The following is a 57,671-nucleotide window of genomic DNA, read 5'->3' as shown; positions in this document are numbered from 1 at the left end:
GCGCACGGCGTTGAACCAGCGGCGGCAGCCCGCCGTGTGGCTCCAGCGCTCGGCGAAGGGGCCCCTCGGGTTGTCGCGGAAGAAGAGGTAGCGGGCCCACTCCTCGTCGGTGAGGGAGGACGGGTCCTGCGGGTACGGCACGTGGGCCTGGCCGCCGTAGTGGAACTCGGCCTCGTCGCGGGGCCCGCACCACGGGCAGGGGATCAGCAGCATGGGTCGGCTCCCTAGTGGTCCTAGTGGGCCACCGCGGCCGCGCCGTGCTCGTCGACGAGCGCGCCGGTGGTGAAACGGTCGAGCGAGAAGGGGGCGTTCAGCGGATGCGGTGTGTCATGGGCGATGGTGTGGGCGTAGACCCAGCCGACGCCCGGGGTGGCCTTGAAACCGCCGGTTCCCCAGCCGCAGTTGAGGTAGAGGTTGTCGACGGGGCTGAGGCCGACGATCGGTGAGGCGTCGGGGCTGACGTCGACGATGCCGCCCCAGGTGCGCAGCACGTGGGCGCGGGCGAAGACCGGGAAGAGTTCCAGGGCCGCCGCCATCTGCTCCTCGATGATGTGGAAGGCGCCGCGCTGGGTGTAGGAGTTGTACGCGTCGATGCCCGCGCCCATCACCAGCTCGCCCTTGTGGGCCTGACTGACGTACACGTGGACCGCGTTGGACATGACGACCGTCGGGTGGACCGGCTCCAGCAGCTCCGACACCAGCGCCTGCAACGGGTGGCTCTGGAGCGGGAGTTCGACGCCTGCCATCGCCGCCAGCACCGAGGTGTGGCCCGCCGAGCACAGGGCCACCTTGCCCGCCGCGATCGGCCCACGGGTGGTCTGTACTCCGACCACCCGGCCTGAGACCACGTCGAGGCCGGTGACCTCGCAGTTCTGGATGATGTCGATGCCGGCGGCGTCGGCGGAGCGGGCCAGGCCCCACGCGACGTGGTCGTGTTTGGCGATGCCGGCGCGCGGCTGGTAGGTGGCGCCCAGGACGGGGTAGCGCACATCCGGGGAGGTGTTGACGATCGGGCAGACGTCCTTGACGCCGTCCGCGTCGAGCCATTCGGCGTCCACGCCGCCCAGCCGGTTGGCCTCGACGCGGCGCACGCTGTCGCGGACGTCCTGGAGGCTGTGGGCGAGGTTCAGTACGCCGCGCTGGGAGAACAGGATCGGGTAGTCGAGCTCGTCCGCCAGGCCTTCCCACAGCTTGAGGGCGTGCTCGTAGATGCCGGTGCTCTCGTCCCAGAGGTAGTTGGAGCGGATGATCGTGGTGTTGCGGGCCATGTTGCCGCCCGCCAGCCAGCCCTTCTCCAGTACGGCCACGTCGGTGATGCCGTGGTTCTTCGCCAGGTAGTGGGCGGTGGCCAGGCCGTGGCCGCCGCCGCCGACGATGACGACGTCGTAGGAGCGCTTCGGCTCGGGGTTGCGCCACAGCCAGTCGGGGTGTTCGGGGAGCTCGGCGCCGGGGGTGCGGGGGCTCATCGGGCGTCTCCGTCCTCGGACAGGTGGGGGTAGAGCGGGTGCTTGGCGGCGAGGGCCTCGGTGCGGGCGCGCAGGGCGCCCACGTCCGGCTCCGGCTGCAGGGCGAGGGCGATCACGTCCGCGACCTCGGCGAAGTCCGCCTCGGTGAAGCCGCGGGTGGCCAGGGCCGGGGTGCCGATGCGCAGGCCCGAGGTGACCATGGGCGGGCGCGGGTCGAAGGGCACGGCGTTGCGGTTGACGGTGATGCCGATCTCGTGGAGCAGGTCCTCGGCCTGGCGGCCGTCCAGTTCCGAGTCGCGCAGGTCGACCAGGACGAGGTGGACGTCCGTGCCTCCGGTGAGCACCTTCACCCCGGCCGCCGACGTGTCCGCCCGGGTGAGGCGTTCGGCGAGGATGCGGGCGCCCGCGAGGGTGCGGGCCTGGCGCTCGGCGAACTCCGGTGACGCGGCGACCTTGAAGGACACCGCCTTCGCGGCGATGACATGTTCCAGGGGGCCGCCCTGCATGCCGGGGAACACCGCCGAGTTGATCTTCTTGGCGAGGTCGGCCTCGTTGGTGAGGATGACACCACCGCGGGGACCGCCGAGCGTCTTGTGCGTCGTCGTGGTCGTGCCGTGGGCGTGCGGTACGGGGCTGGGGTGCAGGCCCGCCGCCACCAGACCGGCGAAGTGCGCCATGTCGACCATCAGCAGGGCGCCCACCTCGTCGGCGATCCTGCGGAAGGCCGCGAAGTCCAGCTGCCTCGGGTACGCCGACCAGCCCGCGATGATCACCTTGGGGCGGTGTTCCTTGGCCAGCCGCTCGACCTCGTCCATGTCGACGAGGTGGTCCGTCTCGCAGACGTGGTATGGCACGACGTTCAGCATCTTGCCGCTGTAGTTGATGCGCATGCCGTGGGTGAGGTGCCCGCCGTGCGCGAGATCGAGGCCGAGGACGGTGTCGCCGGGCTGGAGCAGGGCGAAGAAGACGGCCGTGTTCGCCTGGGCGCCCGAGTGCGGCTGCACGTTGGCGAAGCCCGCGCCGAAGAGGGACTTGATCCGCTCGATGGCCAGCCGCTCGGTGACGTCGACGTGTTCGCAACCGCCGTAGTAGCGGCGGCCCGGGTAGCCCTCGGCGTATTTGTTGGTCGCGACCGAGCCCTGGGCCTCCATCACGGCGGAGGGCGCGAAGTTCTCGGAGGCGATCATCTCCAGGGTGGACTGCTGGCGGTGCAGCTCGGCGCGGAGCGCGGCGTGGACCTCCGGGTCCAGCTCCGCCAGCGGTGTGTTCAGCGCGTTCATACGGCGTTCGCGTTCCTCTCGGCGGCCTCGACGACATTGGCGAGCAGCATGGCCCGGGTCATGGGGCCCACTCCCCCGGGCATCGGCGCGAGCCATCCGGCGACCTGGGTGGCGTCCGGATGGATGTCTCCGACCAGCCCCTGGCCGGTGCGGGTGATGCCGACGTCCAGGACGGCCGCGCCGGGGCGCAGCATGTCCTTGGTGATCAGCCCGGGCGAGCCGGCGGCCGCGACGACGATGTCCGCCTCGCGCAGGTGCCAGGCCAGGCCCTTGGTTCCGGTGTGGCAGAGGGTGACGGTGGCGTTCTCGGACCGGCGGGTGAGCAGGAGTCCGATGGGCCGTCCGACCGTGATGCCCCGGCCGATCACACACACCCGCGCTCCGGCGAGCGGCACGTCGTGGCGCCGGAGCAGTTCGACGATGCCGCGCGGGGTGCACGGCAGCGGAGCCTCGGCGCCGAGGACGAGGCGGCCGAGGTTGACGGGGTGCAGTCCGTCGGCGTCCTTGGCCGGGTCCATGCGCTCCAGCACGGCGCCCGCGTCGAGATGACCCGGCAACGGCAGCTGCACGATGTAGCCGGTGCAGGCGGGATCGGCATTGAGCTCGTCGATCGCCTCCTCGACCTGCCGCTGCGAGGCATCAGCGGCCAGCTCCCGCCGTATGGAGGCGATACCCACCTGGGCACAGTCACGGTGCTTGCCACCGACGTACGCGTGACTGCCCGGGTCGTCGCCGACCAGGACGGTGCCAAGGCCAGGCGCCCGACCGGTGAGGGCGGTCAACTTCGCCACGCGCTCGGCGAGTTCACGCCGGATGGTGGCAGCAGTGGACTTGCCGTCCAGGAGTTGTGCGGTCACCTGGGGAGCTCCTTCCAAGGAGGCTGAGCCTGAACGCCCCCGAGGGGCGCGGGGCTGTATCGATCAGCGGCTTCGCCGCGGGGCGCGACAAACCACGACGCACCCGCGGACGAAAACTCACCCACGAAGACGGGCCATCGCCGGATCGAACAGCGGCTCTTCGGCCACCACCGCCTCGACGGACTGATCGAAGTACCCGATGTGCACGAGCGCCCCCGGCTCCGCAAGCTCCACCGGCAGCCACGCATAGGCAATGCCCTTGCCGATCGTGTAGCCATAGGCCGCACTCGTGACGTACCCGACCGCACGCTCACCGTCGAACACGGGCTCCTTGCCCATGACGACAGCCCGCGGGTCGTCGATCGTGAGGCACGTCAGCTTGCGCCGCACATCCCCCTTGCGCCGCTCCAACGCCGCCTTCCCGATGAAGTCGTCCTTGTCGAGCTTCACGGCGAAGCCGACCCCGGCCTCGTACGGGTCGTGTTCGTACGTCATGTCCGTACCGAAGGACCGGTAGCCCTTCTCCAGCCGGAGGCTGTTGAACGCGCCCCGCCCCGCCACGATGCCGCCCAGCGGCTCCGCCGCACGCCACAGCGTGTCCCACAGCTTCTGGCCCAGGTCCGCGGTGGTGTACAGCTCCCAGCCGAGCTCACCGACGTACGACAGCCGCATCGCCGTCACCGGCACGGAGCCGATGTGCGCACGCTGGGCGCGGAAGTACTTCAGGCCGGTCGCCGAGAAGTCGGCGTCGGTGAGGGGCTGGAGGACGTCACGGGCACGCGGTCCCCACAGGCCGACGCAGCAGGTGCCGGGGGTGATGTCGCGGACCTGGACGGTGCCGTCGGCCGGGAGGTGACGGGTGAACCAGTCGAGGTCCAGGTTGCCGTTGGCGCCGACCTGGAAGAGGTCGGGGGCCAGCCGCGCGACGGTGATGTCGCTGCGGATGCCGCCGTCGTGGTCGAGGAGCAGGGTGTACGTCACCGAGCCGACGGACTTGGCGACCTTGCCGGTGCACAGCCGCTCCAGGAACTCGCCGGCGCCGCGTCCGCTGACCTCCAGCCGCTTGAGGGCCGTCATGTCGTACATCGCGACGGTCTCGCGGGTGGTCTGGGCCTCGGCGCCGACGATGGGCGACCAGTACCGCGCGGCCCAGTCGTTGGGAGTGACGATGGAACGGCCTTCGACCAGACCCGCGTTGGCCTCGTACCACTGGGGGCGCTCCCAGCCGTTCGCCTCCAGGAAGAATGCGCCCTGTTCCTGCTGGCGGGTGTGGAACGGGCTGGTGCGGATCGGGCGCGGGTCTCCCGACGGCTGGAGCGGGTGCAGGATGTCGTAGACCTCGACGAAGTTCTGGCAGTCGCGGGCCAGTACGTACTCCGGGGAGAGCTGGTGCGGTTCAAACCGGTTGACGTCGCACTCGTGCAGGTCGAACGAGGAGCAGTAGCCGTCGACCAGCCACTCGGCCATGGCCCGCCCGACGCCCGCGGAGTGGGTGACCCAGACGGCTTCGGCCACCCAGAAGCCCTTGACGTCCGGGGACTCGCCGAGCAGGGGCAGGCCGTCGGTGGTGAAGGAGAACAGGCCGTTGATGCCCTCCTCCACCTTGGCGTCCTTCGTCGCGGGGAGCAGTGACCGCGTCTCGCTCCAGGCCTCCTCGAAGTCCTCCTCGGTGAACTTCAGGACGGAGGGCATCTCCTCGGCCTCGTCCACGGAGAGGATGTCGTCGGCGGAGACCGGCATCGGGCGGTGGCCGTAGTAGCCGATGCCCAGGGTGTCGAAGCGGTCGCGGTAGTAGAGGTCGGCGTCCTGGTGGCGCAGGATCGGGCGGACCGCCTCCTGCGTCTGGCCGGCCAGGGCCGGTACCGGGCCCGTCCAGGCGAGCTGGTGGCCGAGCGGTGTGAGCGGGAGGTTCATGCCGACCATGCGGGCGATCTTCGGCCCCCAGATGCCGGCGCAGCAGACGACGATGTCGGCGGGGATCTCGCCCTGGTCGGTGAGGACGCCGGTCACCTCGCCCTCGGCCCTTGGGACGTCGAGGACCTCGTGGCGGGCGAGGAAACGCACGCCACGCGCGGTGGCCCGGCGGATCTGGGCCTCGACGGCGAGGACCGCCTTCGCGAGGCCGTCCGTCGGCACGAGGAGACCGGCGAGGACCTTGTCCGGGTTGACGAGCGGGTGCTGTTCGACGCACTCCTCGGTGCCCAGCAGGCGGGCCTCGATGCCCCAGGAGCTGAGCCAGCCGTGACGCCGCCGCAGCTCCGCGACGCGCTCCGGGCTGGTCGCCACCTCCAGGCCGCCGACCTGGAGGAAGCAGGGCTGGCCGTCCACGTCGAGCGAGCAGAACTTCTCGACGGTGTAACGGGCCATCTCGGTCATGGTCTTGGAGGGGTTGGTCTGGAAGACCAGGCCCGGGGCGTGCGACGACGATCCCCCGGTGGCGGGCAGCGGGCCCTGGTCGACCACGGTCACTTCGGTCCAGCCTCGCGCGGAGATCTCGTCGGCGAGCGCGGCCCCCACGACGCCCGCTCCGATGATGACCACCCGGGGTCCCGCCATCGCCGCACCTCCGACGTTGAAAGCGTCCAGTTGCTGTGTGCGCAACAAGGTTCAGGTTGCGCAACTCAATGTGCCCGCCGTGAAGAGACGTGTCAAGGGGTCCGCGACGGCGGAAAACCGCCCTGCGGCGACAGGGCGGAATCACCAGAAAACGACAAGGCCCGGCAGGCTGACGGCACAGCCTGCCGGGCCTTCCCGGCGGAGGTTCACAGGGCGGTCGGGCGCCCTACTTGATCCAGGCGTCGACCTTGTCGCGGTTGGCCTCGACCCACTTCTTCGCCGCGGCCTCGGGCGCCATCTTGTCCACCGCTATGTACGTGGCCACGGTGTTCTGGTCGTCGTTCGTCCAGTGGAACTTCTTCACCATGTCGTAGGCGGGGCTGCCCGACTTGGCGAACTTGGCACTGACGATCTTGTCGAGCTTGTACACGGGATAGTCGCAGGCGACCTTCTCGGCGTCGGCGTCGCAGCCCGTCTTGTACGCGGGCAGGCTGACCTTCTTCAGCGGCACCTCGGACATGAACCACTGCGGCTCGTAGAAGTAGCCAATCACCCATTCCTTGTTCTTCTCGGCGTTGCGGTACGCCTGGATGAGGGCGGTCTCGCTGCCCGCGTACACCACCTTGAAGTCCAGCTTCAGGTTCTTCACCAGGGCCTCGTCGTTGGTGACGTACGACGGGTCGCCGTCGAGGAGCTGGCCCTTGCCGCCCGACTCCGAGGTCTTGAACTTCGACGCGTACGTGTTGAGGTTCTTCCAGTCGAGGATGTCCGGGTGCGCCTTCGCCAGCCACGGCGGCACGTACCAGCCGATGAGGCCCTTGTTGCCGGTCGGGCCCGCCTCGACGGCCGTCTTCTGCTGGGTGATGTACTTCTTCTTCAGATCGTCATGGCCCCAGTTCTCGACGACGGCGTCGACCTCGCCCGTGCCGAAGCCCTGCCAGGCGATCTCCTCCTTGAGGTCCTTCTGTTCGACCTTGCAGCCGAGGTCGTGTTCGGCGACGTACGCGAGGACCGCCGCGTTCGCCTCGTAGCCCACCCACGGGTTGATCGCGAGGTTGAAGGTGCCGCACTTGCCCTTGCCGCCCGAGCCGCCCGCGCTGTCCTCGCCGACCTTCGCGCCCCCGCAGGCCGTGAGGGTCAGGCCGAGGACGGCCAGGCCGGCCGCGCCGGCTCTCCAGTGTCGTGCCATGGTGTGGTGCTCCTTATGCGCTGGTGCGGCGAGCCGCTGCCTGAGTGATCCGGTCGAACATGACTCCGAGCAGGACGATGGCGAGCCCGGCCGCGAGTCCCTTGCCGTACAGCTGGCCCTGCGAGAACCCGGCCACGACGTCGTAGCCGAGGGCGCCCGCTCCCACCAGGCCGCCCACCACGACCATCGACAGCACGTAGATGAGGCCCTGGTTGGTCGCGAGGGTCAGTGCGCCGCGCGACATCGGCAGCTGCACCTTGGTGATGATCTGCCAGGTGTTGCACCCGGTGGACGTGGCCGCCTCGACGGTGGTCGCGGGCACGGCCCGCACGCCGTCGGCGATGATCTTGATGGCGACGGGCGCCGCGTAGACGACGGCGGCGACGATGGCCGTGAACCGTGTCGCGCCGAACAGCGCGAGGAACGGCACGAGATAGACGAACGGCGGCATGACCTGCGCCGCGTCCAGGGAGGGCCGCAGCAGCCGGTCCACGAGCGCGCTGCGCCCCATCCACACTCCGAGGACGACGCCGAGCAGCATCACCAGCACGGTCGCCACCGCGGTGGAGGCCAGCGTCGTCATGGCGTCCGACCACACGCCGGTGGCGACCAGCAGGCCCACGCACACGGCGGTGGTGGCCCCGGCGCGCCATCCGCCGAGCACCGCGCCGACCGCGACGAGGGCGGCTCCGACGAGCCACCACGGGGAGTCGGTCAGCAGGGCCTGGAACGGGTTGAGCAGAGCGTTGGTCAGGGCGTCACGGAAGGCGTTGGTCAGGCCCGAGAGGTTGTCCTGGGCCCAGGTGGTCACGTCGGCCGCGGTCTTGGCGATGCTGCTGCCGGTGGCGCCCTCGCCGGGGAACTCGGCCGCCCACACATAGGTGTGCGACAGGTACACCAGCACCAGCGCGGCCACTCCCCCGGCCGCCAGCAGCTGCCGCCGCCACTTGAGGAGGGGACTGCCCGAGCCGCGGGCGGTGTCCGCCCGTGCGCTCGCCGCGGTGGTGACCCGGTCCAGCACGATGGCCATGACGACGATGGCCAGACCGGCGTTGAAGGCCGTGCCGACGTCGAGCGACTGCAGCGCCTGGACGACGGTCTTGCCGAGGCCGGGCGCGTCGATCAGGGCCGCGATGGTCACCATGGCCAGGGCGGCCATGATGGTCTGGTTGACGCCCATCACCACGGTCCGCCTGGACATCGGCAGCAGGACCTTCAGCAGCGCCTGCCGCCGTGTCGCGCCCAGCGAGTCCGCCGCCTCCACGGTCGTCTCCGGCACGGAGCGGATGGCGTGCGCGGTGATGCGGATCGCCGGTGGTGCCGCGTAGATCGCGGTGGCGATCGTGGCGGAGGCCGGACCGATCAGGAAGAACAGGGTCAGCGGCGCCAGATAGACAAAGGTCGGCATCGTCTGCATGAAGTCCAGGAACGGCGTCACGATCCGGTGGAACCGGTCCGACAGTCCGGCCCACACACCCAGGGGGATGGCGAACAGGAGCGCCACGAAAACGGCGGAGACCGTCAGTGCCAGGGTGTCCATGCTCTCCTGCCACAGGCCCTGAAGACCCAGGAAGGTGAAGCCGGCCACCGCCAGCAATGCGACCCGCCAGTTGCCGACGGCCCAGGAGAGGTAACCGGCGATGCCGACGACACCCAGCCAGCCGATCTGCGGAACCGGGCGGCCCGCGCCCGGCTGTGAGATCAGCTCCTGGACGAAGGTCACCAGGGTGTCGATGACCAGGCGGATCTCGTTGAAGAAGTAGAGGAAGAGCGGGTTGGAGTTGCGGTTGGCGCCGATCGAGTCGTTGACGTCGTTGAACCACCGGTGCAGATCGGTCAGGTCGGCCGCCGCGAGGGACAGGGTCTGTCTGCCGCGCAGCACGGCGAAGAGCACCAGCCAGACGAGCAGGATCGCGGCCACCACCAGGGAGCGGTTGACCGTCCGCACGCGCCGGGCGGGAGCGGGTGGCCGCTCCTCGGTCCCGGTCTTCCGCGGTTTCTCGACGGCGACGGTCATCACGCGTCGCCTTCCTGCCCGGCGACCACCGCGAGGATCTCCTCGTCACCGACGATGCCGAGCAGCTTGCCGTTCTCGACGACCTTGACCGGCTTCTCGGCGGCGAGCACCGCCCGGGTGGCCTCCTTCACCACGACGTCCGGGCCGAGCTCGGGACCGTCCAGGGGGTCGTCGGGCTCCGCCGGGCGCATGATCCACCGCAGGGTGAGCACGTCCCCGCGGGGCACGTCCCGGACGAAGTCACGTACGTAGTCGTCGGCGGGGGCGCCGACGAGTTCGTCGCCGGTGCCGCACTGGACCGTCCGGCCGTCGCGCATGATGAGGATGCGGTCGCCCAGCCGCAGCGCCTCGGACAGGTCGTGGGTGATGAACACCATCGTCTTGCCGACCTCGTGGTGCAGCCGGACGACCTCGTTCTGCATGTCCCGGCGGATCAGCGGGTCGAGCGCCGAGAACGGCTCGTCGAAGAGGAGCACGTCCGGGTCGCCGGCCAGGGCGCGGGCCAGGCCGACACGCTGCTGCATACCGCCGGAGAGCTGGTCGGGGTAGGAGTTCTCGTACCCGGAGAGGCCGACGAGTTCGACGACCTCCAGCGCGCGCCTGGTGCGCTCTGCTCTGCTCATGCCGCGGATCTCCAGCCCGAACGACACGTTGTCGACGACCCGGCGGTGCGGCAGCAGCCCGAAGTGCTGGAAGACCATGGAGAACTTGCTGCGCCGCAGTTCGCGCAGGCGGCCCGCGTCCGCGTCGCGGATGTTCTCGCCCTCGAAGAGGATCTCGCCGGCGGTGGGTTCGATCAGCCGGGTCAGACAGCGGACCAGGGTGGACTTGCCGGAGCCGGACAGGCCCATGACGACGAACACCTCGCCGGGCGCGACCTCGAAGTCCACGTCGCGCACGGCGGCGGTGCATCCGGTGCGGTCCATCAGTTCGCGACGGGTGAGTCCGCGCAGTTCCTCGGAGCCCGGTACCTGGTCCGCCTTCGGCCCGAACACCTTCCACAGGCCGCGCACGGAGATGACCGGGGTGGGTGCCGGGTCCCGGGGGGTGTCGCGCCGCCGCGGCGCCTCGGTCGTTGCTGGGGTCATGTTCGACCTCTTTCGGCGATCAGCCGCGGAACCAGTGCTGCGGCCGGGGTTGGATGTTCTGCCAGATGTGTTTGGGTTCCCGGTACTCGTCCAGGCCGGTCGGGCCCAGCTCGCGGCCCACGCCGGAGTGCCCGAACCCGCCCCATTCCGCCTGCGGTACATAGGGGTGGTAGTCGTTGATCCAGACCGTGCCGTGGCGCAGCCGGCGAGCGACCCGCTGGGCCTTCCCGGCGTCCTGTGTCCACACGGCCCCGGCGAGGCCGTACTCGGTGTCGTTGGCGATGCGGACCGCGTCGTCCTCGTCGGTGAAGCGCTCCACGGTGAGTACGGGTCCGAAGGACTCCTCGTGCACCACGCGCATGTGCTGACCGCACGCGTCGAGAACGGTCGGCGGGTAGAAGTGGCCGCCGGCGAGGTCCGGATCGTCGGGGCGTTCGCCTCCGCAGCGCAGGACGGCGCCCTCGGCGAGTCCGGCAGCGACGTAGGCCTCGACCTTCGCCAGGTGCTGTGCGGAGATCAGTGCTCCGGTGTCGGCCTCCGGATCGAAGGGGCCGCCGAGCCGGATCCGCCGGGCGCGGCGGACCACCTCGTCCACGAACCGGTCGTGCAGCGCGTCCTCGACGATCAGCCGGGCGCCGGCCGAGCAGACCTGCCCGGAATGCAGGAAGACGGCCGTGAGCGCGAAGTCCACGGCCGTCTCGAAGTCGGCGTCGGCGAAGACGACGTTGGGGTTCTTGCCACCGAGTTCCAGCGCGACCTTCTTCACGGTCGCGGCGGCGGTGGCCATGATGCGTCTGCCGGTGTCCAGGCCGCCGGTGAAGGACACCATGTCGACGGCGGGGTGTTCGGCGAGCGGCGCTCCCACCTCGGGTCCGGTCCCGAGGACGAGGCCCGCGGCTCCGTCCGGGAGTCCGGCCTCCTCAAGGGCCCGCATCAGCAGGATCGAGGTGGAGGGGGTGAGCTCGCTCGGCTTGAGGACGATCGTGTTGCCGGCGAGGAGAGCGGGTGCGACCTTCCAGCTCGCCTGGAGCAGCGGGTAGTTCCAGGGGGTGATCAGTGCGCACACGCCGATCGGCTCGTATACGACGCGGCTGACGGCGTCGTCGCGGCCGGTGTCGATCACCCGGCCGGCGTCGGTGCCGCCGAGGCCTCCGTAGTGGCGGAGGCAGGAGACGACGTCGGCGATGTCGTACTCGCTCTCCACCAGCCGCTTGCCGGTGTCCAGTGATTCGGCGCGGGCGAACGCGTCGGCGTCGCGTTCGACGATGCCGGCGGTGCGCAGCAGGAGCGCCCCGCGCTCACGCTCGGGGGTGCGCGGCCAGGGCCCTTCGTCGAAGGCCCGGCGGGCCGCGGCGACGGCCGCCTCGGCGTCGGGGCGGGTGCCTTCGGACACGGTCACGGAGAGCGTGCCGTCGGCGGGACAACGGATGTCCCGGAGGCCTCCGGCCACCGGATCTCGCCACTTTCCATCCACGAACAGGTCTGCCACGTCGGGAGCCCTTCGAGCGAATCGCGTTGCGCATCGCGCACCGTATTGCTTGTGGTGGAACACTCTGGATAAGGCGGGAACCCACGTCAAGGGGTTGACCGATGACGTTTTTGCCACGGAGGCAGTCCGGAGAGCGTGTCGCCGACAGGCCCGGAACGCTTCGTTTCCGGGCCAATCAGCTGTCTGAAAACTGCAGGTTACGCGGGTGCGCTACGGTACCGGTAGTAGGCGGCCCTGGACGGCGGCAGCGGCTCCTTGCCGAGGATGAGGTCGGCCGCCTTCTCGGCGATCATCATCACCGGCGCGTAGATGTTGCCGTTGGTGATGTAGGGCATGACGGAGGCGTCGACAACCCGTAGCCCTTCCACCCCGTGCACCCGCAGGTCGGCAGGGTCCACGACCGCCATCTCGTCGGTGCCCATCTTGCAGGTGCAGGACGGGTGCAGCGCGGTCTCGCCGTCCTTGGCGACCCAGGCGAGGATCTCCTCGTCGGTCTCGACGGACGGTCCGGGCGAGATCTCCCCGGCGTTGTACGGGGCCATGGCGGGCTGGTTGAGCAGTTTGCGCGCGACCCTGACGGCCTCGACCCACTCGCGGCGGTCCTGTTCGGTAGACAGGTAGTTGAAGCGCAACGCGGGGTGTTCGGCCGGGTCCCTGCTCTTGATCTTCACCGAGCCGATGGCGTCGGAGTACATGGGCCCGACATGCACCTGGTAGCCGTGTCCTCCGGCGGGCACGGAGCCGTCGTAGCGGACCGCGACGGGCAGGAAGTGGAACATCAGGTTGGGGTAGTCCACATCCTCGTTGCCGCGGACGAAGCCGCCCGCCTCGAAGTGGTTGGTGGCGGCGGGGCCGGTGCGCAGGAGCCACTGCAGGCCGATGAAGGGGGCGCGCCACTTCGCGAGGTAGGGCTGCATGGAGACGGGCTGCTTGCAGGCGTACTGGATGTACACCTCCAGGTGGTCCTGGAGGTTCTCGCCGACACCCGGCAGATCGTGGACGACGTCGATGCCGAGCGCGCTGAGTTCCTCGGCGTTGCCGACGCCGGAGAGCTGGAGCAGTTGCGGGGAGTTGATCGCACCTCCGCAGAGGATGACTTCGCGGGCATGGACCCGCTGGGGTCTGCCGCGACCGCGCCGGTACTCGACGCCGACGGCCCGTTTGCCTTCGAAGAGGACGCGGGTGACCAGGGCGCGGGTGGTGACGGTGAGGTTGGGCCGCTTCCGCACGGGCTTGAGGTACGCCTTCGCCGCCGACAGCCGGCGTCCGCGGTGCACGTTGCGGTCGAACCTGGCGAAGCCTTCCTGCCGGTAGCCGTTCACGTCCTCGGTGGGAGCGTGGCCCGCCTCCTCGGTGGCCTTGAGGAAGGCCTCGAAGAGCGGGCTGGTCCCGGGGCCGCGTTCGAGGACGAGGGGCCCGTCGTGGCCGCGGAACTCGTCGTCGGGGTCGGCGGCCAGACAGTTCTCCATCCGCCGGAAGTACGGCAGGCAGTGCGCGTAGTCCCAGGTCTCCATGCCGGGGTCGGCGGCCCAGCGCTCGTAGTCCATGGGGTTGCCGCGCTGGAAGATCATGCCGTTGATGCTGCTGGAACCGCCCAGCACCTTGCCTCGCGCGTGGTAGACGCGCCGCCCACCCATGTGGGGCTCCGGTTCGGACTCGTACTTCCAGTCGTAGAAGCGGCTGCCGATCGGGTAGGTCAGTGCCGCGGGCATGTGGATGAAGACGTCCCAGGGATAGTCGGGCCTGCCCGCCTCCAGGACCAGCACGCGGTTGCCCGGGTCGGCGGAGAGCCGGTTGGCCAGTGCACTGCCGGCCGATCCACCACCTACGATGACGAAGTCGTACTGCACGTGAGCCATGAGGCCTCGTCTCGCTAGCGCCGTAGAGAATGCGCGGCATGCTAGTACCGGTATCTCCATGCGCACCAGGTTGCGAACAGCGCAACTTCCCGATTGTCTGTGCAAAGCCCGTGACCTGCACCCCTGTCGGCTATGTTTAACGCCCGTATAGTTGCGTTGTGAGCAACTACCATCCAGATACCGAAACGACAAGTGCGCCGACCGGCGGGGTGCAGTCCGTCGACCGCGCCATCACCGTCCTGGAGATCCTGGCCCGGCGCGGGGAAGCCGGCGTCAGCGAGGTGGCCGCCGAGATCGACGTCCACAAGTCCACCGCGTTCCGGCTGCTCGGCGCCCTGGAGGTGCGCGGCCTGGTGGAACAGGCGGGCGAGCGCGGCAAGTACCGCCTCGGTTTCGGCATCGTGCGTCTCGCCGGCGCGGTCACCGGGCGCATCGACATCACCCAGCAGAGCCGCCCGGTCTGCGAGCGTCTCGCCGAGGAGATCGGTGAGACCGTGAACCTCGCCGTGATGCAGGAGCAGTACGCGATCAACCTGTACCAGGTGCGCGGTCCGGGTGCCGTCACGGCGTTCAACTGGGTCGGCCAGCTGACGCCGCTGCACGCCACCTCCAGCGGCAAGATCCTGCTGGCCCACATGCCGCCGAAGGAGCGTGCCGCGCTGCTGTCGCAGGCGGGTCTGAAGAAGATGACGCCGCGCACTCTGACCGCGAAGACGAAGCTCGAGAAGAACCTCGCCGAGGCGCGGGAGCGTGGCTACTCCTGGACTCTGGAGGAGTTCGAGGCAGGGCTGCACGCGATGGCCGCTCCGGTCCGCAACAGGGACGGAGAGGTCATCGCGGCGATCAGCGCCTCGGGACCGGCGTACCGGCTCACCGAGGACCGTATGCACGACTTCGCTCCGGTGCTGATCAAGGGCGCGGAAGAGGTCAGCCACCGGATGGGTTACCTGGGCTGACCCCGCCGCGCTACCGCGGCCGCCCCGCGTCCAGCCGCTCCTGGACGAAGGCGTGGAACGCGCCGATGTGATGCTCGCTGGGCACGAGCACTCCGCCCTTGGCGTACAGCCGGGAGCTCATGGCGGGCTGGCAGCGCTCGCACGCGTCGAAGTCCTGCCGGTTGACTCGGTCGAAGAGCTCCACCGACCGGCTGACGTCCTTGCCGCTCTCGACGACGTGCTTGTGGAAGAGCCAGTCGCACTCGACGATCGTGCGGTCCGCGGCGACCGGGTACATCCGGTGGAAGACGACATGGTCGGGCACGAGGTTGACGAACACCTGCGGCCGGACGGTGATCGCGTAGTAACGGCGGTCCTGGTCCTCGGTGACGCCCGGAATGCGGTCGAGGCCTTCGGAGCCGTCGACGGTGAAGCCCTTGACCTCGGAGCCGAACTCCGCGCCGTGTCCCACGTAGTACTGGGCGGCGTACCCGTCGGCGAACTCGGGGAGCACCTCGGTGAGCTCGGGGTGGATCGTCGCGCAGTGGTAGCACTCCATGAAGTTCTCGACGATGAGTTTCCAGTTCGCCTTGACGTCGTAGACGATCCGTCTGCCGAGGTCCAGATCCTCGATGCCGTAGCGCTCGATGGACTTCGTGTCGCCGAGACGCGCGACCACGTCCCGTACGACCTCGTCGAAGGGGGGCGGGTTCTCTGCGAGGCACACCCAGACATAGCCGAGCCATTCGTGTGTGGCCACGGCGGCCAGCCCGTACTCGGTGCGGCCGACGTCGGGCATCTTGGTGAGGTTGGGCGCCGCGACGAGTTTGCCGGTCAGGTCGTACGTCCAGGCGTGGTAGGGGCATTGGAAGGCGCGTTTGACCTCGCCGGCCTCCGCTGTGCAGAGCTTGGCTCCGCGGTGCCGGCAGACGTTGAAGAAGGCACGTACGGAGTTGTCCCGTGCCCGGGTGACGAGGATGCTCTCGCGGCCCACCTGCACGGTCCGGAAGACGCCGGACCTGGCGAGGTCGGCGGAGCGCACGGCGCAGAACCACATCGCCTCGAAGATGTGTTCCTGTTCCTGGGCGAAGATCTCCGGATCCGTGTAGGAGGAGCCGGGGAGGGTCGTGATCAGGCTTTCCGGCAGGCCGGTCGAGGTCACAGGGCACTCCTCGGGGAAGCGTCGTGGGTCGGGCACGCGCGCGGGGACGAGCCGCACCGGACGTCGTCGAGCAAGGAGCAGCGCACCGACGGTCCTTGTCAGGACGCCTTGGCCGCGAGCTGCTTGCGCCAGCGTGTGAACAGCCGCGGCTGGTTCATCCCGAGGACGGCGACCGGGTGTCCGGCACGCCGGTAGACGGCCAGGACGTTGCGGTCGTCCGCTGTGCCTTCCTCGATGGTCACGCTGTCGGCGCGGGCCGCGTTGCCCGCGAACTGGATCTTCACGCCGTACTGGTCGGACCAGAAGTACGGCGGCCGGGGTACACCCGGTTCGGACTCGCCCCAGGACAGCAGTGCGGCGACGGCCGCGTCGGGGCGTTCCCGGGCTCCGGTCCAGTGCTCGACGCGGCGGTGGGTGCCCGCGCGCGGGTCGTACCAGGAGGCGCAGTCGCCGACCGCGACGACCCCGGCGAGGCTGGTACGACCGTCCGCACCGCACGTGACGCCGTCGCCGAGCTCGACGCCGGAGCCCTGCAGCCACTCCACGCAGGGACGGGCGCCCACACCCACGACGACGATGTCGGCGGGGATGCTGCGGCCGTCCTCCAGCAGGACGGCGTCGACGCGGGTCTCGCCGCTCAGCCCCTTGACGCCCACCCCGCACAACAGGCGTACCCCGTGGTCGGTGTGGAGGGCGGAGACGATGCTCCCCATGGTCGCGCCGAGCGGTCCGGCCAGGGGTGTGGGCGCCGCCTCGACGATGGTCGCGTCGAGGCCGAGAGCGTGGGCGGTGGAGGCGACCTCGGCGCCGATGAAGCCACCGCCGATCACCACCAGGCGTCCGCCCAGGGCCAGTTCGTCGCGCAGGGCGCGGGCGTCGTCCAGGGTGCGCAGGGTGTGCACACCGGTCAGACCTTCCATGCCGGGCAGGGTCCGGGCGGAGGCGCCGGTGGCGATGACGATGCCGTCGGCTCTCACCTCGCGGCCGTCGGTGAGCCGCACGGCGCGCGGCGTGGTGGCGAGTCCGGCGGCGCGGGCTCCGAGGAGCCACTCCGCCCGCAGGTCCTCGTCGTCCGGCTCCAGTGCGAGATCGGCTTCGCCGATACCGCCGGCCAGGAACTCCTTGGACAGGGGCGGCCTGTCGTAGGGGCGATGTATCTCGTCGCCGATGACGACGAGCCGTCCGTCGTATCCCTGCTTGCGCAACGAGCGCGCCGCTGACAGACCCGCCAGCGACGCGCCCACCACGGCCACCGTCCTCACGCGACGCCCCCGGCCAGCCGGGCGGCGATGCAGGGAGGCAGGTTCGGGGCCGACGTGGACAGCCGGACATAGATCATGCCGTCCTCGACGAAGACCTCGTGCGTGCGCACCGGGAGCTTGGCCGGCGGGGCGTCGACGGCTCCGGTCTTGAGGTTGAACTTCGAGGCATGCAGCGGGCATTCGACCTCGCATCCCTCCAGCCAGCCGTCGGCGAGCGAGGCGTCCTGGTGGGTGCATGTGTCGTCGATGGCGAAGAGTTCGCCGTCATCGGTGTGGAACACCGAGACCGGCGGGTCGATGTCGAGCCTGTGGGCCTCGCCTCGGGGCAGATCCACGAGACGGCACGCGGGAATCATCATGACACCTCGGTGCGTATAGCGGAACGGATTGCGGTGAACGCAACGCCAGTTTGGAGGCGCCCGCAAACCCTTGTCAAGGAGTTCACGGGACACCCGACGCCCATATTTCGCGTTGCATCATGCGGAACGTTGCGCATGATGAGAAACGCAGGTCAGGGCGGGGCACCCCCGCAGAACCGGGGCATCGGGAACGTCGGCGCCGCACATTCCGGGCGCCGGAACCCGCCGCTCAGGCCCACCAGCGGGGAGGGGCCGACAAGACCGACGGGTTCCGGCCACGGCGGGGCTGTGACGGCCATGGCGGGCTGTGACGGCCATGGCGGGCTGTGACGGCCGGGGCCGGGCGGGGCGACGCCCGTGTCACCAGCCGCGGGCGGCCCACTCCTCCAGGTGCGGGGCTTCCGCCTCGACGGTGGTCGTGTCGCCGTGTCCGGTGTGGACGACCGTCTCGCCCGGGAGCGTCAGCAGCCGCTCACCGATCGAGGTGATGATGGTGCCGAAGTCGCTGTACGAGCGTCCGGTCGCGCCGGGTCCGCCCGCGAACAGCGTGTCGCCGCTGAACAGTGCCCCCAGGTCGGGGGCGTACAGGCACACGGCCCCGGGCGCGTGCCCGGGTGTGTGCAGGACGCGCAGGCCGATGCCCGCCACGACGATCTCGTCGCCGTCGGCGAGTGGTCCGTCGGGGCGCCGGTTCGGGTGCGTCATCTTCCAGAGCACCTGGTCGTCGGGGTGCAGGAGGACGGGAGCGCCCGTGGCGAGTGCGACGTCCGGTGCCGCGCGCACGTGGTCGTCATGGGCGTGGGTGCACACGACGGCCGACAGGCGCCGGTCGCCGACGGCCTCCAGGACGGCGTCGGAGTCGTGCGCCGCGTCGATGACGACCACCTCGTCGTCGTCACCGATGATCCAGACGTTGTTCTCCACGTCCCAGGTGCCGCCGTCGAGACTGAAGGTGCCGCTCGTGACGAGGTGTTCGACGCGCGGTGCGCCGGCCATCACAGCACCACCACGGAGCGCAGCACGTCGCCGCCGTGCATCTTCTCGAAGGCCTCCTCCACGTCACCGAGGCCGATGGTCTCGGAGACGAAGGCGTCCAGGTCGAACCGGCCGCCCAGGTACAGGTCGATGAGGGCCGGGAAGTCACGCGAGGGCAGGCAGTCGCCGTACCAGCTGGACTTCAGCGAACCGCCCCGCCCGAAGACGTCGAGGAGCGGCAGCTCCACCTTCATCTCCGGGGTGGGCACACCGACCAGCACGACCGTGCCGGCCAGGTCCCGGGCGTAGAAGGCCTGCCGGTACGTCTCGGGGCGGCCGACCGCCTCGACGACGACGTCGGCGCCGAACCCTCCGGTCAGTTCGCGCACCGCCTCCACGACGTCGCCCTTCGTGCCGTCGACCGTGTGGGTGGCCCCCATGGCCATGGCCCGGTCGAGCTTGCGCCGGTCGATGTCGACGGCGATGACCTTGGACGCGCCGGCGAGCCGGGCGCCCGCGACGGCCGCCATGCCGACACCGCCGCAGCCGATGACGGCGACGGAGTCCCCCCGGCCGACGGCGCCGGTGTTCACGGCGGCGCCGAAGCCCGCCATGACACCGCAGCCGAGCAGACCGGCGGCCGTCGCCGGTGCGGCCGGGTCCACCTTGGTGCACTGTCCGGCCGCGACCAGCGTCTTCTCCGCGAAGGCGCCGATGCCGAGGGCGGGCGAGAGCGGGGTGCCGTCGAGCAGCGTCATCGGCTGCGTCGCGTTGTGCGTGGCGAAGCAGTACCAGGGCTTGCCCTTGCTGCACGCCCGGCACTGGCCGCAGACGGCACGCCAGTTGAGGATGACGAAGTCACCGGGCTGGACGCCGGTGACGCCCTCCCCCACGGCCTCGACGCGGCCGGCCGCCTCGTGTCCCAGCAGGAAGGGGAACTCGTCGTTGATCCCGCCCTCGCGGTAGTGGAGGTCGGTGTGGCAGACGCCGCACGCCTCGACCTTGACCAGCGCCTCACCCGGGCCGGGATCGGGGACGACGATCGTCTCGACGGAAACCGGTGCGCCCTTCTTCCGGGCGACGACGGCACGAACCTCGTGAGCCATGAGCTGCTCCTCAGACGGGAAACACGCGCGGGCGCGCTGCCCATGAGTTGCCTCATCAGGTACACGCACCGCTATACGCAACTGAGCATCGGGGAGGGTGCGCCGAGGGTCAAGGGGTCAGCCGGAACCGGGCGGACTCGGCCGGAACCGGGCGGCCGGAAGTCGCACGCGGCGATGCGCAGCAGGCAAAGAAGCGCTCGATGTGCGACACGGTTCCCGCCGTGCTCCCGTGCCTCAACCCGCTGTACACCGGCCGCCCCGGGCGAGCATGCCGGCGGTGTTGGCGGAGACGACGGCCGCGATCGCCGCCCACTCCGCGCCGCCCAGCCCCTGCCCGAGTCCGATCCAGCCCACTAGGGCGGCGAGGAGCGGGTTGACGCTCATGAAGAGGCCGAACGCCTGCGCGGGCACGCGGCGCAGGGTGAACAGGTCGGCGAGATAGGGGACGGCCGAGGAGAGCACACCGGCGGCGACGGCACAGCCGATGGCGCCGGCGGTCGGAGGATGACGCAGGACCACCGCGATGCCGACGGGCAGGAACATCACGGCGGACACGAGAGCGGCCGCCGCGGACCCCTGCGCCCCGGGTACGCGACGGCCCACGGTCCGGTTGAGGATGATGTACGAGGCCCAGCAGCACGCGGCCAGCAGCCCCAGCCCGAGGCCCAGGTAGTCGGTCGAGGGCCGCGGACGCATGAGGGTGACGGCGCCTGCCGCGGCGATCACCGCACACCACGCGTCGACCCGGCGGCGCGCTCCGCCCAGCGCGATGGCCAGCGGGCCCAGGAACTCCAGGGTGACCGCGAGGCCGAGTCCGATCCGGTCGATGGCGGTGTAGAGGGACAGGTTCATCGTCCCGAACACCAAGGCCAGTCCCAGCACCGGCCGCCACTGCCACCAGGTGAGGCTGCGCAGCCCGGGGCGTGCGACAGCCGTGAGCGCGACGGCCGCGACGTACTGGCGGACCGCGACGACGCCGACCGGCCCGAGCACGGGGAAGGCGAGGGAGCCGATCGCGGCGCCGGTCTGGTTGGACAGACCGCTGCCGATCATGGTGGCCACTCCGGCCAGACGCCCTCGGGACGGCTCGGGAGGCAAGGGCTCGGCGGTATGTCCCGCGGGGACGGCGGTGGCATCGGCTCGCATGTGCCGATCGTGTGGGACGACCTCGCCTTCGCAAAATGCATCTGCATCGCTGTCTATACGCTGGGCTCATGGATCTGGAGCTCCGGCACCTACGGTGTCTCGTCGCCATCGTGGACGAGGGCACCTTCACCGACGCGGCCATCGCACTCGGCGTCTCCCAGGCCGCCGTGTCCCGGACTCTGGCCTCGCTCGAACGGGTCCTGGGTGTGAGGGTGTTGCGCCGCACCTCGCGGGAGGTGACGCCGACGGCGACCGGGCTGAGGGTGGTCGCACAGGCGAGGAGGGTGCTGGCCGAGGCGGACCACCTGGTCCGGGAGGCCACCTCGGGCCACACGAGTCTGCGTGTCGGCTACGCCTGGTCGGCCGTGGGCCGGCACACGGCCGCCTTCCAGCGCCGCTGGGCGAAGGCACACCCCGGCACGGATCTGCATCTGATCCGGTCCAACTCCGCCACCGCCGGTCTCGGGGAAGGCGCCTGCGACCTCGCGGTGGTCCGCAGGCCCCTGGACGACCGGCGGTTCGACGCGGCCATCGTGGGGCTGGAGCGGCGCGTGGCCGCCGTCTCCGCCGACGACCCCCTCGCTTCGAGCAGTTCCGTCCGGCTGTCCGATCTCGCGCAGCGCACGCTGCTGGTGGACCGCCGGACCGGGACGACCACCCCGGAGCTCTGGCCGCCGGACTCGCGTCCGGCGACCGAGGAGACCCACGACGTCGACGACTGGCTCACCGTCATCTCGAGCGGCCGGTGCGTCGGCATGACCGCGGAGTCCACCGCCCACCAGTACCCGAGGCCAGGCGTGGCCTATCTGCCGGTGCTCGACGCCGAGCCGATCGTCGTACGCCTCGCCTGGTGGCGGGACGACCCTCATCCCGCCACCCAGTCCGCCGTCGAACTGCTGACGGCTCTGTACCGCACCGGCTGAACGGCTCAGCCCGGGCGCGATGGGCGCGGCGCGCTCGGCGGCCGTCGGCCACGGATCTCAGGATGATGCTCCGTAGCGGGTGGCCGGCGCGGCGGCGCGGTTGCGCAGGGAGACGCGCAACCACTGCGGGGCGAGGGCTTCCGCGTCGGTGGTGAGCTGCCACAGGGCCCATTCGGCGTGTCCGGAATCCTGGAAGGTCACCTCCATCCGCAGCCGGCCCTCCGCGTCGGTTTCTTCGGCGCGGACCGCCAGCGCGGTGCCCTGGAACTCAAGTGGCAGTGGACCGAACGGCAGTCAACCCGGTCACGTGGTCGGTGGAGATGGGATTCCACCAGGGTGAGATCGTCTCCGGGCACACCACCGACGTCGACCTTCTTCTCCAGCACTACGGCGTGCCGGCGTCGCGGCTGGGCGCCGCCGAGGCCGCGCCGGCCACCACGATGCTCGGGGGTGACACGGCTGGCGGTCCCCGGCCAGATGGTCGAGCTGGAGGGAACCGCCGTCGCGTGATGCGACCGCCCGCCGGACGCACATGAGGGGCGGCCGCCCGGGTGACGTTCCGACGGCCGGGGTTTCGTTCCTGCGGCGTTTGTGTCATTTCGAAACGGTCAACGCATTCCGCGACGGGGACGGAGAGCGTACCGGGAGGAGAACGAACGGTGACCGGCACCGCACCGCGGACACCGCGCAGGGCGACACACGGCGTGGCGGGCCGACGGCCGGTCACGCCCGTCGTGTGGGTACGAGTCGGCATGCCGTGAACCGGCTGGGGCGTACGGTCCAGCACGGGTGGGAACGCCTGGGCGCGCACACCCTCGTCCGGCAGGGACGCGACCTGGAGCTGCTGCACCGGGCCACCGGGTTCGCCATGCTCGCCCTGGTCACGCTGGCGCCGCTGCTGATCGTGGTCGCCGCCGCCGATCCCCTGGAGCGTGGCGGATTCGCACTGTGGCTGGCCGACGGCATGGGGCTGTCCGGGCGGTCCGCTCGTCTGCTCACGGACATCATCAGCCCCCCGCGCAAAGTCATCGGCACGACCAGTGTGCTCGGCGGAGTCGCACTCGCCGTCTTCGGCATCGCGCTCGGGGGAAGCGTGCAGAACGGCTACGAGCGGATCTGGGGCCTGTCGGCGGGCCCCTGGCACCGGGTCTGGCGTCAAGCGGTGTGGATGATCGCCATGACCGCGTACCTGTACCAGGAGGTACAGACACGGAGCCTCGTCACAGGGCCGGAGCGGATCGCGCTGAGCTCGGCGTCCGGTGTGCTGTTCTTCTGGTGGGGGCAGCGTTTCCTGCTGGGCGGACAGGTCCGCTGGAGCGATCTGCTCCCCGGGGCGGCGGCCACCATGCTGGGCCTGGTCGGCCTGCGCACGTTCTCCCACTTCGTCTTCACGCCCCTGATCGTCACCAATGCGATCAGCTACGGAGCCGTCGGAGTCGTCCTCGTGGTGGAGTCCTGGCTCATCGGCGTCGGCTACGTCGTCTACGGCGGAGCCCTCTTCGGCCACTGGCTCCTCGCCCACCACGGGCTCCGGCGGCGCACCGGGGAGTGACAGTCGTCTTCGTTCGCCCTCGAACGACTCGTTTTCACGGCCCCGGCCGAGCCGGTGGTCGACGACGATCCGTGCATGAACGAGATCGTGCTGATGTCAGACCCACGGGTAGCGGCGATCCCGGTAGCCGACTGCGGCGAACCACTCGTCGACGTCCGGCTCGAGGTGTCCCTCGCCATGGACTCCCGCAAGGCCGACCCTGTGGGGGCGTTCGCGTATCTGCGCGAAGGGGTCCTGACCCGTGTGCTCCAGGCTCAGCAGCAGCTCCCGGCCGGCCTCCGGCTGCTGTTCGTCGAGGGCTACCGGCCACCCGCGCTGCAGAGTCACTACTTCGAGCGCTATGCCGACGAACTGCGAGCCGGCAATCCGGACTTCTCGCCGACGCAGGTCCGCGAGGCGGCGAGCCGGTACGTATCCCCGCCGGAGATCGCACCGCACAGCGCCGGCGCCGCCGTGGACCTCACCCTCGTCTCCGCCGACGGGCGGGAACTCGACATGGGAACCCGGGTGAACGCCAGCCCGGAAGAGAGCGACGGCGCGTGTTACACCGACGCCCCCACCATCGGCCCCGAAGCGCGGGCCAACCGCCGGGTGCTCGGCGACGCACTGGCCGCCGCGGGCCTGGTGAACTATCCCACCGAGTGGTGGCACTGGTCCTTCGGGGACCGCTACTGGGCCCTGGCCACAGGAGCCGACACCGCGCTGTACGGGCCAAGGTGGCTGCCGGCGGACTGAAACGGCTCGACAAGGAAGTGCACTTCGGCGCCGGCCGACGGGCCGCCCGGGGTTACCCCGTGACCGGGGACTGCGCGGTGCAGCCGCCGGTGGTCAGCAGGCTCTTGGCGGTCTGCTCGTCGAGTACCTTGCCCTTGTAGGTGATCTTGCATGTCACCTGGGCGGCTTCGAGGTCCGCGGCGACCGGCATGACCGCAGGGGGCATGATGCCGCGCAGTGTGACCGTCTTTCTCCAGGGCAGCTCGGGGCTCGACACCGACTCGATCTTCGGCTTCGTGGCCTTGCCACCGCCGCCGTGGAATTCGATCGAGTCGATGTTCTTCCCCGTGACCTCGTAGGTGACTTCGTACGTCTCGTCCACCGCCTTGTCGACCTGGTCGACCGCCTCGGAACAGGCGCCGAGGCCGAGCGTGAGACCGGCGACGGCGACGGTGCAGGCGGCTGCTCGGACGGTGCGGACAGCGCGGACGGCGCGGACGGCGCGGTTCATAGGGATCCCCCCGGATCATGAAAAGGTCTGGTCCGCAGCCAAGCGCAAAAGAGAGGCAATGTCGACCCGGTCGGATTCCGGCCGCCGCGGTCCGAACACCGAGTAGGTCGGTACGGCAGACCGTCCATACCCCGGATGCACCAGCAGACGTTCCGCGTCACAGTGGAACCGGGCGGAAGAGAATCTTGACGTGCGCCGCGTGAAACCACGGTCGAGGACCTGAAGCAGGCCCGGCCTCCTGCACGCACCCTGACACGGTACCCCCGGGGGGTATATAGTCCTTGACTGTGAGGCTCACAGACCGGGGCTCACTCGACGGGATTGGGGACGGGTTATGGACCAGAGCGCGCAGCACGCCGGCACCATGCACGACCACGCGGACCACGACGGGCACACCGGAGCGTCCTGGGGGACGGCGGTCAAGGCGACACTGCACTGCCTGACCGGCTGCGCCATCGGCGAGATCCTGGGCATGGTCGTCGGCACAGCCCTGAAGTGGGGGAACGTGCCCACCATGATCCTGGCCATCGCGCTCGCGTTCCTCTTCGGCTACTCCTTCACGCTGTTCGCGGTCCGTCGAGCCGGCCTGGACTTCAGTACGGCGATCAAGGTCGCGCTCGCCGCCGACACCGTCTCCATCGCCGTGATGGAGATCGTCGACAACGGCATCGTCGCCCTCACGCCCGGCGCGATGGACGCCCAGTTGTCCGACGGGCTGTTCTGGTCCGCACTGCTGGGCGGCTTCGCGATCGCTTTCGTGATCACCACGCCCGTCAACAAGTGGATGATCGGCCGTGGCAAGGGGCACGCGGTGGTTCACGCCCACCACTGACCGTCAATCCCGGCCGGACCCGTCACGCAGCCGAAGCAAGTACGCCGCGGTCAGCGCGACGGCGCGGTCCCCGTCGTGCGACAGCTCCACCAGGGCATCTGACGCCCTGGACCCCGGGATGCCCGCCAGCGCCTGGGTCAGCCGTCCACGTGCAGGCGCTTCGGTGGTGCCGGAAGCGAGGCGGTCGAGGAGACCGGTCGCGATCTGATCAGCCAGTGTGGTGTCGCTCGACAGCACGCTCAGCGCGTCGGCCGCGTCGGTGTCGTTCCTTCCCCGCACGATCATGTCCAGGAGCGTCGGGACCGCGTCGGCCACACCACGTGCCCCGAGCGCCAGAGCCGCGTACCCGCGGACCACGGCGTCGGGGTGCGTGAGGGCGTCCCGCAGTCGCGCGGTGGCCTCGTCGCCGGGCATCTCGACGAGGGACCGCACGGCACGTTCCCGCACCGCGGCCACCGGTGAGCCGAGGCCCTGCGCCAGGAGTGCCGGGCCGCCGTCGCCCGAACGCGCCAGGGCCCAGCGAAGAGCCCCGGCGACGTTGGTGTCCGTCTCGTTCAGCACCGCCTCGACCAGGGCCTCCACCGGCACGGGAACCTCTTCGCCCGACGAGAGCGCCGCGCGCTGGCGCGCGTCGGCGCTCTTGGAACCCAGAGCCTGGAGGAGTGGGACGACCTGGAGGACGTTCTCCCAGTCGGCGGGCTCCGCGGCACGGATCCGGCGCAGCCGTGTGAGCAACTCGGTCTCCGCCGCGATGCGTTCGCGCGTCTGACGGATGAGGTCGTCGACGAGCGCCGAGGGCGTGAAACCGGGGTCGTGAAGCGCACGCCCGATCTCACGCAGCGACAACCCCAGCGACCTCAGGCTCTCGATATGGAAGACCCGCTGGATGTCCTCCATGGAGTACTCCCGGTACCCGGAGCCGGTACGCCCCGAGGGACGCACCAGTCCGAGCGACTCGTAATGCCGGAGCATGCGGGCACTGACCCCGGACCGTCGCGCCACCTCACCGATCAACACGCCCCATCATCCCTCGTGGCCGGACCCGCCCAGGGCGACGACGCGTTTCGCCTCCTCGATCGCGAACTCGAACCCGGTGTCCGGGTCGCGCAGCAGCCGTTGCGTGGCGAGCGCGTGCGCGCGCACGCCCGGGTCGGAGACCTTGGTCGCGGCAAGCAGAGCCGGCACGATCACCTCGCCCAGCTCGACCAGCGCCCGGCTGAGACTCAGCTGCGTCTCCCGCCCACCGCGACCGAGCTGCGTCACCAGCACCTCCGCCAGAGCGGATTCCTCCCCAACAGGCACGAGCACGACCGCCGTCCGCCAAGCGGCCCGCGCCACTTCGTCGTCGGCGTCGGACAGCAGCGCGCGTGTGATCACCGGCCAGGCCTGCCGGTCCCCGATCTTGGACAGTGTGTGCAGCGCCTGGCTCCGTGCCTGCGCGTGCTCCGAGCCGACTTCGCGGAGCAGCGCGGGGAGCGTCAGGGACACCGGGTGGCGGGTGAGCGCCCAGGTCAGCATGTCGCGGACGAAGAACTCGGGCTCGATCGCGCACCGCTCGACGAGCTTGCCGACGAACCCCGGGTCGGGCGTCGTCCCGACCGCCAGAGCGGCCCGCAGCCGCACCGACGACCTCTCGTCCTCCAACCCCTGGAGCGCCCGTACCGCATCTGTCCCCTGCCCCGTGGCCGTCATGGAGACCACCTCCTCGGCGAGCAGTGAAGGCCTTGTCACCGTGTCAAGGTCAAACAAGGCCCGCGCACGGCTCCGTCAGGGCTTGGCCGGCTTCACCTTCTTGTCGATGCCGTTCACCCGCACGGTGACTCGCTTCTGGTTCCGCGCCCGGTCGGCGACGATCCTGTACGAGGTGACCTTCCCGTCCCGCCACGTGCAGCTGACCTCGTATCCGCCACGGGCACGCAGTCCGGTGAAGGAACCCTTGGCCTTCCAGTCGTCCGGCAGCGCCGGCAGCAACTGGATGACGCCGTCGTGGCTCTGCAGGAGCATCTCCGCGACAGCGCCCGAGATCCCGAAGTTGCCGTCCATCTGGAAGGGCGGGTGGTTGCAGAACAGGTTGGGCAGCGTGTTGTAGGTCAGCAGCCCGCGCAGCATGATCTGGGCGCGGTGCCCGTCTCCGAGACGGGCGAAGAGGGCCGCCCGCCAGGGCCAGGTCCACGAGCGGCGGCTGTCGCCCGACACCGTCGCCGCCGTGAACGGAACGCCCTCCTTCTCCCCGCACCGGGCTTTGAGCGAGACGAGGGCGGCGGCCGCGAACTCGGCGGTCGCAGGGGTGATCTGGCGTCCTGGGTAGACCGCGAAGAGGTGCGAGGTGTGGCGGTGGATGTCGGTGGGGCTGTCGATGTCCTCCTGCCACTCCTGCAACTGGCCCCACTTGCCGATCTTGTTCGGTGCGAGGCGTGCCTGCATGTCCGCGACCTTGGCGCGGTAGGCGGGGTCGGCCTTGAGCTCCGACTCGCAGTCGAGGTAGTTCTGGAAGAGGTCCCAGATGATCTGCTGGTCGTACATGACGCCGTCCTCGCGCGGCCCGTGCTCGGGGGACCAGCCGTTCGGCGCGACGAGGAGTCCGTCCTCGCGCTCCTTGAGATGGTCTTCCCAGAACTGGCAGATCTCCTTGATCATCGGGTACGCGAGGGACCGGAGGTAGTCCAGGTCCTGAGTGAACGCCCAGTGCTCGTACAGGTGTTGTGCGTACCAGGCGCTCGCGACGGTGTTCCACTCCCACGCGTTGCCGCCGAAGACGCTCTGGCTGGTGCGGGCGGTCCAGCCGCGCGTGTCCTTGCCGAAGGCGTTGCGGGTCGCCACGCGGCTGGGCACCGCCACCTGCTCGATGAACCGGACGAGCGCCTCGTGGCACTCCGGCAGGTTCGTCGTCTCGGCTCCCCAGTAGTTCATCTGGACATTGATGTTGGTGTGGTAGTCGGAGGCCCACGGCGGCTGGTTGCTGTCGTTCCACAGGCCCTGGAGGTTGGCGGGCAGGCCGTTCGGGCGCGAGGAACTGATCAGCAGGTACCGGCCGTAGTCGAACATCGTCTGTTCGAGCGTCGGGTCCTGGCCGCCGGCCGCGTAGCGCGCCAGCCGGTCGTCGGTGGGCGTGGCGACGACTGCGTCGTCGGAGGTGCCCCAGGAGACCGAGACGCGGTTCATCAGGGCGCGCATCTCGGCGGTGTGCTCGTCGCGCAGTCGGTCGTAGGGCCGGGCGGCCGCCTTGCGGAGCGTCCCTGCGACGGCCGGTTCGGGATCGGCTCCGCGCCATCCGGCGGCGGCGTCGAGCTTGTAGTCGGTGCGGGCGTCGAGGAACAGGGTCAGGGTCGTGCAGTCGCTGAAGCGGAGCATCGAACCGTCGGCGTGGAGGTCGCCGTCGGTGTGCACGGCCTGGACGGTGCACGCGTGCTTGAGGCCGTTGCCCATGACACCGCTGAAGGAGATCCGTCCGGCGCCGGCGTCGACGGTCGTCGGGGCCTTGTCCTGTGCGGACGCGAGCGATATCGCTCCGGAGAGTCCTCTGGCACGCTCCGACGTGTACCGGAAGACCATGACGTCGGCGGACCGGCCGGCGAAGGCCTCGCGCAGGACGCGCCGTCCCGGTGCGCCGAAGCGGGTGACATGGACGCCGTTCACGAAGTCGAGGGAGCGCCGGTAGTTGACGACCGTGCGCTGCGTGCGCGTGTCGAAGCCCTTGCCTTCCAGCGCGATCTCCGCGATCTGAAGGCCTGTTGAGGACGCGCCGGGGGTCAGGGTGAGCCGGTAGGCGCGGTAGGCCGTGCTGTCGCCGATCCGGAAGGCCCGTCTTTCGCCGCGGTCGGCGAAGGGTGCTTCGGGGTTCTGTGTGTCGAGGGTCGTCCAGTTACGCCCGTCCTGTGACCCCTCCAGCCGCCATCTCCGGGGGTCGTCCTTCGGACGGTCCGGGGCCGCCGTCAGCGCGTACGACGTGACGGCCACCGCCCGGGGCAGCTCCACCTGCCATACGACCGCCGGCGCGGCTGCGTCGACCCGCCAGACCGTCGCCGGGTCGCCGTCCACCGAAGACGAGATGTCCGTGGCCCGGCGCCCGGTCCCGGCACCCGACCCCTTGGAATGGCCGCTCGGCGACGACAGGTACATCGCACCGCCCGCGCCGAGGTCGACGCCGGCCAGGCCGATCTCGCTCACCTGAAAGTGGCTCACGCCCGCCTTGGGGACGAAGTCGAACCGGTAGAAGCGGTGGGCCGCGGTGTCGGCGCAGGTGAACTCCTTCGTCTGGAAGCGGTTTTCGAAGGGCGCTTCCAGAGTGCGACTGTCGAGCGTGGTCCAGGTGGCGCCGTCGGCGGAACCGGAGAGCGTCCACTCCTGCGGGTCGCGCTGCGGCACGTCGTTGGCGCTCGTCAGACGGTAGGACGCGACCGCGACGGGCTCAGGGAGCTCAACCTGCCACCGCACCTTCGAGCCGGGCCCCTCGATGCACCACTTGGTGCTCGAGTCGCCGTCGTACGTCTTGTCGACGCCTTCCGACGAGGAGCTGCTGTACGGTCCGCCCGGAGCCGTGACCTTCGGACTCGTACGCGGCGCGAAGGTGACGACGAGGTCGCCGAAGTTCCGGTACGAGCCGAAGCCGGTCATGCCGGTGTCGAAATCGCTGTCCGGCTTGCCCGCGAGGGCGTTGTCATAATTGTTGACACCGCCCCACAGGCTCTGTTCGTTGAACTGGACGCGCTCCTCGTGGGGGTCGGCGAAGAGCATGGCGCCGAGTCGGCCGTTGCCGATCGGCAGGGCCTGCGACTGCCAGTCCATGGCGGGCAAGGAGTATGTCAGCGCCTCGCGCGACAGCGTCGGCCACTGGACGCCCGCCGGCGGGGTGGTCCCCGCGGCGACGGCCCGTGCCGCGGGAGTTCCGCCGGCCGGCTGAGTGATCAGAGGTGCGAAGGCGAGGCCGCCGCCGAGCTTGAGAACGCCTCGTCGCCGCGGTTGGGATTCATTGATCACCGTGAGATCTCCCGCCCCATTCATCGGCTCTTTCACAGAGGAAGTGACAGCCAACTCGACGCGTGCCGAGGGCGCGAACATCGTCGCGGTAGAAGAGATCGGATGTCTAGGGGCGTGCGCCACCGGGGCTCGACTTGCCCTCAGTCCGCCCGGGCCGCATCGGCGTTCAGTACGGGACTGACGAGGGGGCTGTCGGCGGGAGCCTCGGGCGAGGGGGTCTGCTGGTCGACCTCGGGCGCGGAGCCGGTTTCTCCGGCCGGCGTCTTCCGCGCCTGCGGGGTGCCCGAGGCACCTTCCCAGCGGGTGACGACGAATGCCCTCACGCTTCGTTGCGCACCGCGGCGTCAAGGAGGGGCCCGAGCTCGCGGGTCACGGCCGTCAGGGCGCGGACGTCCCGCTCGGCACGGGCGATGAGGATGGCACCTTCCAGGGAACTGATCATGAGGGTGGCGAGCGCGCCGGACCGCTCCTCGGGCACCCCCATCTCCGTCAGGGCCCGGCCCACCGGCTCCGTCCAGGCGGCGAACGCGGCGGCCGCCGCCTCCCGTGTGGCCGGGGTGGACTCCGCGCAGTCCACCGTGGCCGCCGCCACCGGGCAGCCCCCCGCGAACCCGGCCGTCCGGTACTCGTCGGTCCACTGACGCACCATCTCGGCGAACAGCCCGCTCGGCGTCGGCTCGGCCAGCGCGGCGAGGAAACGGGCGACACGGCCTGCCGCGTACCGGCCGGCCCAACCCACCGCCTCGTTGACCAGTTGCTCCTTGCCTCCGGGGAAGTAGTGCTGAAGGGAGCCCCGCGGCGCCCCCGCGTGCGCGGCGACCTCACGCATGCCGGTCGCGGCGACCCCGTCACGCCGGATGAGCTGGGCCGCGCTGAAGACCATCCGCTCGCGCGGCCCCCGTTCGGCTGGTACCCCTGCCGCCTTCATTTTCGACCTCCACCACCGCGAGCACTTCGGCCACACACTATGACCGCCGTCATAGCGACGGCTACTATGACCGCTGTCATAGTCGGTGGCGGTCGCGATGGCGACCGCATCGGCTCGGTCCCAGTGCCGGCGTGGACGGTCATGTCGGCGCGAGCCGGGGAAGGCAGTGGAGCATGGACGTCGGTTTCGTCGGCCTCGGGGTCATGGGACAGCCCATGGCCCTCAACCTCGCCCGGGCCGGGACGCCCCTCGTCGTGTGGAACCGCACCCCCGGCCGGTGCGAACCTCTGCGCGCCGCCGGTGCCGAGGTCACCGCGCGCCCGGCCGAGATCTTCGACCGGGCCGGGACGGTGATCCTCATGCTCGCCGACGAGGCCGCCATGGACGCTGTACTGGGGCGCGGCACACCGGACTTCGCCGCGCGAGTCGCCGGGCACACCGTCGTCCACATGGGCACGACCTCGGCCGAATACTCCGCCGGTCTGCAGGACGACATCCGGGCCGCGGGCGGCCGTTACGTCGAGGCCCCGGTCTCCGGCTCCCGCGGACCCGCCGAGCAGGGCGGACTCGTGGGCATGCTGGCGGGCGACAGCGAGGCCACGGCCGCCGTGCGCCCGCTGCTCGCCCCCATGTGTCACGAGGTGTTCGACTGCGGAGCCGTCCCGGGCGCCCTGCTGATGAAGTTCTCCGTGAACCTGTTCCTGATCACGATGGTCACCGGCCTGACCGAGGCGTTCCATTTCGCCGACCGGCAGGGGCTCGACCGGGGCCTGCTCCGGGACGTCCTGGACGCAGGCCCGATGGCCAGCGACGTCTCCCGCGTCAAGGGATCGAAACTGCTGGCCCAGGACTTCACCGTCCAAGCGGCCGCTGCGGACGTGCTCAAGAACAACCGGCTGATCGCCGAGGCGGCGCGCAAGGCCGGCGTCGCCTCCCCGCTCCTCGACATCTGCCAGGCCCTGTACGGCGAAACCGTCGACCGGGGCCACGGCACCGAGGACATGGTGGCCGTGCTGCGAGCCCTGGAGGGACGAACCGACGGGGCCCCCGTCCCCGGCTGTGCGCCCACCACCCCCGCCCGACCGTCCCCACGATCGACGGGCGCGCATGCGCCGACAGGCTGATCAGTGCCGTGGGCAGCGGCTCAGGGAGGTGTTCACGCTGGACGCGGCGCCGTCGTGCCGCGCAGGACGAGACGCGGGGTGAGGACGACCTCGCGGTGCTCGGTGCGGTTCTGGTCGAGGCGTTCGACCGCGGCGGTCACGGCATACCCCACCTGCTCCCGGGCGCCTTGACTGACCGTGGTGAGTTGAAGCAGCTCAGCCGGGACGGCGTGTCGTCGTACCCGACCACCGAGACCCGGCCCGGGACGGCGACCCCGGCGCGGGCGAAGGCGGCCAGAACGCCGATGGCGGACTCGGCTGGGCGGGATGCCGCAGGGAGCGGTTCAGGGGACCAACACACGCACCGCGTCCGGGGGAAGTTTTTCCGCGGCCCGGTGGACAAAGAACGCGTTCGCGCGCTGGTCAAGGCCCGGTCTGTCACCGATCCAGCGGAGCTTGCGGTGGCGTGCGAAGGCCTTCGTGTAGTCCAGCCACTGGTCTCGGGTCGGCTCCGCCTTCGTGTGGTTCCTGCGTTGCCAGAAGATGCGGGTCGAGGCGAACTCCGTGGCGTTGCCGATGCCGGGGTTGGGCAGGCCTCCGGTCAGCGCGCGCAGCGCCAGTCGCTTGGCCGACTCGGGCTTGATGCCGCTCCAGGGCACCGCCTGCGTCTTGAGATGCCGGCCGAGTTGTCCGCGTGGGACGGTCGTCCCCTTGTAGTGCCCGCCCGTGGGCACGAAGTCACGGTCGTGCATATGGGCCTCGGCCGACTTCGGGTTCCGGAGCACGGGCTGGAGCGTAGTGGAGTACGCGCGGATGAAAGAGGTGAACGTCGGGTATTCCCGGTCTTTATGCGCGAAGAGCGCGTAGCGGTTCAGCATGGCCCAGATCACGGCGGCGTTCTCGGCGTCATCGGTGCCACCGGCCTCCAGTGACACCAGCTTGGCAGCCCAGAACACGTCGTCGCGGGTGAAGGTGTACGAGAAACGCCGTCCGCCCGGCAGGTCGGCCACGAGCGACCCGAACGGTCCGGTGGGGAGGTTCGTGTCGGTCTGCTCAGTGGTGAGGTGCCACTGCGGGTCCTCCGTCCGCACCGATTCGGGTTGTCCCCACACGGTCTGCTCCCACTCGAGGTACGGATCCTCACCCGGAGCGGCTTCGGCAGCCCACTGGTCCTCCTCACCCTCCGCTTCCTCCTGCCATTCCGTCGGTTCCTGTCCCTCCTCCGGTTCCGCCGCCTCCGGGGTGCCTTCGGGCCCCCAGCGCGCGTCGAGATCCTCGCCTGCGCCCTCCCCGTACCCGTACCCCTCGTACTCCTCCGGCTCAGCGGCCTCTGACGGTTCGGCGGATTCCTCCCATCCAGTCGGCTCGGCGAACGTCCAGCGGTCGTGCTCCACCGCCTCGGCCTCTCGGCGGGGCGCGCCGCCGGACCGGTACTCCCAGTGCCAGGGCTCACGCTCGTACGGGGCGAACCCGTAGGAGCCGGCGTTGGCCTGCAACCACTGGAAGAACCAGGTGCGCCGCCATCGCTGTACGGCTTCGGGCCGGGTGCTGTTCCGGATAGGGTCCGCCGGGTCGCGTTCCTGGAGGAGATCGATCGCGATGCCGTTCTGGTGGTTGCTGTATCCGGGCGCGGCGATCCGGGAGGGGATCCGGAAGACCTCGATCATGTGCCGTACGGCCGCTTCCCCGTGTGGCCCGCCGGGCAGCCCGCTGCGGGCAGCGGCCGTCTCTTCGTAGTAGCGCCCGAAGTACGTACGCCACAGCCGCTCCTGGTGTTCGCTGCCGCGGTAGCCACTGGCCACGGTGATACGCCGGGTTCTCCTGGCGTCCTCGTCGCCGCGGCCGCGGGCGGCGGCGAGCGCCTGGTTGGCGGCGGCGAGCAGGCGGCCGGCCGCGGCGGCCGCGTCGGCCCTCATGTCGAGGTTCGTGCCGGGGATCACTGCGCGTTCGCCCGGCTCGAGGTCTCGTCCCGGCCGGCCCTTCCGGGACCGGCTGCGGGCCATGTGAGCGGCGAGCACCCGTCGGAGGAAGTCTTCCTGCGGCGGCGTCCCGGTCCAGGTCTCCCCCGTGCGGAGGCCGACTGGCCCCGCGCCGGAAGACTCCGCCAGCGCGAGGATCTCGTGCGGTGCGCGCAGAGGGCTCACGACGGGGTACGACCAGTGCCCGATCTCGGTGGGTGGTTCGTCGAGTGCGGCTGCCGCCGGCCCGCTGCCGGGCCGGTCCGACAGCGGGACCGATTCCCAGGAGGCGTGGTTCATCGGGTGGCTCCTCGTGTCAGACGCGGAGCGTCTGCAGGCTCAGGGTGCGCGAGGCGTCAAGGGAGGCAGGTGCGAGGGGCGCCGCCGCCGAGTTGCTCGTCGTCGGTGCCATTGCCGGCGCTCCGGCCGTCGGGGCGGGTGCCGGAGGCGCGAAACCCCGGGTCGTAGCGACCGCTGCGGACCTCAGGTCCCGGCCGGTGGCCAGCGACCAGTGGTGGATGATGTCCCGCAGGCGCGACCGGATCGGGTTGCCTGCGCCCGCCGGAGTCAGGGGTACGAAGAGCGCCTGCGCTCCCACCTGGCTGGAATACAGACCGGCCTCGATCTCGATGAGCAGCTGGCTGAGCAGCGGCGCGAGAACGAAGTAACTGTGCGACCGGCTGTGCGGCGGCATTCCCACGCGCTCTCCGATCCGGCTGAGCCGGTCCTCGGGACTGGTGGCCGTGGCCTGCAGGTCGAGCACCACGGGGCTGTTGTAGAGCAGCGTCATATGGAACCAGGACATCGCCGCTACGGCGACGAACTCCTCCCGGGCCAGATTCGGCAGTGTGGGCGCGCTTCCCCGTCGCTCGTTGAGCATGTTCTGCAACCGCAGGGCGAGGTTGGCAATCGCCGCCGTGTCGGTGGGCAGCGGACCGTTTACATTTACGCCCACATTGGTGTAGGCGATTCCGACCCAGACCTGTCTCAGCAACTCCTCCAGGATCATGACTAGTTCACGGTTGGCAGCCACTGCCTTCTCGTACGGGTAGACCGAACCGTCATCCGTGCCATGGTTGAGGTCCATGCCCAGCAGGCGCTGATAAGCGTTTCTCCTGGTAGCGCGCAGGTCCGGACGAAGCTGACTGTCGATCGAGAGGACGGTGAGCGGCGTTCCGCTCCGGAAGAACAGCTCCTCCGTCGTACGGAGCCATTCGAAGGTCTCCGGGCGCTGCGGGATGCCCAGCTGCTCGCCGTGCAGAAACAGGCTGAGCACCTTTCGGAAAATCTCGAACACCCTTGTGTTTTCGATGAGATACGCGTAGATGATGTGGTCGTGGACGAACGGCCGCCTGCTCATTGTGGTCAGAGCGCCCGCCAACTGCCCGTTGAGCGTCGTCGGCCAGGCGATCTGTGGTGGCGGGGTACGCGTGTCGACGATTCCTCGGAGCGGCCCTCTGTTGCGGACCGCTGGTGATCTGAAGCTGTTTCGCCAGCCGGTCTCCAGCACTGACACGAGATCAGCCGGATGTTGCTGAAAGAGGAAGTTCAGCTGTCTGTCGATGAGTGGTGTCGGCAAGCCCGAGGGCGCCGGATTGGGTGGGCTGATATGGGCCGCGATTTGACGAAACATGATGTGCTCCCGGAGATCGTACGGAGGGCGCGAACGGTCACGGCTTCCTTATTTCCAGAAGGGCTTCGGAGTTCTCTCGGGGGACTTCGGCCCAGCGAGGCGCCGTCCGAGAACCTCCGAATGAGCGATGATCTGTTGCAGCATCTGGGATTCCGTTTGGGTTCTCGAGCCGGCCTGGGCAGCCGTCGAGCGTGCCTGAGTGCCCGGAGTTCCGGGATTAGCCGGAGTCGGTGTGCCCACCTTGTCCTCCTTCGTTTCACTCGGCGGCCCGGACACCCTGTCCGAGCCGCGTCATCCAGTCCTCGAACTCCGCCGCCACCTGTGCAGCGTGCCCAGGCTCGGTGGCGGCCCGCCAGCCGGAGAGGGCCAGCAGGCGCAACGCCTCCGTGTCCAGCCAGTGCTCTGAGGTACGGAGCGACGGCCCGGCTTCCCGAGCCAGCTGGCGCAACGCGTCCGGGCGCACGCGCGCCGGGTCGACCAGCGCCGTCAGGGGCCGTCCGCCGAACGCCCGCATGGGCCGGAACAGACATACCTCGGCAATGCGCGGAAGCCACGGCACCGAGCGCTCCAGCAGCTCGCGCTCGCCCGGCGGCGCGGCGCCGAGCGGGTTCGCCAACGTCCAGGCGCGGGCAAGATCGTCCCAAGGGCCGGCCCCGTAACAACGCCTTGCCATGGCGCAGTTGAGCAACACCCTTAAATAGCCCACCGGGTGAGGGTCCCCGGGCCGAGTGACGAAGAGTCTGCTTCGCTCCCCTGCCAGGACGTCGTGGAGCGCCGCCACGGCCGCATAGCCCGCGTGGGCGAAGGCGAAGGTGTCCGCAGCGGTTTCCGACGCCCAACTCGCCCAGGACTCGCCCACCTCGACGTCGGCCGCGAGATCCTCCCGCAGGGCTGCCGCCAGCTCGTCGTTCCAGTCCAGGCTGTAGGCGACTTGATGCCCGGACTCGTGCAACAGGGCAGTGGGCCGGTGCAGGTTGTGCCGGGTGATCTTGATCGCGGCGGCGACAGTCGGGCCGCCCACGTCCCAAAAACGCAGGCCGCTGCGGAGAATGGACGCACCCATCCCCTTGTCGACATAGGTGAGGACGCGAGGGACGGGCCGGCCGAGCGGCCGCAGCACCACGGCCATACTGCGGACCGCGAGCACATCGCAGGCCCGCAGCAGCGCGCCCAGCTTGCCCGAGGTTCTCGTGTTCACGGCGTCGCCGAAGAAGTCGATCGCCGTCTCCGAACGGGCGTAGCTCCGACGGAATACGGCAATACGCCGCCGCAGCCTCTCCAGGTCGGGACCGGCGCGGGCGGCGCGCAGTTCCGCGGTGAGCACGTCGGCCTCACGGCGCAGCGCCTCGACCGCTTCCCCGAGGTGCCGCCGGATCGCCACGCCGAGTTCGTGCTCCAGCGCCTGCCAGGCACTCGCCGCGGCGAAGTTCTCCGGGTCGGAGAGGGTGCTGACGGCGCCGCGCCAGTGCGCGACCTGACGGGCGAGCTGGAGCCGGAGCGCGGCGGTGTCGTCAAGCACGGCGGTACCCAGGGATGATCTCCACCCGGATCTCGTGCGGCGCCCCGGTCAGCTCGGCGGCAAGTTCGTCGCCTCCCACCTCGGCGGTCGCGTCGGGCCGCGCCACCGTACGGTGGATCAGATCGAATCCGGGCGGCTGCACGAGGTGAACGAGCAGCGTGATGCCGTCGGCCTCCGCAGTCGTCGCGCCCACGAGCGCACACCGTTCGCGGGCGAGAGTCCGGGACAGCCCGACGCCTACCCAGGTGGCCAGCCTGCGGGCGAGGGCGGCGGCATCGGCCCGCCCCGGCACGGTGACCTCCCGTCGGAACCCACCCGGCAGCTCAGCGGCCGCCGCCCTCTGCTCCACACGCAACCAGGCATGCCCGGGGCCGGACAGCGCCCGACGCAGGGCCGTACCCACGGTACGCCGCAGCTCGGCCAGCGCTACGACCGGACTGTCGCCCCGACGCAGCGCTGCGGCCATCGTCTGCGCCCATGCCTCGGGCAGGTGAACGGCCACGCGGATCTCCCGCCTACGGCCGTCGACCACCGCGGTTACGGGAGGCCCGGCCGCCGGGCGCACCGGCCGCCGGCTCCTCTCCTCCAGCAGCGGCGCCGGGGCACCGGGCAGCTGGACGGCGTAGAAGCGCTGACCGACCCGAGGCGGACCAGGTGGCACCGCGAGCGGCCCGGGCCCGGAGAGGCGGCCGAAGGACGCGTCGGGGTGACCGTCCTGCCCGTGGCTGAGTGACGGGTCGCCGAGCAGCAGTCCAGCCGCCGCCGGGGTCAGCGGATGCAGCCACTCCCACGAGGGCCCGGCCGCGGCGTTGCCGCCGAGCGCCTCGGCCTCCGAGCTCGCGATCCTGCCCAGCCGGGTTCCCGGCACGGCCTGGTAAAGGTGGATACGGGCCCGCACCGGACCCGCGGTCCGGCACCGCTCCCGCAGATGCGCGTCGAGCGTACGCCCGCCGTGGATGCCGATGGCCCGGGCCGCCTGGGGTGTGATGGTGACGTCGAAGACGCGCAGGCACTTGCGGTAGCGGCGGGGCGCACCCCGGGGCATCCCCACCCAGGGCACGGCGGGCAGCGCGGCCTGCGGGGCGAGCCCATCCGCCCGGAGCACCTGGTGCGGGAAGCTCGCCGCTGCGGCCTCCCGGACGGCGTCCACGACCGCGGACTCCAGCAGCAGCGGGTCCTCGAACAACTCCTCGTCGAGTCCGGCCACCCGTACCGCGGTGTCCTCCACCAGGGTGGCGAGCGCTTCGGCCGCGAGTCCGGGCGCATATGCGTCGCTCTCCCAGACCGGCCCCGGCTCCCGCTCCCACCACCGCTGTTCGGCCTCCGGCTCCGGGGCTTCGAGGGTTGCCATCCGCAGCCCGGCATCGACGATGGCCCTGGAGAGCGCCGGAGTGATCCGGGGGCCGACGTACGGTGCGATGAGCCGGCCGAGGTAGTCGGAGAGGAACCGCACGACGCGTCGTCTGCCGGCCAGCCGGATGCCTAGGCGCAAGGCGGCCACCGGCAGGAATTCCTCGACCAGCCGGGTCGGGTCCTGCCCCTCCTCCAGGTGCTCGAGCCCCTGGACGAACCGCTGACGTGCCGTATCGAGCAGCGCGAGCGTGTCGTCCTGCTCGCTGTCGGCCGCCACGGCCTCAGCGGCGAGCAGTGTCTCCTGCTCGTACTCGTCGGCGGCGAAGAGCAATTCGGCCAAGGTGGCGTCGAACCTGAGCTGGAGCGCCGTGACGTCGGGGACGGCCACCGGAGCTTGCGCACCGTCCGTCACCTCGCCCGCGGTCTTCAGATAGCGCTGCGCCAACCTGGTCGCGTACGGGCGCAGTGCCAGCGGCAGCCGGTCGAGGGCGTACCGCAGGACGCGCTGCAGCAGTGGACGTACCAGTGGCGCGATCTTGCGCAGCAGGGCGGCCACCGGGACCAGCCGCCCGGCGGCGGCGACACCCCTCCGGGCCTGGCGTGCCGCCCTGTTCGCCAGCGTCGCCGCCTTGTTGCGGATGGACTTGAGGAAGTCCTCGAAGACGGGGGAGAGCTGCTCCCCTCCGGGTTCGACGGCCTCAAGGACTTCCACGATCCGGCGCTCGTTCAGGCCGCCCGGATCCTCGGCTGCAAGTGCCGCCGCCATACGTTCCAACAGGTCGTCCAGCGACTCGTGCAGTGGTTCGGACCACGTCCTCAGCAGGCGCTCGGCACGGACGAGATCGGTGCCGGGTCCCTCTGCGCTCGCAGGGAACAGCCTTCGCACATGGGCGTCCGCCTCATCGACGAGTGCCCACAGGGTCGAGTCGAGCTCCTCGTCGTACAGCTCGCCGAGCAGGGCGCGGAACTCGTCGCCCGCCGGGTCGACCATCTCGTCACCGAGCCCGTATGCGGACGGGAACGGGCTGCCGACCTCAGGCTCGACCAGCGCCGTGTCCGGGGTGGGGGTCGGCGGCCCTTCACTCAGGAGCTGTGCCGTCTCCGGAGGCCCCGAAAACTGCGGAAATCCCGACGCTCCTGGGTGCTCCGAGAACTCCGGGAAGGGCGTGTCGGGATGTGGTCCGGTCGTACGGCGGCCGGAAACGGCCGCGCCGATGGGGACGCGCCCGTCGACGGATTCGGACATGGAGGTTCCCCTCGTTGCGGTCCGCTGCCGCGGCGGAGAACGGACGCGCTGCCCTCGGCGCATGGTGGCGCGCCGGCGCTCTGCGTAGCGATCCGCCGCATTCGCAATGTAGGCCGGGGCCGCGGACCTCGCGACTCGACTGAGCCGTGCGGCCGACACTGGCACCCCGAGAACCGACGCTCACACCGGTCCGCTGCTCCTCGACGATGGGGCGAGACTCGCCGCCGTTGCCCGGACGGTCGGGTGCCGGTACAGCTCGCGCAGCCGCGGGGACGGCAGACCGCGGGCACCCAGGGCGGCTCCGATGCGGACGGCGGACAGGGATTGCCGCCGAGCTCGAAGCACGTCGCTCCAGATGTCCTTCAGGACTGCTGTGCGGTCGTCGACGGGCTCGGTGGCCGGGGTCGTGTCCCGCTCCGCAGGGCGCAGGGCGGCAGGCGCGGGGAGCTTGGCGGCATCGAGTTTGCCGTTGGCCGTCAGCGGGAGTGCGTCCAGTGCGGTGACCGTTGCGGGGAGCATGTACTCGGCGAGGAGGGCCACGGCCCGTTTGCGCACCGCGGCGGGGTCGCCTGCGGGCGACAGGGTCACGCAGGCGTCGATGCGGGCGGTTGCGGCGTCGGTGGGGTCATCGCGGTGGACCGCCACCGCGGCAGCCCGTACGTCCGGGTCTTCCAGCCGGACGGAGCGGATCTCATCGAGTTCGATGCGGAAGCCGCGAATCTTGACCCGGCTGTCGATGCGGCCGAGGTGTTCCAGGCGGCCGTCCGGGTGCACTCGCACCTTCGTCGGCGCGAAGTCGAGCGCTGCGGCCTTGGTGAGACCGACGACGACATGCCTGGCGGCGACATAGCCGGTGAAGTGCCGGTAACCGCGGCGGAGAAGTTCGTCCGTGGGCAGCGTGACACGCCCGCCGTGACCATCTGGGCCGACACCGAGACCGACGGGCTGCTCGCCGCCCGCGCCACCCTCCGAACAGGCCTGATGCCGCTGCTCGCCCGCGCCTGCATGGACGCGCTCGCCGCGTTCCCGCAGCTCAACTCCCCTGTCGATGCGGACCGTCAGGAGGTTGTCCGGCTCCCCCCGGCGCATCTCGGTTTCGCCGCACAGACCGACCACGGCTTGGTCGTCCCGGTCGTCCGGGACGCAGCCGGCCTCTGTCTCGACGACATCGGCACCGAACTGCGGCGGCTGACCGCCCTCGCCCGCAGCGGGACGCTCCCCTCCGACCACCTCACCGGCGGCACCTTCACCCTGGACAACTACGGCGGCTTCGAGGTCGACGGCGCCCCACGCCGGTCCTCAACCACCCCCAGGCCGCGATGATCGGGGTGGGCCGCATCACCGACCGCCCCTGGGTACGGTCGGCCGAGTCGAGGTCCGCAAGGTCGTCAACGTCTCCCTGACCTTCGACCACCGTGTGTGCGACGGCGCCACGGCGGCCGGCTTCCTCCGGCATGTGGTCGACGGCCTCACTGCGCGATGTGAAGCACCATGACGCGCCAGGGGACGCGTTCAAGCCGATCTGCACCGAGCGTTCACCGAGCTTTCTCGGACCGGTGCGACGCGCCCTCGGGTCGAAGGCCCGGAGCACCATGGCCTCTTGCCGCTCGACCTGCGCTGAAAGCCGCGATGGCGTGAAGGCACCCGTAGGCGTTCAGCCACTGGTGGATCAACCATCAAATCTTGAGCACAAATTCCACACATCCCTCTCTCCATACTGCCCCCCATGGTCTAGATTGACCGTGCTTCAGCTGATCGAGCACGAAGCGACCCTTGATGATCTACGCGTATAGCGCCACGGAAAGCCAGCAGTCTCGTCCCCCGGGCTTCGACGGATTCCCGCGCACCTCGAGAGTCCGGCAGGGCGTGCGGGTCCGACTGCCGCCAGGGTGAGTTGTTCGATCAGTCCCGACACAGCCGGGACGGCATGCACGGGAGGCGGGGGCCTCCTGCGGAGGGAACAGCGCGGCGCCGGGGGGCGGGGGCCTCCCGAGGGGAGGAACGGTGCGGGGGGCGGGGGCCTCCCGGGGGGAGGAACAGTGTTGGGCGAACACGTCGAATCACTGGGAACCTGGGGGGTTCTGTGCGGCAAGGGGGATTAGTCAGCCCGTTACCGTCAGCACGCGGGCGTCTGACGAACGGGGCGATCAGCCGGCCCGCGAGGGATTGGGAGCAGCGGTACCGCCGTACCGTGATCACCAGCGATACCGTGGCCACCGCCGTCGTGGTGGCGGGGATCGGCAACTTCTTCGGGGCCCGGGACGCGGCCAACTGGCATGAGAAGTGGGCCGTTCTCGCATTCGGCACCGAGCTGCTGGTGCTGGGGGCGCTCGCGGTGGGGCGGGCGTGGGCTCCGGCCGTGCTCGGCCAGGGCGCCGAGGAGTTCCGAAGACTCGGACGCTCACTGTTCGCGGCGACCGTCGTACTGGCGCTCGGCGGGATCGCGCTCACCTCGCGCAACATCAAGCTCTGGATCTTCGTCGCGATCCCCGCGATCGCACTCGTCACCATTCCGGCGCGGTATCTGCTGCGTCTCTGGCTGCACAAACAGCGCAAGGAAGGACGGTGTCTGAGACCGGTGCTCGCCGCCGGGAGCCCGGCCACCGTGCACGACCTGATCACCCGGACCCGGAAGTTCCCGCACCTCGGCTGGCGGGTGGACGCGGTGTGCACGACGGACGGTCTCGGGCTCGACGGTGACCAACTGGACGGAGTGCCGGTCGTCGGCCGGCTGACGGACGTGGCCAATCACGTCCGCCGCGACGGCTACCGCGTCGTCGCGGTCACCCCGGACCCGCACTGGTCACCGGACCGGCTCCAGCGGCTGGCCTGGAACCTCGAAGGCAGCGATGCCGAGATGGTCGTGGCCCCCGTGCTGATGGAGGTGGCGGGCCCCCGGCTGCACGTCGACGCGGTGCTGGGGATCCCGCTGCTGCGGGTCAGCATGCCGGCCTTCACCGGAGGTCGCCGGGCGGTCAAGGGGGTCGTCGATCGAATAGGCGCAACGTTTCTGCTGGTGCTGTTCGCACCGCTGATGGTGTGCGTCGGGCTGCTCGTGCTGATGGACAGCCGGGGCGGGGTGTTCTACCGCCAGCGCAGGGTCGGCAAGGACGGCCGCGAGTTCACCATTCTCAAGTTCCGCACCATGGTCACCGGGGCCCACGAGGCACGGGGGGAGCTGGCCGACCGCAACGAGGGCGCGGGCCTGCTGTTCAAGCTCCGCCGGGATCCGCGGGTGACCCGGGTGGGAGCGGTGCTGCGCCGGTACTCGATCGACGAACTCCCGCAGCTCTTCAACGTGCTCACCGGATCGATGTCGCTCGTCGGTCCGCGGCCTCCGCTGCCGGAGGAGTCCGCCGCGTACGGCCCGGACATCCGGCGGCGGCTGCTGGTCAAGCCCGGGCTCACCGGCCTGTGGCAGATCAGCGGACGCAGCGACCTGTCGTGGGAGGAGGCGGTCCGGCTGGATCTGCGGTACGTGGAGGACTGGTCGCTCGCCCTGGACACGGTGATCTTGTGGAAGACGCTGCGTGCGGTGCTCCATGGCCAGGGGGCCTACTGATGCGCGGGGGCGGCCGTCCGGCCGGCGCGCGGACCGCAGGCCGAAAGGGCCTGCCCGGGGGGAGGAACGGGTCATGAGAGTCAGCGTTTTCGGGCTCGGCTACGTGGGCTGCGTGTCAGCCGCGTGCCTGGCCGGCATGGGGCACGAGGTCATCGGGGTGGACGTGAACCAGGTGAAGGTCGACCTGGTCAACGACGGCAAGGCCCCGGTGGTCGAGGAGCGGATCGGCGAGCTCGTCGCCGAGGTCGTGCGGACCGGAGCGTTACGCGCCACCGGCGACGTCCGCGAGGCCGTCATGGACAGCGAGGTGTCGCTGGTCTGCGTGGGCACCCCGTCGGAGCCCAACGGCAGCCTGTGCACGACGTACTTGGAGCGGGTCACCGAGGAGATCGGCGCCGCGCTGGCCGAGGGGGCGGGGCAAGGGGGCCGGCACACGGTCGTGTTCCGCAGCACCATGCTCCCGGGCACCTGCCTCAACCTGCTGGTGCCGATCCTGGAGAAGTACGTCGGCGGCACGGCCGGGGTGGACATCGGGGTCGCGGTCAACCCGGAGTTCCTGCGCGAGGGCACGAGCGTGCGGGACTTCTTCGACCCGCCCAAGACCGTCATCGGCGAGCTCGACCGGGCGAGCGGCGATGTGGTGACGGCGCTGTACGACGGCTTGCCCGGCGAGGTGTTCCGGGTGCCGGTCCCGACGGCCGAGGCGATCAAGTACGCGGACAACGCGTTCCACGGCCTCAAGATCGGCTTCGCGAACGAGCTGGGCGCGGTGTGCCAGGCGCTCGGGGTGGACTCGCACCAGGTGATGGACGTGTTCCTGGCCGACCGCAAGCTGAACATCAGCCCCGCCTACCTGCGGCCCGGCTTCGCCTTCGGCGGCTCCTGCCTGCCCAAGGACCTGCGCAGCCTGGTCCACGCGGCGCAGCGGGCCGACGTCTCGGTGCCCATCCTCGCCCACGTGCTGGCCTCCAACTCCGACCATCTGCAGCGCGCGGTGGACCTCGTCGAACGCGCCGGCAAGCGCCGGGTGGGCCTGTTCGGGCTGTCCTTCAAACCCGGCACCGACGACCTCCGCGAGAGCCCGCTCGTGGAGCTGGCGGAACGTCTCTTCGGCAAGGGGTACGACCTCAGGATCTACGACGCCAACGTGAGCCTCTCCCGGCTTCTCGGCGCGAACCGCGAGTACATCGAGAGCCGGCTGCCGCACCTCGCGCAGCTGCTCGCGGACTCCGTCGACGAGGTGCTCGAGCACGCCGAGGTGTGCCTGGTCGGAACCAGGGACCCGGCGGTGCTGTCGGCGCTGCCCCACGGGGACGGCCCGGTGATCGTCGATCTCGTCCGCATTCCCGACGCCGACGCGCGCCGGACCGAACCGGGGTACATGGGCCTTGCTTGGTAACGCATCCAGCGGCGACGGGCGGGGCCGGCGCGCGCTGATCCTGGTGGAGAACCTGTCGGTGCCGTTCGACCGGCGCGTGTGGCAGGAGTGCACGACGCTGCGCGACGCGGGCTGGGAGGTGCACGTCATCTGCCCCCGGGGGGAGAAGCGGGACACGGAGCCGGAGGCGGTGGTCGACGGGGTGCGGATCCACCGCTACCCGTTGCGCGCGGCCACCGGAGGGCCGGCCGGCTACCTGCGGGAGTACGGAACGGCGTTGTGGCACACGGCCCGGCTGGCCCGCAAGGTCGGCCCGGTCCATGTGGTCCACGCCTGCAACCCGCCCGACCTGCTGTTCCTGGCGGCACGGTGGCTCAGGCGGCGCGGCGCGCGGTTCGTCTTCGACCAGCACGACCTGGTGCCCGAGCTGTACCTCTCCCGGTTCGGCCGCGGCGAGGACCTGCTCTACCGCGCCGTGTGCGCGCTGGAACGGCGGACCTACCGGGCCGCGGACGTCGTGCTCGCCACGAACGAGAGCTACCGGGACGTGGCGATACGCCGTGGCGGCCGGCAGCCGAAGGACGTGTTCGTGGTGCGCAGCGCACCCGCGATCGAACGGTTCCAACCGGTGCCGCCGGAACCGGAGTTGAAGCAAGGCAAGCCGCATCTGCTGTGCTATCTCGGCGTCATGGGCCCTCAGGACGGTGTCGACTACGCCTTGCGGGCCCTCGCGAAGCTGCGCGACGAGCTCGGACGGACCGACTGGCACGCGGTGTTCGTCGGTGCCGGCGACGCCTTCGACGCGATGGTGGAGCTGTCCCGGCGGCTCGGGCTCTCGGAGCAGGTGCAGTTCACCGGGCGCATCCCGGACGCCGACCTGGTGCGCTACCTGTCCACCGCGGACGTGTGCCTCTCCCCCGACCCGCGCAATCCGCTCAACGACGTGTCGACCATGAACAAGGTCCTGGAGTACATGGCGATGGGCCGGCCGATCGTCTCGTTCGACCTGAAGGAGGCGCGCGTCTCCGCCGGTGACGCCGCCGTCTACGCGCCCGCCGACGACGAGGCCGAGTTCGCCGGGCTCGTCGCGCGGCTCCTGGACGACCCGGAGCAGCGGGCCCGGATGGGCAAGATCGGCCAGGAGCGGGTCAGCGGGCCGCTCTCCTGGCGGAACTCGCAAGCGTCACTGCTCGCCGCCTATGCCGCGGCCTGCCGTGACCACGCTCCGGTGCGGGCCGGCGACCCGAACCGGGAAGGGAAGAGGCCGCGTCGTTGAGCGATGACACGATACGCCTGGTCACGATCGGGCGGATGATCCGTCGGCGCCGACGGCTCCTCATCATCCTCGCCGTGCTGGGCGCGCTCGTCGGCTACGGCACCTCCTTGCTGTTTCCGCCGCGCTACACGACCTCGGCCTCGGTGCTGCTGCCGGGGGCGTGGGAGGAGCGTGAGCTGCTGACGCAGACGCAGATCGCGACCAGTTCGGTGGTGATCGACCGGGCGGCCGCCACGCTCGGCCGGCCCGCGGGCGGTGGCGGCGAGCTGCGGGACCGGGTGAGCGCCGAGGCCGCCGACGGGAACATCATCAAGATCTCGGGCACGGCCGACACCCCGGAGCACGCCCAGCAGCTCGCCGACCAGGTGGCCCAGCAGTTCGTCGCGTTCGCCGCGCGGATCGCGGGTGACAGCACCGACCCCGAAGCGGCGGCGCGGCCCGAGGAACTGCGGCAGATGGTGGTGCGGACCAGCCGTCGCATCACCGAGTTGGCCGACGCGGCCGATCCGGGGCGCAGCGTGGAGAGCGTGCAGACCCGCACCGAGCTCGCGAAGCTGCGCACCACGCTGCAGGAGGCCGTCAACAAGCTGGACCAGGCCGACCCTGCCGCCGTCAGGGCCGACATGGTCGTCATGGGGCCGGCGGCCCGGCCGGCCGGCGAGGCACCGCCGACGAGGACGCAGCTCATCGTCGCCGGAGCACTGGTGTTCTTCCTGCTCGCGGTCATCGGCCATCTCACCGCCGCGCGGATGAGTCGCCGGCCGCGCACCGAACCGGAGATCGCCGCGGCGCTCGGCTCGGCGCTGCTGGGTACCGTCGACGTACCCGGTGAACGGCCCGCGCGGCGACCGGAAGACCGTGGCCCGCGGGCCCGGATCCGCCGGCTGCTGGGCGTCGACGTCCGGTGGGACGTACCGACGCCGTGGACGTCCGGCGACGAGGCCGACAGGCGGATCCGCTACCGGCGGGTGTGCGCCCGCCTCCGGGAGCAGGTGCCGGCCGCCCGGCGGCTGCTGGTCGTCGTCCCGGACGGCGACGAGATCGCCCTCCGGGCCGCCGGGCAGCTCGTCACCGAGGCCGAGAGCGGTTCCTCCGCGGGCTCTTCGAGCGGGGAGTTCCCCGTGCTGCGGGTGGTGGCGGTGTCGGTGTCCCGGCCGTTGGTGCCGGACCGCGGCACCGAGGCCGGTGCCCTGGTGGTGCTCAGCGCGGGCAGCTGGACCGCGGGGGAACTCGCCGGCATCGCCGAGGCGTGTGCGGACGCGGGACACGAGGTCGTCGGCATCGTCGTCGCCGGCACGGTCCGGGCACGGCCGACGCGGTCCGCCGACCGGGCCCCGGACGAGGCCACCCCGGCGCTCGCGGTGCGCGGTCACGCGACGGGAGGTCCGGTGTGACGACGGGCAAGACGTCGGAGTCGTCGGCCGCCGCTCCGCTGCTGGACCTGCAGGCGCTGGTGGTGGCGGTGCGCAGGCGCCGCCGGCTCTGGTGCTCCATGGCGCTGCTGGGGCTGCTGATCGGCGTGGCGGTGGCGGTGCTGCTGCCACCGCCGCCGACCGCGGTGACCAAGGTGCTGGTCGCGCACAAGGAGGACCAGCCCAACGACACCGGAACGCTGATCCGCACCGACGTCGCGCTGCTGCAGACCACGCGGATCGCCGACCGGGCCCTGCGGTTGCTCAAGTCCCCGGAAAGCCCGGCGGACTTCATGCGCGACTACCGGGGCACCGGCTTGACCAACAACCTGCTGCAGATCGATGTGACAGGTGCCAGCGACGCGGAAGCGGTGGACCGGGCCAAGGCCCTGGCCGACGCCTTTGTCGCGGACCACGTGAGACGGATGCGGGAGACCGCGAAGGCCGAGGCCGAGGCCCTGCTGGAGCAGCGTGACCGCATGCGGAAGGAACTCGCCGACGTCAACGAGGCGATCGGAGCCGGACCGACGGACAGCGGCCCGAACGGGTCGGCGAGCACGGAGTCGCTCTTCGCCCGCCGGGCCGAGCTCACCTCACGGATCGGCGACTTCGACCAGCGCGCCGAGGAGGCGCGCATGGGCGCGCCCCAGCTCGTCGCCGGCACCCAGATCGTGGACGCCCCGCGCGCGGTGCGGCACTCCCTGCCGAAGGCCGCGGCCACCAACGCCGTGATCGGGCTCGTCCTCGGGCTGGTCCTCGGGCTCTCGGTCGCCGCGGTCGGCGCGGTGGTGGCGGACCGCCCCGTGCTGCGCCGGGACATCGCGGCGAATCTCGGCGCCTCGGTCATCGCGGAGCTGCCGCGCACGCCCCGCCGGCCCGCCCGGCCGTGGCAGCGCCGGAGGACCCGGGCGGCACGCGAGCGGCTCACCGCGTCCCTGGCCCGGACCGTGCGCGGCTCCTCGGAACCGGTGTCGCTGCTGGAACTGGGCTGTGCGCGCAGCACCAGCGTGATCGCCCTGAACGTCGCCGGGGCACTGGCGGCGGAGGGGCCGGTGGCCGTGATCGACGGTCTGCCCGGCCCGCAGCTCGCAGGCCGCCGCCCGAAGCCGGGCGACCCCACCGTGGTCAGCGGCGAGCGTGCCGCGGACATGCCGCAGCAGGGGCACCGGCTCGGCGTCGGGTCGGTCGCGCCCGGCACGGCGTGGACCGACCTCCAGTACCTCGGCACCCGGACCGTGCTCGTCGTGCGTGCCGGGCACGGCAGCGCCGCATGGCTGCACACCGTGGCACGGCAGCTCGCGGACCAGCACATTCAGGTGATCGGTGTGGTGTTGATCGACCCCGATCCGCGTGACCGGACCGACGGCACGCTGTGGGACGGGATGAACATCGCGCTGCGGGGCCACGGCGAGCGGCCGGCCCGGCAGAACGGTGGGGGTTCCTCCCACGCCGTTCAGGCAGTGGCGCAGGGCCGGCGGGGGACGGAGCGGCTGCCGATGTGGGCGGCACGGGTCCCGGACAGCGACCAGGAGGCGCGGTAGGACATGTGTGGCATCGCAGGCACGTACCGATGGCCGGACGGAAAGGCCGTGACCGACCGGCTCACCGACACCCTCGCCCACCGCGGTCCGGACGGGGCGGGCCGGTACAGCCATCCCGCCGGTGACGGCGAAGTGCACCTCGGACACCGCCGGCTGGCCATCATCGACCTGTCCGGGACCGGCGCCCAGCCGATGGTCTCGGACGGCCTCGTCCTGACGTACAACGGCGAGCTGTACAACGCGACCGAACTGCGGGCCGAGTTGGCGGCCGCGGGGGTGCGCTTTCGCGGTACCTCCGACACCGAGGTGCTGCTGGAGGCCTGGCGGCGCTGGGGCACGGACTGCCTGCCCCGGCTGCGCGGCATGTTCGCGTTCGGCGTCTTCGACGAGCGGACGGGTGAACTGGTCCTCGCCCGGGACCAGTTGGGCATCAAGCCGCTGTTCCTGCTCCGGCGCGGCGAGGGTCTGGTGTTCGCCTCCGAGCTCAAGGCGCTCGCCGGCGCGACCGGCGGGCCGCTCCAGGTGGACCAGGCGGCGCTGGTGGCCTCACTGCTGTACTACTGGGTGCCGGACTCGCGCTGCGCGTTCCGGGAGGTGGAGAAGCTGCCGCCGGGGAGCTGGCTGCGGTGCCGGCCCGACGGCCGGGTGGAGCGCGGCCGGTTCTGGAACCTGAAGGACGTCGCCGCCGAGGGCCGGGAGCGGGCCCGGGCCGGGGAGCAGCCGGACCTGGCCGCCGTCGTCGAGGAATCGACCCGGCGCCACCTGCTCTCCGACGTACCCGTGGCGACCTTTCTCTCCGGCGGCCTCGACTCCAGCTACCTGACCGCGCTGGCGGCCCACGAGCGGCCCGGGATCTCCGCGTACACCATCGGCTTCCGCGCCGAGGACGCCAGGTTCGAGGCGATGCCGGACGACCTGCGCTACGCCCGGCAGGTGGCCGAGCGGTTCGGCGTCGACCTGCACGAGATCGAGATCGCCCCGAACGTGCTCGACCTGCTGCCGCGGATGACGTACCACCTGGACGAGCCGATCGGAGACCCCGCCGCGATCAACACGTTCCTGATCTGCTCGGCCGCCCGGGAGGCCGGGGTCAAGGTGATGCTCTCGGGGATGGGCGCCGACGAGTTGTTCGCCGGGTACCGCAAGCACCTGGCCAACCTGATCGCGCTGCGCTACCAGCGCGTCCCGCGGCCTCTGCGGCGCGGGGTGTCCGGGGCCGTGGACCGGCTGCCGGTCGCCACGTCCCGCCGGGGGTTCCGGTCGGTGCGCTTCGCGAAGCGGTTCCTCTCCTTCGCCGATCTGCCGGAGGAGACCGCGTTCCGGCGCAGCTACACCATGTACGACCAGAGCGAGCTGCTCGCCCTGCTCGATCCGGACCTGGCCGGGACGGTCGAGGACGTGCTGACCGAGCACGCGGACGTCTACGCGGACAACGATCTCGACGACTTCGTCAACCGCATGTGCCTGACGGACGCCCGGATGTTCCTGCCGGGGCTGAACCTCACGTACACGGACCGCTCCAGCATGGCCGCCTCGACCGAGGTGCGGGTGCCGTACGTGGACGTCGAGGTGGTCAGGGCGGCGTTCGCCGTGCCCGGTGACCGCAAGATCGTCGGACGGCAGGGAAAGGCCGTCCTCAAGGAGGCGGCCGCCTCGGTCCTGCCCCGGGAGATCGTGTACCGGCCCAAGGGCCTGTTCAGCGCCCCGCTGCGCGCCTGGATGAGCCGGGACCTGGCACCTCTGGTGCGCGAGGTCGTCCATGACGGCGAGCTCGTCCGCTCCGGGTTCCTGCGCCGCGACGCGCTGGCGCGCATGGTCGCCGAGGACGCCGCCGGGCAGCAGGACTTCTCCAAGCATCTGTGGCACGTACTGACCCTCGAGTACTGGTATCGCGACGCGACCTCCGGGTCCCGCCAGAGCACTCGGTTGACGGCTTAGGAATCACGGGAGTTCGTGTGAAGCAGGTTGTGCAGAACTACAAGAGCGGCGAGCTGGCGGTGCTCGACGTGCCGGTGCCGGGATGCAAGCCGGGCGGTGTGCTGGTCCGCAGCGCCTTCTCGCTGATATCCACCGGGACCGAGCTCATGAAGGTGTCCGAGGCCGGCATGTCGATGCTGGGCAAGGCCCGCTCCCGCCCGGACCAGGTGGCCAAGGTCATGCAGAGCGTGGCCACCAACGGGGTGCCCGCCACCTACCGCAAGGTGATGGGCAAGCTGGACTCCTACACGCCGCTGGGCTACTCGCTGTGCGGGGTCGTCGAGCAGGTCGGCGCCGGGATCGACGACGTGAAGGTCGGCGACCTGGTGGCCTGCGCCGGCAACGAACACGCGTTGCACGCCGAGCTCAACTGGGTGCCGAAGAACCTGTACACCCCGGTGCCGGACGGTCTCGCGCCGCGGCACGCCGCCTTCGGCACGGTCGGGTCGATCGCGTTGCAGGGCGTCCGCCAGGGCGAGCCGCGGCTCGGCGAGGTGGCGCTGGTCATCGGGCTCGGGCTGATCGGGCAGCTGGTGGTACAGCTCCTTGCCGCCTCGGGGGTCCGCGTCGTCGGGGTCGACCCCGACCCGGCGCGCTGCGAGCTCGCCGAACGCCTCGGCGCGGCGGCCTGCGGCGATCCCGACTCCTCGGCCGTGGAGGCCTCCGTCGCCGAACTCACCGGCGGTCACGGCGTGGACCAGGTGTATCTGGCCGCCGGCGGCGGCAGCAACCAGCCCGTCGAGCTGGCCGCCCGGCTCTGCCGGGACCGCGGCCGGGTCGTCGACATCGGCAAGTGCCGCCTGGACCTGCCGTGGAACGCGTACTACGAGAAGGAGCTCGACGTCCGGTTCTCCCGGTCGTACGGTCCCGGTCGCTACGACCCGGAGTACGAACTCGAAGGGCGCGACTATCCGATCGGCTATGTCCGCTGGACCGAGCGCCGCAACCTGGCGTGCTTCCTCGACCTCGCCGCCCGCGGCAGCGTCGACGTGGAGCCCCTGATCTCCCACGTCGCCGACTTCGACGACGCGGTGGAGACGTACCGGAGCCTGAAGGACGGCGAGTTGAAGGCCGTGGCCGTGCTGTTCCGGTACCCCGGACGGGAGGTGGAAGCGCAGGCTCCGACGGTGGCCGTGCCCCCGGTGAACGTGCGGCCGAGCCCGGCCCGGGCCGCCAGGACGCCGGTGCGGCTCGCGTTCGTCGGCGCGGGCAACTACGCCACGTCGATGCTGCTGCCGCACCTGGCACAGCGCGAGGGCGTCGAGTTGTCGACGGTCGTCACCACGACGGCGCTGTCCGCGACCAACGCGCAGCGGAAGTTCGGCTTCGCCGAGGCCACCACCGATCTCGACGCCGTGCTCGGCGACAAGTCCGTCGACGCGGTGTTCGTGGTCACCCGGCACAGCTCGCACGCCGAACTGACCCGACGGGCGCTGCTGGCCGGCAAGGCGGTGTTCGTGGAGAAGCCGTTGGCGCTCAGCGAGGACGAGCTGGCGGGCGTGCTCGCGGCGGTGGAGGAGTCCGGCAACGACCGGCTGCAGGTGGGCTTCAACCGCCGGTTCGCGCCGCTGCTGCGGGAGGCCAGGCAGCGGTTCGGCGCCCGGACCGGCCCGGCGAGCCTGCGCTACCTGGTCAACGCGGGCCGTCTCGACCACGGCAGCTGGTACCTCCAGCAGGGCACCGAGGGCTCACGGTTCGCCGGCGAGGGCGGACACTTCATCGACACGGCGAGCTGGCTGCTCGGGGCCGACCCGGTCTCGGTGTACGCGATCACCACACCCGGCAACGAGGATCTGCAGGTCCTGCTGCGCTACCCGGACGGGTCCACCGCCACCATCAGCTACGTCACCACCGGTTCGCCCGGCTTCCCCAAGGAGACGCTGGACATGGTCGCGGACGGCAAGGTGCTGCGGCTCGACGACTTCGTCCGTGCCTCGGTGTACGGCAGCAAGCGATGGGTCAGTTCGCGGCTGCCGAAGGCCCGGGACAAGGGCCAGAACGCCGAACTGGCCGCGTTCGTCAAGGCCGTACGGACCGGCGGGCCGATGCCGGTGCCGCTGGAGTCACTGGTCGCCACCACCGCGGCCACCCTCGCCGTGCAGGCCGGCCTGGCCGGCGGCGCGCCGGTGACGTTGGCGAGAGCGCGATGACCATGAGCGCGGGCTGGTACCTGCGGCGGCTGTCCCGGATGGGACCGCGGGAGGTCGGCGGCCGGGCGGGCGACGCGGTGCGCAGGCGGCGGTGGCGTTCGGCTCCGCCGCACTGCCCGAACGTGACCGGCGCCCGGTTCACCGCGGTGCTGCCCGCGGGGACGATCGCCGCGGTACCGCCGGACGCCGCGAAACGCCTCATCGCCGAGGCGGACCGGCTGATGGCGGGGCACGCCGAGTTCTTCGGGGTGGTCCGCGACGACCTGGCCGCCCCGGACTGGTGGTACGACCCGAAGACCGGGCGCCGGGCGCCGGGTGGCTACGCCTTCGACGTGCCCTACCGGAACGAGGACGCGGTCGGGGACATCAAGCAGATCTGGGAGCCGTCCCGGCACCAGTACCTCACCGTGCTCGCCGCCGCCTACGCGATCACCGGGGACGAGCGGTACGCCGAGCGGGTGGCCGAGCACCTGCGGTCGTGGTGGACGGTCAACCCACCGCTGCGCGGCGTGCACTGGATCAGCGGCATCGAGCTGGGCATCCGGCTGCTGTCCTGGGTGTGGATCCGCCGGCTGCTCGACGGCTGGCCGGGCGTGGCCGGGCTGTTCGAGGGCAACCCGGTGGCGCTGAACCAGATCTGGCACCACCAGCGCTGGCTGGCGGCCTTCCCCAGCCGGGGGTCTTCGGCGAACAACCACGTCATCGCCGAGGCCGCCGGGCAGTTCGCCGCGGCCTGCGCGTTCGGGTGGTTCCCCGCCTCGGCGCGCTGGCGGGCCGACGCGCTGCGGTCCCTGGAGCGGCATCTGCGCGGCAACACCTTCGTCTCCGGCCTCAACCGCGAACTGGCCACCGAGTACCACGGACTGGTGCTGGAGCTCGGCCTGGCCGCGGTGGCCGAGGCGGACGCGGCGGGCGTGCCGGTCCCCGCGACCGTCCGCCTTGTGCTGCTGCGGATGACCGACGCGCTCGCGGCCGTCGTGGACAACCGGTTGCGGCCGCCGCGCCAGGGGGACGCGGACGACGGGCACGGTCTGGTCGTGGACGGCGCGGGCACCGACCGCTGGGCCTCGCTGCTGGCCACCGGGGACGCCGTGTTCGGCCGGCTCGCCTGGTGGCCGGCGGTGACCGGCACCGATGTGCGCACCCCGCTGCTGGCCGCGCTCATCGAACCCACTGAACTGGCCGTGTCCCGCCCGGTGAGCCGGCCGGCCCACTTCGCCGACGCGGGGCTCACCACCCTGCGCGGTCCGGAGAAGATCTGGTGCCGCTGCGACGGTGGCCCGCACGGCTTCCTGTCCATCGCCGCGCACGCCCACGCGGACGCGCTGTCCGTGGAGGTCCGGCACGACGGGGTCGACGTGCTCGCCGACCCGGGGACGTTCTGCTACCACGGGCAGCCCGAGTGGCGGCAGTACTTCCGGTCCACCCTCGGCCACAACACCCTGCAACTGGACGACGGTGACCAGTCCGTCTCCGGCGGCCCGTTCCTGTGGACCCGGCATGCCCGCAGCCGCGTCCTGGTCGCGGATACGTCCGAGGAGGGGGTGGCCCGCTGGTGCGCCGAGCACGACGGCTACCAGGAGTCCGTGCACCGCCGCCGGGTGGAGCTGACGGCCGCAGCCGAGGAGCTGAGGGTGGTCGACGAGGTGCGCGGCCCGCGCCGGGCCGTGCGGCTGGCGTTCCACCTCGGCCCCGCGATCGCAGCGGACCTGGTGGGAAACCGGGCGGTGCTCACCTGGACCCGCGACGGCGAGGACCGCTCCGCGGTGCTCGACCTGCCCGGGCAGCTGGTCTGGCGGGCGCACCGCGGCGAGACCGACCCGCCGCTGGGCTGGTACTCCGCCGGCTTCGGGCGCAAGGAACCCGCCACCACACTCGTCGGCACCGGCTTCGCCGACGGCGTGGAGGGGTTCACCACCGTGCTCGGGTTCCGCGGCTAGGGGGGCGCGTGGGGATCAAGTGGCGGCACTGGGCGTGGCCGGCCGCGCCGCTGGCGCTGGCCCTGCTCGCGGCGACCGGCTGTGAGAGCACGCCGGGCGCGCGGCCGAAGCCGACCGCTGCGCCGTCCACGTCCGTGGCGCGGGTGTGCGACAAGCCGGCGGCCGGGCCGGCGAAGGCGCCGGCGGGCGCGGTGACGGTCGATCCCACGGTGGCCGGTGACCTGGCGGCGAAGACCAAGAGCAGCCCCCCGAACACCACGTTCTGGCTGCGACCGGGCAGGCACAGGCTCGAACCGGACCGCTACGCCCAGGTCCTCCCCAAGGAGGGGAACACCTACCTCGGCGCGCCGGGAGCGGTGCTCGACGGCCGGAAGTCCAACCAGTACGCGTTCGGCGGCACCGCCCGGGGCGTCACCATCCGCTACCTGACCGTGCAGGGTTTCGTCGCACCGCATGACGAGGGCGTGGTCAACCACGACTCGGCCGACGAATGGGTGGTCGAGCACGCGACGATCCAGAACAACTCCGGCGCCGGGCTGATGGCCGGTGCCCGCCAGCGGGTCCGCGCCAGCTGCCTGCGCGGCAACGGTCAGTACGGCATGAACGCGTACAAGGCCACCGGCCGGATCAGCGGCCTGGTGGTCGAGGGCAACGAGATCGCCGGCAACAACAGGGACGACTGGGAGCGGCGGCGGAAGGGCTGCGGCTGCACCGGCGGCATCAAGTTCTGGGCGGTCAACGGCGCCGATGTGCGCGGCAACTGGGTGCACGACAACCGCGGTGCCGGGTTGTGGGCGGACACCAACAACAACGACTTCCGCGTCGAGGACAACGTGCTGGAGGCCAACGACGGTGCCGCGCTGATCTACGAGACGAGCTACAACGCGGTCATCCGGAACAACACGATCCGGCGGAACAACCGGGTCGAGGGCCGCAGGTACGCCGACCGCGGGGACAACTTCCCGTTCGCGACGATCTACCTGTCCGAGTCCGGCGGCGAACCACGGATCAGAGCCCGCACCGACAAGATCGAGATCTATCGGAACGTGCTGGAGAACAACTGGTCCGGCATCACCCTGTGGGAGAACGCCGACCGGTTCTGCAACAGTCCGGCCAACACCTCCTCCGGTGACTGCACGTTGCTGGTGAAGGACACCGGCCGCTGCGCACAGCCGGGAATCGCCACCGCACCGCTCTACGCCGACTGCCGGTGGAAGACCCAGCGGGTGGACATCCACGGCAACCGCTTCGTGCTGGACAAGTCCGTCGTCGGCTGCACGGTGAAGTGCGACCGCATGGCGGTGCTGGCCAACTACGGCACCTATCCGGACTGGTCGCCGTACCAGGGCGAGCGGGTGGCCGAGGCGATCACCCGCGAGCAGGGCAACCGCTGGCACGACAACGTCTACCTCGGACCCTGGACGTTCGTCGCCCACGACCCGAGCCGGCTGCTGGACTCCGGGCAGTGGCAGAGCACTCCGTACCGGCAGGACGCGGGCAGCACCTTCCGTGCACAGGAGGGTGGTTGAGATGCGCGCGGACACGGGCGCGGACCACACGTCGAGGGTCGTCGGGACGGCCTGGGGGCTGCTGATCCTCAACACGCTCGGTTCCGCCGGGGCGAAGACCATCGTCCCGCTGCCCCGCTCCCTCATCCAGATGGTCACCATGGGTGCGCTGGTCGCCGCGTTCACGCTGGCGCTCGCGGTCAATCTCCGGCTGCGTATCCGGGCCAGCGCCTTCCTGCTCCTGCTCACCTTGCTGCTGGTGCCGAGCGTGATCTCCAGCGCGGACCTGGAGTCCGGGTTCGGCGCGCTGTTCCGCTGCGCCCGGCTGGCTCTCTTCCTCGGCACGCTGTGGCTGCTCAGCCGCTGGTGGGACGGCGGCCCGACGTTCGTCCGGCACCACATCCGGATGTACTTCGCGGTGCTCGGGTCGGTGGCCGCCGGCCTGGTCATCTCACCGGGCGCCGCCCTGCCCGAGCTCTACGGCGGACGGCTGGTCGGCGCGTTGTGGCCGCTCACCCCGCCGCAGATCGGACAGTACGCCGCGGTGATCATCGGGCTCACCGTGCTGCTCCTCATGGGCCGTCGGACCGACAGGACCAGCGCGGCAGTGGTCATCGTGCCGTCCCTCGTCCTGCTCGCGCTGACCCACACCCGGACGGCCACCCTCGGCCTGCTCGCCGGGCTGACGTTGGCGATCGGCTCGCTCTTTCTGACCAGCGCCGCCGCCCGCCGGTTCTTCACCTGGGCGGTGCTGTGCGCCGCCGTGGCCGCGGTGGGTTTCGGCTCCGCGCTGCAGGCCTGGTTCCTGCGCGGACAGAGCCAGGAGAACTTCACCAGCCTCACCGGCCGGGCCAAGGTCTGGGACGCCCTGCTGGCGGCGCCCCGGACGGCCTCGGAGTACGTGTTCGGCGCGGGCCTCGGCGACAAGTCGT

46 protein-coding genes and 2 pseudogenes (2 of these 48 running past the window's edge) are annotated in these 57,671 nt (G+C 70.9%); 19 read left to right on the top strand and 29 right to left on the bottom strand.

Annotated elements, in window-relative coordinates:
* The 10 genes from SSQG_RS35150 to betA form a co-directional block, all read right to left on the bottom strand.
* A protein-coding gene (locus SSQG_RS35150) for a sarcosine oxidase subunit delta family protein (RefSeq protein ID WP_003994759.1) crosses the window boundary here: on the bottom strand, positions 1–213 show its 5' end (the start). 3,027 nt of this gene lie to the left of the window's left edge; 213 of the gene's 3,240 nt are visible here — the first part of the coding sequence; its start codon is at positions 211–213; its stop codon lies off the left edge, out of view.
* A 20-nt stretch (positions 214–233) separates the two neighbouring features.
* Entirely contained in the window at positions 234–1,466 is a 1,233-nt protein-coding gene (locus tag SSQG_RS35145; RefSeq protein WP_003994758.1) for a sarcosine oxidase subunit beta family protein, read from the bottom strand.
* Positions 1,463–2,746, bottom strand: a complete 1,284-nt coding sequence (gene glyA / locus SSQG_RS35140) for a serine hydroxymethyltransferase (RefSeq protein WP_003994757.1) — start codon at positions 2,744–2,746, stop codon at positions 1,463–1,465. The genes SSQG_RS35145 and glyA overlap by 4 nt, the downstream gene beginning before the upstream one ends.
* Positions 2,743–3,603, bottom strand: coding sequence for a bifunctional methylenetetrahydrofolate dehydrogenase/methenyltetrahydrofolate cyclohydrolase (locus tag SSQG_RS35135; RefSeq protein ID WP_003994756.1), 861 nt, complete (start codon positions 3,601–3,603; stop codon positions 2,743–2,745). The genes glyA and SSQG_RS35135 overlap by 4 nt, the downstream gene beginning before the upstream one ends.
* Before the next feature lie 117 nt (positions 3,604–3,720).
* A complete protein-coding gene (locus tag SSQG_RS35130; protein WP_003994755.1) occupies positions 3,721–6,159 on the bottom strand; it encodes a GcvT family protein in 2,439 nt (812 codons plus the stop codon).
* 226 nt (positions 6,160–6,385) lie between these two features.
* Positions 6,386–7,348, bottom strand: coding sequence for an ABC transporter substrate-binding protein (locus SSQG_RS35125; protein WP_003994754.1), 963 nt, complete (start codon positions 7,346–7,348; stop codon positions 6,386–6,388).
* A gap of 13 nt (positions 7,349–7,361) precedes the next feature.
* The gene (locus SSQG_RS35120) at positions 7,362–8,888 is read right to left on the bottom strand and encodes an ABC transporter permease (RefSeq protein ID WP_425315026.1); all 1,527 of its coding nucleotides are present in this window, start codon (positions 8,886–8,888) and stop codon (positions 7,362–7,364) included.
* 476 nt (positions 8,889–9,364) lie between these two features.
* The gene (locus SSQG_RS35115; RefSeq protein ID WP_003994752.1) at positions 9,365–10,453 is read right to left on the bottom strand and encodes a quaternary amine ABC transporter ATP-binding protein; all 1,089 of its coding nucleotides are present in this window, start codon (positions 10,451–10,453) and stop codon (positions 9,365–9,367) included.
* A 19-nt stretch (positions 10,454–10,472) separates the two neighbouring features.
* Positions 10,473–11,942, bottom strand: a complete 1,470-nt coding sequence (locus tag SSQG_RS35110) for an aldehyde dehydrogenase family protein (protein ID WP_003994751.1) — start codon at positions 11,940–11,942, stop codon at positions 10,473–10,475.
* A gap of 197 nt (positions 11,943–12,139) precedes the next feature.
* A complete protein-coding gene (gene betA / locus SSQG_RS35105; RefSeq protein WP_003994750.1) occupies positions 12,140–13,801 on the bottom strand; it encodes a choline dehydrogenase in 1,662 nt (553 codons plus the stop codon).
* Between the two features lie 209 nt (positions 13,802–14,010).
* Between betA and SSQG_RS35100 the strand changes: the two genes are divergently transcribed.
* Positions 14,011–14,757, top strand: coding sequence for an IclR family transcriptional regulator (locus SSQG_RS35100; RefSeq protein ID WP_039934299.1), 747 nt, complete (start codon positions 14,011–14,013; stop codon positions 14,755–14,757).
* 10 nt (positions 14,758–14,767) lie between these two features.
* On the opposite strand, the gene SSQG_RS35095 is transcribed toward SSQG_RS35100, so the two are convergent.
* The 6 genes from SSQG_RS35095 to SSQG_RS35070 form a co-directional block, all read right to left on the bottom strand.
* Positions 14,768–15,898, bottom strand: coding sequence for an aromatic ring-hydroxylating oxygenase subunit alpha (locus SSQG_RS35095; protein ID WP_039934297.1), 1,131 nt, complete (start codon positions 15,896–15,898; stop codon positions 14,768–14,770).
* Between the two features lie 98 nt (positions 15,899–15,996).
* Positions 15,997–17,160 carry an NAD(P)/FAD-dependent oxidoreductase gene (locus tag SSQG_RS35090; RefSeq protein ID WP_078506977.1) on the bottom strand — a complete coding sequence of 388 codons (1,164 nt, stop codon included), beginning with the start codon at positions 17,158–17,160 and terminating at the stop codon, positions 15,997–15,999.
* Positions 17,157–17,519: a bifunctional 3-phenylpropionate/cinnamic acid dioxygenase ferredoxin subunit gene (locus tag SSQG_RS35085; protein ID WP_039934293.1), complete on the bottom strand. Its 363-nt coding sequence runs from the start codon at positions 17,517–17,519 to the stop codon at positions 17,157–17,159. The genes SSQG_RS35090 and SSQG_RS35085 overlap by 4 nt, the downstream gene beginning before the upstream one ends.
* Before the next feature lie 360 nt (positions 17,520–17,879).
* A complete protein-coding gene (locus SSQG_RS35080; protein WP_003994746.1) occupies positions 17,880–18,515 on the bottom strand; it encodes an MBL fold metallo-hydrolase in 636 nt (211 codons plus the stop codon).
* A complete protein-coding gene (locus SSQG_RS35075; RefSeq protein ID WP_003994745.1) occupies positions 18,515–19,600 on the bottom strand; it encodes an S-(hydroxymethyl)mycothiol dehydrogenase in 1,086 nt (361 codons plus the stop codon). The genes SSQG_RS35080 and SSQG_RS35075 overlap by 1 nt, the downstream gene beginning before the upstream one ends.
* Before the next feature lie 234 nt (positions 19,601–19,834).
* Positions 19,835–20,746 carry an EamA family transporter gene (locus SSQG_RS35070; protein WP_003994744.1) on the bottom strand — a complete coding sequence of 304 codons (912 nt, stop codon included), beginning with the start codon at positions 20,744–20,746 and terminating at the stop codon, positions 19,835–19,837.
* A gap of 68 nt (positions 20,747–20,814) precedes the next feature.
* Here SSQG_RS35070 and SSQG_RS35065 point away from each other — a divergent pair, with 68 nt between their 5' ends.
* Positions 20,815–21,669, top strand: a complete 855-nt coding sequence (locus tag SSQG_RS35065) for a LysR family transcriptional regulator (protein ID WP_039934289.1) — start codon at positions 20,815–20,817, stop codon at positions 21,667–21,669.
* Positions 21,670–21,726: 57 nt separating this feature from the next.
* On the opposite strand, the pseudogene SSQG_RS40065 reads toward SSQG_RS35065, so the two are convergent.
* Positions 21,727–21,930 (bottom strand): annotated as a pseudogene (locus SSQG_RS40065) (WYL domain-containing protein); the annotation flags it as partial.
* 17 nt (positions 21,931–21,947) lie between these two features.
* Between SSQG_RS40065 and SSQG_RS40060 the strand changes: the two are divergent.
* The 3 genes and pseudogenes from SSQG_RS40060 (at position 21,948) to SSQG_RS35055 (ending at position 23,956) form a co-directional block, all read left to right on the top strand.
* Positions 21,948–22,179, top strand: a pseudogene (locus SSQG_RS40060) (hypothetical protein).
* A gap of 247 nt (positions 22,180–22,426) precedes the next feature.
* Complete coding sequence (locus SSQG_RS35060; RefSeq protein WP_039934287.1) at positions 22,427–23,221, top strand: hypothetical protein; 795 nt, start codon at positions 22,427–22,429, stop codon at positions 23,219–23,221.
* A 75-nt stretch (positions 23,222–23,296) separates the two neighbouring features.
* Entirely contained in the window at positions 23,297–23,956 is a 660-nt protein-coding gene (locus tag SSQG_RS35055; protein WP_039935666.1) for a M15 family metallopeptidase, read from the top strand.
* Positions 23,957–24,008: 52 nt separating this feature from the next.
* Here SSQG_RS35055 and SSQG_RS35050 read toward each other — a convergent pair whose 3' ends face one another.
* Positions 24,009–24,446, bottom strand: coding sequence for an MmpS family transport accessory protein (locus SSQG_RS35050; RefSeq protein WP_003994738.1), 438 nt, complete (start codon positions 24,444–24,446; stop codon positions 24,009–24,011).
* Between the two features lie 334 nt (positions 24,447–24,780).
* Between SSQG_RS35050 and SSQG_RS35045 the strand changes: the two genes are divergently transcribed.
* Entirely contained in the window at positions 24,781–25,278 is a 498-nt protein-coding gene (locus SSQG_RS35045) for a DUF4396 domain-containing protein (protein WP_003994737.1), read from the top strand.
* Between the two features lie 3 nt (positions 25,279–25,281).
* On the opposite strand, the gene SSQG_RS35040 is transcribed toward SSQG_RS35045, so the two are convergent.
* The 5 genes from SSQG_RS35040 to SSQG_RS35020 all read right to left on the bottom strand — a co-directional run bounded on the left by SSQG_RS35040 (position 25,282) and on the right by SSQG_RS35020 (position 31,183).
* Complete coding sequence (locus SSQG_RS35040) at positions 25,282–26,295, bottom strand: MerR family transcriptional regulator (RefSeq protein WP_003994736.1); 1,014 nt, start codon at positions 26,293–26,295, stop codon at positions 25,282–25,284.
* A gap of 6 nt (positions 26,296–26,301) precedes the next feature.
* Positions 26,302–26,970 (bottom strand): HEAT repeat domain-containing protein, encoded by a 669-nt coding sequence (locus SSQG_RS35035; RefSeq protein WP_039934285.1) that lies wholly within the window; start codon positions 26,968–26,970, stop codon positions 26,302–26,304.
* Positions 26,971–27,045: 75 nt separating this feature from the next.
* Positions 27,046–30,255 (bottom strand): glycosyl hydrolase family 95 catalytic domain-containing protein, encoded by a 3,210-nt coding sequence (locus SSQG_RS35030; protein WP_003994734.1) that lies wholly within the window; start codon positions 30,253–30,255, stop codon positions 27,046–27,048.
* Positions 30,256–30,395: 140 nt separating this feature from the next.
* Complete coding sequence (locus tag SSQG_RS35025; protein WP_039934283.1) at positions 30,396–30,578, bottom strand: hypothetical protein; 183 nt, start codon at positions 30,576–30,578, stop codon at positions 30,396–30,398.
* Complete coding sequence (locus SSQG_RS35020; protein ID WP_003994733.1) at positions 30,575–31,183, bottom strand: TetR/AcrR family transcriptional regulator; 609 nt, start codon at positions 31,181–31,183, stop codon at positions 30,575–30,577. Before SSQG_RS35020 ends, SSQG_RS35025 begins: the two co-directional genes overlap by 4 nt.
* Before the next feature lie 173 nt (positions 31,184–31,356).
* Here SSQG_RS35020 and SSQG_RS35015 point away from each other — a divergent pair, with 173 nt between their 5' ends.
* A complete protein-coding gene (locus SSQG_RS35015; RefSeq protein WP_003994732.1) occupies positions 31,357–32,307 on the top strand; it encodes an NAD(P)-dependent oxidoreductase in 951 nt (316 codons plus the stop codon).
* A gap of 136 nt (positions 32,308–32,443) precedes the next feature.
* Here the strand turns inward: SSQG_RS35015 and SSQG_RS43805 are convergent, their stop codons facing one another.
* From SSQG_RS43805 to SSQG_RS34990, 6 genes are all read right to left on the bottom strand, one after another.
* Positions 32,444–32,647 carry a substrate-binding domain-containing protein gene (locus SSQG_RS43805; RefSeq protein WP_003994731.1) on the bottom strand — a complete coding sequence of 68 codons (204 nt, stop codon included), beginning with the start codon at positions 32,645–32,647 and terminating at the stop codon, positions 32,444–32,446.
* Positions 32,631–34,544, bottom strand: coding sequence for a M15 family metallopeptidase (locus tag SSQG_RS35010; protein WP_003994730.1), 1,914 nt, complete (start codon positions 34,542–34,544; stop codon positions 32,631–32,633). The genes SSQG_RS43805 and SSQG_RS35010 overlap by 17 nt, the downstream gene beginning before the upstream one ends.
* A 16-nt stretch (positions 34,545–34,560) precedes the next feature.
* The gene (locus SSQG_RS35005) at positions 34,561–35,877 is read right to left on the bottom strand and encodes a hypothetical protein (RefSeq protein WP_158681165.1); all 1,317 of its coding nucleotides are present in this window, start codon (positions 35,875–35,877) and stop codon (positions 34,561–34,563) included.
* Between the two features lie 256 nt (positions 35,878–36,133).
* Positions 36,134–37,396 carry a hypothetical protein gene (locus SSQG_RS35000; RefSeq protein WP_003994727.1) on the bottom strand — a complete coding sequence of 421 codons (1,263 nt, stop codon included), beginning with the start codon at positions 37,394–37,396 and terminating at the stop codon, positions 36,134–36,136.
* On the bottom strand, positions 37,389–39,995 hold the full coding sequence (locus tag SSQG_RS34995; RefSeq protein ID WP_003994725.1) for a hypothetical protein: 2,607 nt from the start codon (positions 39,993–39,995) through the stop codon (positions 37,389–37,391). The genes SSQG_RS35000 and SSQG_RS34995 overlap by 8 nt, the downstream gene beginning before the upstream one ends.
* A 180-nt stretch (positions 39,996–40,175) precedes the next feature.
* Positions 40,176–40,769, bottom strand: coding sequence for an AMP-binding enzyme (locus tag SSQG_RS34990; protein ID WP_052310389.1), 594 nt, complete (start codon positions 40,767–40,769; stop codon positions 40,176–40,178).
* Positions 40,770–40,826: 57 nt separating this feature from the next.
* Here SSQG_RS34990 and SSQG_RS34985 point away from each other — a divergent pair, with 57 nt between their 5' ends.
* From SSQG_RS34985 to SSQG_RS34935, 12 genes are all read left to right on the top strand, one after another.
* The gene (locus SSQG_RS34985) at positions 40,827–41,318 is read left to right on the top strand and encodes a 2-oxo acid dehydrogenase subunit E2 (protein WP_338117298.1); all 492 of its coding nucleotides are present in this window, start codon (positions 40,827–40,829) and stop codon (positions 41,316–41,318) included.
* A gap of 28 nt (positions 41,319–41,346) precedes the next feature.
* Complete coding sequence (locus SSQG_RS43800; protein WP_338117314.1) at positions 41,347–41,490, top strand: 2-oxo acid dehydrogenase subunit E2; 144 nt, start codon at positions 41,347–41,349, stop codon at positions 41,488–41,490.
* A gap of 588 nt (positions 41,491–42,078) precedes the next feature.
* Positions 42,079–43,557 (top strand): sugar transferase, encoded by a 1,479-nt coding sequence (locus SSQG_RS34980; protein WP_003994724.1) that lies wholly within the window; start codon positions 42,079–42,081, stop codon positions 43,555–43,557.
* A gap of 73 nt (positions 43,558–43,630) precedes the next feature.
* A complete protein-coding gene (locus SSQG_RS34975) occupies positions 43,631–44,956 on the top strand; it encodes a nucleotide sugar dehydrogenase (protein ID WP_003994723.1) in 1,326 nt (441 codons plus the stop codon).
* Positions 44,946–46,211 carry a glycosyltransferase family 4 protein gene (locus tag SSQG_RS34970; RefSeq protein ID WP_003994722.1) on the top strand — a complete coding sequence of 422 codons (1,266 nt, stop codon included), beginning with the start codon at positions 44,946–44,948 and terminating at the stop codon, positions 46,209–46,211. Before SSQG_RS34975 ends, SSQG_RS34970 begins: the two co-directional genes overlap by 11 nt.
* Complete coding sequence (locus SSQG_RS34965; RefSeq protein WP_039934280.1) at positions 46,208–47,605, top strand: Wzz/FepE/Etk N-terminal domain-containing protein; 1,398 nt, start codon at positions 46,208–46,210, stop codon at positions 47,603–47,605. The genes SSQG_RS34970 and SSQG_RS34965 overlap by 4 nt, the downstream gene beginning before the upstream one ends.
* The gene (locus SSQG_RS34960; RefSeq protein WP_003994720.1) at positions 47,602–49,164 is read left to right on the top strand and encodes a Wzz/FepE/Etk N-terminal domain-containing protein; all 1,563 of its coding nucleotides are present in this window, start codon (positions 47,602–47,604) and stop codon (positions 49,162–49,164) included. Before SSQG_RS34965 ends, SSQG_RS34960 begins: the two co-directional genes overlap by 4 nt.
* 3 nt (positions 49,165–49,167) lie before the next feature.
* Positions 49,168–51,102, top strand: coding sequence for an asparagine synthase (glutamine-hydrolyzing) (gene asnB, locus SSQG_RS34955; protein ID WP_003994719.1), 1,935 nt, complete (start codon positions 49,168–49,170; stop codon positions 51,100–51,102).
* A 17-nt stretch (positions 51,103–51,119) separates the two neighbouring features.
* Positions 51,120–53,291 carry a bi-domain-containing oxidoreductase gene (locus SSQG_RS34950; protein WP_003994718.1) on the top strand — a complete coding sequence of 724 codons (2,172 nt, stop codon included), beginning with the start codon at positions 51,120–51,122 and terminating at the stop codon, positions 53,289–53,291.
* On the top strand, positions 53,288–55,231 hold the full coding sequence (locus SSQG_RS34945; RefSeq protein ID WP_003994717.1) for a heparinase II/III family protein: 1,944 nt from the start codon (positions 53,288–53,290) through the stop codon (positions 55,229–55,231). Before SSQG_RS34950 ends, SSQG_RS34945 begins: the two co-directional genes overlap by 4 nt.
* A gap of 8 nt (positions 55,232–55,239) precedes the next feature.
* Positions 55,240–56,760 (top strand): right-handed parallel beta-helix repeat-containing protein, encoded by a 1,521-nt coding sequence (locus SSQG_RS34940; protein WP_003994716.1) that lies wholly within the window; start codon positions 55,240–55,242, stop codon positions 56,758–56,760.
* 1 nt (position 56,761) lies between these two features.
* A protein-coding gene (locus tag SSQG_RS34935; RefSeq protein ID WP_003994715.1) for a hypothetical protein crosses the window boundary here: on the top strand, positions 56,762–57,671 show its 5' portion. It continues 350 nt past the right edge of the window; the window shows 910 of its 1,260 coding nt (coding positions 1–910); the start codon lies at positions 56,762–56,764; its stop codon lies off the right edge, out of view.

Origin of the sequence: Streptomyces viridochromogenes DSM 40736 (assembly GCF_000158955.1) — a bacterium.
Lineage (GTDB): Bacteria > Actinomycetota > Actinomycetes > Streptomycetales > Streptomycetaceae > Streptomyces > Streptomyces venetus.
The sequence above is the reverse complement of the archived record's forward strand: the minus strand, read 5'-3'. Positions and strand labels throughout refer to the sequence as shown.

What these genes read in the sequence shown, in the direction of transcription:
- SSQG_RS35145 (WP_003994758.1), bottom strand. Translation starts at nt 1,466, where the DNA reads ATGAGCCCCCGCACCCCCGGCGCCGAGCTCCCCGAACACCCCGACTGG.
- glyA (WP_003994757.1), bottom strand. Translation starts at nt 2,746, where the DNA reads ATGAACGCGCTGAACACACCGCTGGCGGAGCTGGACCCGGAGGTCCAC.
- SSQG_RS35130 (WP_003994755.1), bottom strand. Translation starts at nt 6,159, where the DNA reads ATGGCGGGACCCCGGGTGGTCATCATCGGAGCGGGCGTCGTGGGGGCC.
- SSQG_RS35125 (WP_003994754.1), bottom strand. Translation starts at nt 7,348, where the DNA reads ATGGCACGACACTGGAGAGCCGGCGCGGCCGGCCTGGCCGTCCTCGGC.
- SSQG_RS35120 (WP_425315026.1), bottom strand. Translation starts at nt 8,888, where the DNA reads ATGGACACCCTGGCACTGACGGTCTCCGCCGTTTTCGTGGCGCTCCTG.
- SSQG_RS35115 (WP_003994752.1), bottom strand. Translation starts at nt 10,453, where the DNA reads ATGACCCCAGCAACGACCGAGGCGCCGCGGCGGCGCGACACCCCCCGG.
- betA (WP_003994750.1), bottom strand. Translation starts at nt 13,801, where the DNA reads ATGGCTCACGTGCAGTACGACTTCGTCATCGTAGGTGGTGGATCGGCC.
- SSQG_RS35085 (WP_039934293.1), bottom strand. Translation starts at nt 17,519, where the DNA reads ATGATGATTCCCGCGTGCCGTCTCGTGGATCTGCCCCGAGGCGAGGCC.
- SSQG_RS35080 (WP_003994746.1), bottom strand. Translation starts at nt 18,515, where the DNA reads ATGGCCGGCGCACCGCGCGTCGAACACCTCGTCACGAGCGGCACCTTC.
- SSQG_RS35075 (WP_003994745.1), bottom strand. Translation starts at nt 19,600, where the DNA reads ATGGCTCACGAGGTTCGTGCCGTCGTCGCCCGGAAGAAGGGCGCACCG.
- SSQG_RS35070 (WP_003994744.1), bottom strand. Translation starts at nt 20,746, where the DNA reads ATGCGAGCCGATGCCACCGCCGTCCCCGCGGGACATACCGCCGAGCCC.
- SSQG_RS35065 (WP_039934289.1), top strand. Translation starts at nt 20,815, where the DNA reads ATGGATCTGGAGCTCCGGCACCTACGGTGTCTCGTCGCCATCGTGGAC.
- SSQG_RS35055 (WP_039935666.1), top strand. Translation starts at nt 23,297, where the DNA reads ATGAACGAGATCGTGCTGATGTCAGACCCACGGGTAGCGGCGATCCCG.
- SSQG_RS35050 (WP_003994738.1), bottom strand. Translation starts at nt 24,446, where the DNA reads ATGAACCGCGCCGTCCGCGCCGTCCGCGCTGTCCGCACCGTCCGAGCA.
- SSQG_RS35045 (WP_003994737.1), top strand. Translation starts at nt 24,781, where the DNA reads ATGGACCAGAGCGCGCAGCACGCCGGCACCATGCACGACCACGCGGAC.
- SSQG_RS35035 (WP_039934285.1), bottom strand. Translation starts at nt 26,970, where the DNA reads ATGACGGCCACGGGGCAGGGGACAGATGCGGTACGGGCGCTCCAGGGG.
- SSQG_RS35020 (WP_003994733.1), bottom strand. Translation starts at nt 31,183, where the DNA reads ATGAAGGCGGCAGGGGTACCAGCCGAACGGGGGCCGCGCGAGCGGATG.
- SSQG_RS35015 (WP_003994732.1), top strand. Translation starts at nt 31,357, where the DNA reads ATGGACGTCGGTTTCGTCGGCCTCGGGGTCATGGGACAGCCCATGGCC.
- SSQG_RS35010 (WP_003994730.1), bottom strand. Translation starts at nt 34,544, where the DNA reads ATGAACCACGCCTCCTGGGAATCGGTCCCGCTGTCGGACCGGCCCGGC.
- SSQG_RS35005 (WP_158681165.1), bottom strand. Translation starts at nt 35,877, where the DNA reads ATGTTTCGTCAAATCGCGGCCCATATCAGCCCACCCAATCCGGCGCCC.
- SSQG_RS34995 (WP_003994725.1), bottom strand. Translation starts at nt 39,995, where the DNA reads ATGTCCGAATCCGTCGACGGGCGCGTCCCCATCGGCGCGGCCGTTTCC.
- SSQG_RS34985 (WP_338117298.1), top strand. Translation starts at nt 40,827, where the DNA reads ATGCCTGGCGGCGACATAGCCGGTGAAGTGCCGGTAACCGCGGCGGAG.
- SSQG_RS34975 (WP_003994723.1), top strand. Translation starts at nt 43,631, where the DNA reads ATGAGAGTCAGCGTTTTCGGGCTCGGCTACGTGGGCTGCGTGTCAGCC.
- asnB (WP_003994719.1), top strand. Translation starts at nt 49,168, where the DNA reads ATGTGTGGCATCGCAGGCACGTACCGATGGCCGGACGGAAAGGCCGTG.
- SSQG_RS34945 (WP_003994717.1), top strand. Translation starts at nt 53,288, where the DNA reads ATGACCATGAGCGCGGGCTGGTACCTGCGGCGGCTGTCCCGGATGGGA.